The following is a 57,671-nucleotide window of genomic DNA, read 5'->3' on the forward strand; positions in this document are numbered from 1 at the left end:
ACCGTCTTTTTCTGATGTGTTGAGATAGTTGCGCGGTATGTTTCGAGTTGAGTTTCAAGCTGCTGAATGGCGGCTTCTGCTTCAGTGGTACGTCCGGTTAATTGAGCAACATCGCGCAATCGTGCTAATGCAGCATTGTATCCACTGCCGCTCATGAGATAGGTGGGTGCAATTTGCCGCAGCCACCGCTGATAAAACCGATGGGGAAATTCCCAACCTAGAATCAAATCAGGTTGAAGATTGCGGATGGCTTTCGGATTTGGCAGCATCCAGGAACCGACAGAGGTAAACTGCTGAGCGTGTTCTCCATAAAATTCGGGGCGATCGGCAATGCCTTGAGAGAGATAGCCCACAGGGTCTAAACCGAGTTCTGCAAGAACATCAATTCCGGTTGCGGTAAGACAAATAATTCGTTCTGCAGGTTGTTTCAGATGAATCTCTATGCCTGTCGCGTCTGTTGCTCGGTAAGATTCTCCCATCGTTACTGCCATAGTACTGTCATAGTATTGATGATTGTTGCCTTGATGAATCAGAAGTGACTGCCAACCTGCAATCGCACAATCCGACCAGAGTTCTTGAATAGTGCCAATGGAATGAAAGGGAATAGTTGTGACACCATGCGCCAAACGATCGGTAATCGTTGTGAATAATCGAGAAATTGAGTGAGATAAAACTCTTCCTGCTTGAGGATGATGTTCGGACTCCAGGATTCTAGCTCCCTGGAATCGTCGATTCCCCACTTAAATTCCGCGTTTGTCTTCGAGACGGTATCGTGCTGCTTTGTACTTTGAGAACGCTTGCGACTGATGACATCAAACAACACTTCTACAGGCGCAAAGCGCGTATCAATGTGTTGCAACAGAGCTTTGTTATCAGCTTCTGATAGATACATGGACACCCCTTCGTAGAGAATCATTATGGGCTGATTGGGCGATCGCTGAATGGCATCCATCCAGGTGAAATCTAGAATTGATTTGGCAATGAAATGATAGCGTTCACTTTCCTGAAAGAACTTGCGTCGCAGAGTAATCACCTCTGGAAAATCGACTTCATACCAGCGTACCTCACCGTTATCGAGGCGAGAAAATCGGGTACACAATCCTGCACCCAGGTTGACAATCACAGCGCTGGGATGGGTTTCCAGAAAGTTTTGCACGATGCGATCGATCGCTCTGACTCGAATCACGCAGCCTAACTGCGATCCCCAGCCTTTCTCGTATTTACTGAAGTCATAATCCAGGTATTCGGCAATCTCAACGGCTTGGCGATCGCGCAAAATCGGCTCTGGTCGCTGAGTTTCAATGGCACGAGCATAGAGGGTGATCATTAAGGTTTCTGCAACCCCTGTAAGCTGGTCGGTTGGTTCTCGAAGTTGCATGATGAAGAGTTTCTGTCTAATGGGCATTATGGTAAGATTATTGCAAATTTATCTCATTTAGGTCAATCTTCGGCTTAAGTCAACCCTACTATGACGCTCATTCTCAACGAATCTGATTGGGACGAACTATATGAGCAGGCTCCCATTACCTGCCCTGACAACCTGATAGTGGATGAGTTTGAGGCGCTGACGGGTGTGCCAGCACTTCTGGGACAAGGCTACAGTCGCGGCATGGAGCTATCGTCCGGAGTGTGGTTAAACTTCAACGATGTTGAGTATCACCAGGACTTTATCAGTAAAACACTTGCTCACGATCATCCAATTCAAATTGGGGTTTTCCTGTCAGGCTCGTTTTGTTGTGATATTCACACCACATTTGATGAAACCCATAGCTATTTCTCAGGCAGTGGCATTTCACCGGGCTATGCGGAAATCTATCGAGCAGGGCAGCGGTTCACCTGTATTAACGTAGAGTTTGAGCCAAGTGTAGTGGACTCGTTTTTAATGGGCGATTCCCCTTCGTGGACACTTCGTGAACGCCAGCAGCTGTCTGACTTGGTACGGCAGTTGTTTCAAGGAGAAGATTGGAAGGTTGCGTTTTACCCAACGGTGACTCCTGCGATTCGTGCGATCGCTCAGCAGATGTGGAATGCGCCCTATCGCGGTGAGTTGAAGCGGCTCTATCTCCAGGCGAAGGTGATGGAACTGTTGGTGATTTACCTGGACTTGATTTCTGATCATTCAAAACAAACTCGTGGGTCTGGACTAAGACCAGAGACGATCGCCTGTTTGCATCATGCCAAGGAGATTCTGGACACTCGATTAGAAAATCCGCCTTCTATCCTGGAATTGGCACAACTGGTAGGCTTGAGCGATCGCACTCTGCAACGCGCGTTTCGAGAGTTGTTTGGCACCACGGTCTTTGGCTACCTGCGCGATCGGCGAATGGAGCAAGCAGAACTCCTGTTACGAAATCGAACCATGTGCGTGTCGCAAGTGGCTCATGCTGTGGGCTACACACACTTGGGGCATTTTACAGCCGCGTTTAAGCGCAAGTTTGGGATGACCCCGAAGCAGTGTCAGAGGGGAGCGGTCAACGCGTGGATGTAAGGGATGTATTCATCGTGATCCCAAAGAGAGCAGAGAGTACCCGATTGAGATCGCTAGGAATGGCGTAGGTATTGATATCTTTTTGAATTCGCTTCTCCTGACGGTGTAACAGCCCAAATTTCCAGGTATCGCCCGTTGTCACGGTGCCATAGAGGACTGGCGTGGATGAATCTGTCCATTGGTCAAGGGCAATCAGTTCAACAGCAAGCTGAGTGAAACCCCTCGCCAAGTCTGCATTTTTGGCTTTGATCACGAGTAGGCTTTGGGGGGTGGGGATGAAATAGTCAAAGCTGCCCCTGAGCCAGGTATTCACTCGGACTGGATATTCAATTTTGAGCGGTGCCTGAATAAATTTACACACCGTTTTGAGAATGGGAAAGATCAACGCTTCTCGTCGGGCAATTTCTGAAGCAGGATCGACTAATGCCAGGTTTTCTTGCAGTTCAACCCTCAACGGCTCTGGGTCAATCGGTAATTGTTGGGGCAGTTGCATCGAGGTGTTGTGCAGGGTGACACCAAATTCCGCCAAAATGTCAGCCGTGTCGAACGGGAGTTCTGCGTATTTACTATAGGTGTAACTTTCAGCCGGATCAAGAATGACGGTTCTGCCCATCGGTCTCCCTCCTGAGGACTTAATGGCTTTACATTGGGTCGGGGTCAACTGACTCACAACTTTCCAACACGCCCTACTTCCTATTTTATCCCCACCTCTACGCCCCTCCCCCAGACTCAACTGGCATTTTAGGGATAAAAATTGGCGCTCTACCGTATGGCAGTCCCTCTACAAGTCCTGTAATCTGATACCTCAGACTTGTTGATAAAGATTCTCTTTTGGTGTGAGTATGGGCAGTATGCGGCAGAGTCAGGCAGGCAGAAATAGAGTAATTCTGGAAGTCATTCGGGGTATTGCGACAAGTTTGGGGGCGATCGGATTCGGACTGCTTTTTGCGGCGGCGGTTTATGCTGAGGCGGAATCAGAGGATGCAGAGCTTCAACCAATGGACACTATTCCTCAACTGCATGAATTGGAGCAGCCTGCGACCACGATCGAAGATTGGGTGGCACAAATTGAAGCGTCATTGGTGCAAATCACTGGAGTGCGAGTTGAGACGACTGAAACGGGATTGCAGGTGATTTTGGAAACGGAAAATGGTGCTTTGGAAGTGCCGGAAACGCGATCGGTCGGTAATGCTTTGATTGCAGATATTCCCAATGCCACAATCGCCGAAGAGTTTTCGCAGGCGGAGCCGATCGAAGGGATCGCGCTGGTGAGTGTGACTAGTTTACCCGGTGACAGAGTGCGGGTTGCCATTACCGGAACCGATGCAATCCCTGTGGCTGTAGTAAGTGCTGAGGCGCAAGGATTGGTGCTGGCAATCACGCGGGGGGATGCAGATGCAGTCGCAGAAGAAGACGCAATTCAGGTAGTAGTGACGGGGGAGCAGGATGAGGGATATAACCCGTCGAGTGCAAGTACAGCAACGCGAACGGATACACCACTACGCGATACTCCTGCCTCAATTACAGTGGTGCCGCGACAGGTGCTGGATGATCGTAATGTGAGAGATGTAACGGAAGCAGTGGAAACCGTCAGTGGTGTTATCGAGAATCAGGGCTTCCTGGGTATTCCTGGAGTAGGTTCTAGAATTATTAGAGGATTTGAGCAAGCGGGTCAAGATGGGGGAGGTTCTACCTTACGAAATGGTTTCCGTGACCTTGGTTCTTATGGCTTGACGGCAATAGGGACAGTCGAGCAAGTAGAGGTTCTTAGGGGGCTGCATCAGTTCTATTTGGTTATCTAGAACCGGGTGGAGTCATCAACGTTATTACTCGACAACCTTTAAGTGAACCCTATTACAATCTGTCCTTTGAGGCAGGGAATTACAATTTTTATCAGCCCACTATTGATTTTTCAGGACCGCTAACTGAAGATGATACAGTGCTGTACCGTTTCATTGCCAGCTATCGAAGCGCAGAGAGTATTCAAGATTTCGTCAGCACCGATCTGCTTTCAATCTCACCCTCAATTACGTTGAATTTGGGCGATCGCACAACCCTAAATCTGTACTATGAATATCTCAACGCTTCTGTAGACAGTAGTGAATTGCCTGGCAGACTTTCTGATGGCACGACTATTTTTCCGCGAAATTTCTATCCTGGCTATCCCCAGTTTAATTCGGTTGAGGCAACGACTCAAAGATATGGCTATGCATTGAGGCATGAATTTAGCGATGATTTGCAGCTTCGCAATGTATTTGCTGTAAATAATTCAGAATACCAAGACCAGCGCAGCATTGGATTTGAGTTAGTAGACGATCGTTTCCTAGTCATAGGAGATAGCAGTGATGCGGAGTTTAGTTGGAATAATTATTTTGCACAAATTGACCTACTTGGAGAATTTAATACAGGATCGATTGCACATCAACTCTTAGTAGGCTTTGACTACAACTATACTACAAACCCTCAAGAAGGTGCTTTCGGTGCGACAAATACTCCTAATTTAGACATCCTCAACCCAAACTACGACGATATTCCAGAGCCTATTTACGACACCTTCTTTGAGAACCAAGACACAATTGAATCTTACGGTGTTTACATTCAAGATCAGATTACACTTCTCGATAATTTAAGGTTATTAGTTGGTGGCCGCTTTGACTGGGTCTCATCAACTGGTGAAGGCGATTTCAGACCCGATCGCACAAGCAATGATAGTGCATTTAGCCCTCGAATTGGCTTGGTGTACCAGCCTAGTGACACAGTTTCTCTCTATACCAGCTATAGCCAGTCGTTTCAACCTGCTCGTACTTTCAATTTATTCAATGCTGGTGGTGAGGGTGAACCATTTGAGCCAACTAGAGGAACCCAGTATGAAGTTGGAGTAAGAACTGACTGGTTAGACGGAAGACTTTCAGCAACGTTAGCTGCTTATCAAATTACCAAAACAAACGTGATTACGCCTGATCCAGACCCTTCATTAGCTGCACGAGGTTTTTCGGTTCAGGTTGGAGAACAGCGAAGCCGAGGAATCGAGCTAGATATTGCAGGCGAAATTCTACCTGGTTGGAATGTGATAGCATCCTATGCTTACACAAATGCAGAAGTTACCGAAGATAACTCTATTTCCGTTGGCAATCGATTAAGAGGCGTACCAGAAAATCAAGCTAGCCTTTGGACAACCTACATAATCCAAGAGGGAGATTTAGAGGGGTTGGGATTCGGTCTAGGATTATTCTATATAGGCGATCGACAAGGAAATCTAAATAACACGTTCACGTTGGGAGATTACCTTCGTACTGATGCGGCACTTTATTATCGTCGAGATCGATTTAATGCAGCGATTAATATCCGCAATCTACTTGATATAAACTACTTCAACGCTAATTTGTATAGAGGTGATCCTTTTACTATTACTGGTTCTGTAAGTTGGACATTTTAACCCAAAAATAGTTAAGTTTTTCTAAGAAAAAATGATGAGAGTAGCTACTCTTAAAACCACCTTGTCTCTGCTCTTTCTGTCGGCAATTTTCACTTTAATAATTGCTGCCTGCAATAAAAATGTAGTGCAATTGGAGGGAAAACAGAGTAGTGTAACTGCTGTGCCATCGCCTATAGCAACACAAGTAGTTAAGCATGCTTTCGGTCAAATTGAAATTCCACTCCATCCCCAGCGAGTAGTTGTATTGGATGGTAGTATCTTGCTTGATCCTGTATTAGCGCTAGGCATCCGACCAGTAGGAGTCGCCCCTTGCCTTGAATGCTTTGAAGATATTCTTGGCGAATTAACTGCTGATATTTCAGTTGTAGGTAATTTAACGCAACCTTCATTGGAAAAGATTCTTAGCCTAAAACCCGACCTGATTCTGTCGCATGAGCATCAAGGACAGATCTATCCACAATTGGCTACAATTGCGCCTACCGTAGCAATGGATTCTAATAGTGGGATAGATTTTAAGAGAGAGCTACGATGGGCTGCCGAAATTTTTAATCAGAGCGATCGGGCTGAGAAAATTCTGAGTAGTTACGACAATCGAATTCAGCAGTTTCGGGAGAAATTAGGGACAAAGCTGAGAAACAAAACTGTATCGATACTGCATCTTAATGGCTCACAAATTTCAGCTTGCGGAGCAGGTATCACCACTTATGGACAAGTTATGAGTGATGCAGGTTTAGAATTTATCCAGGCTTATAAGGATCTTAAAGATGGTTGCTCAAGCATCAGCATTGAAACTTTATCTGAGTGGGATGCTGACTGTTTGTTTGTAGTCGTAGTTTACAAAAGACATGGAGATTTAATGTCACTATCGTTCTTAGATCAGCCAATTTGGTCAACCTTAAAGGCTGTTCAAAACAAGCAAGTATATTCAGTGAATTGGGCAAGTGTTGGAGGTCCAATTGGAGCAAACTGGCTGATTGATGAACTTTACAAGTATTTTTCTGATGCTCCCTAAAGCAACCTTCCAAAATGCGATCGCGTAAAGCGTTGGAGGAGGGCGATCGAATGGCTGAAAGGGTGGATGAGGCGATCGCGCCTGATGTAGTGCTTGATGATTTGTATAAGTCCCTGATTAATACGCCCTAAACCTATGTCCAAACACACCCTCTTCGTCTGCCAATCCTGCCATCGTTCCTCCGAAGAACGACCCAAAGATCAACCTGCTGATAGCACACGTCTACTCGAACAACTCAATTCATTATGTATGGAAGAGTTGCAATCTAATAATCTTGAAATTCAACCTGTCGGCTGTTTGTGGACATGCGACAAACCCTGTGCTGTTGCTTTCTCTGCTCCTTACAAACCAACCTATCTGTTCACTAATCTACCAACCGATGAAGTCGCCCCTGTGCTGCTTCAATTTGGCAAACTCTACCTCGATAGCAACACAGGCAATGTGCCCTGGAAGCAGTTTCCTGAAGCGTTGCAGTCTGTGAGTATTGCCAAGATTCCGGTGGTGGAGGAAGGAGAGTAGAGAGTAGATGGGTGGATGGGTGAAGAGCGATTGTGCCCTGCACACACTTTGTGAATACTCACTACTCTGCTTTAACCGATCGCATAATCGCTCATCTCACGCATAAAAGGAGGATAAAACCCCAAAACAATATCGTGTTTCGGCACACCCAAATCGACTAAATCAGCCGCAATATCATGTTCAGTTGAGTTGTAGAAAATCCAAATCTTCTCACTGCGAATATCCAAATGCATCACACAATGATGAACCCATCGCTTATGCTGCCAGCCCAAATGTACGATTTGATAGTGATGTCGCTCAGTATCAAAAACTGTCTGAACCTCAATTTCTCCGTAGGCAGGTTTACTTTCAGCATATTTCAGTAAAAGCTGCTGCACAATTTGCTGATATTGAGTTAATGTATCGCTCATACTTTCCATCGCACAATCTTCTCCAACTGAATGTCATAAACAATTAATTTGACCTTGTTTTCTTCCAACATTGATGCCGGAAAATCAAGCTGAAAGAAGCTGTTGTAGGTCAAATCTGGAACCGCCAAATAGAGAACTCGATCGGGTTCTTCACGACGCAATGCACCCCGGTAATTAATAAACTGTCCTAATGCCGTATGAAACTCTGAAATGGCTGAGGCGCTCGTCAAAAAGCTCTTGACTTCTACCGCAATCTTTTTACCTTCTCGCTCTGCCGCCAACAACCGCTCTGCTCCCAGATCAATTTCCATATCTACCCCACCTACCTTGATTTGTAATGGATCATGAGTCACAATCCATCCGTCCTTCATCAAAGCAGTTTTGACAACCTGATGAAATCGATCCCTAGCCACTATCACTTCTCCTTAAAGTTCCTAATCGCTCTGACCAAGAGCGATCGATCAACGGCTTTAGTCAGTTTCTCTTTTGGAGCCACCTCCATAGTGTTGACTCAGAACTCATAGGTTTGCTGTCCCCATTTTATCGAATCATGACTCAGGCTCCTCTGCTGCGACTACTCCGCTATGCCAAACCCTATCGGGCACAAGTCTGGGCGGCAGTCGTCTGCTCCATCCTTCGCACCCTGCTTGACCTCGCACCCCCCTACTTGATTGGCGTTGCCATCGATGTTGTGGTTGAGCAAGAAGCCTCATTGCTCGCTCGCTTTGGCATTCAAAATCCGCTGACTCAACTGCTGGTGCTGTCCATTTTAACCATCACCGTCTGGGGCTTAGAATCCCTCAGTCAGTATGCAGCCGACAAGCTGTGGCAAAATCTAGCCCAGACCTTGCAGCACGAACTGCGCGTCGATACCTACAATCACCTGCAAGAGCTAGACCTGGCTTACTTTGAAGACCGCAGTACAGGTACTCTGCTGTCGATTCTCAACGATGACATCAACCAGCTAGAGCGTTTCCTCAACTTTGGTGCCAAGTTTTTAATCGACTTTTTCACACGAGTATCTGCTATTGGCATCACCTTTATGCTGCTAGCTCCTGGCGTTGCCTGGTTAGCAATGGTGCCCATTCCCTTCATTTTGTGGGGTACCTTTGCCTTTCAATCCCGCTTGGCTCCTTGTTATGATGCTGTGCGCGATCAAGCTGGACTGATTAGCGATCGCCTCGCCAACAACCTCTCTGGCATTGCCACGATCAAGAGTTTTACCGCCGAAGCTTATGAGCGCGATCGCGTCTACGTCGAAAGTGAAGCCTATCGTCGCAGTAATGGACGGGCGATCGCGATCAGTGTTGCCTTTCAGCCCTTACTGCGGGTCTTTATCCTATCGGGATTTGTGATCACCCTGTATTTCGGTGGGCGAGAAGTGCTTCAGGGAAATCTCACTGTTGGAACGTATGGCTTCATGGTGTTCATTGTGCAAAATTTGCTGTGGCCCTTCACCGAGCTGAGCGAAATCATGGATGAATATCAGCGGGCGATGGCATCGGTGCGGCGGGTGATGGGTTTGCTGGATACGCCTGTTGCGATACCTCATGGCGATCGCTCACTATCGCTCAATCACGTTCAAGGAGAAGTGCAGTTTAATGACATTACCTTTGCCTACAACGGTCGCAATCCGGTTCTCAAACATCTCTCTCTGCATGTTCCCACTGGTCAAACAATCGGCATCGTGGGTGCAACGGGTTCAGGTAAAAGTACCCTCGTTAAGCTTTTACTGCGCTTCTATGAAGTGCAAAGTGGACAGATCTTAATTGATGGTATTGATATTCGTAATCTCAACTTACTGGACTTACGACAGTGTATTGGTTGGGTAAGTCAGGATATCTTTTTGTTTCACGGTACCGTTGCTGAAAACATTCGCTACGGTAGTTTCAATGCAACTCGTGAGCAAATCATGCAAGCCGCAAAATTAGCCGAGGCACATGAGTTTATTGAGCAATTACCGCAAGGGTATGACACGATCGTGGGAGAACGGGGACAGAAGCTTTCAGGCGGACAGCGACAGCGATTGGCGATCGCTCGTGCCATCCTCAAAGATCCACCCATTCTGATTCTCGATGAAGCCACGTCAGCGGTAGACAATGAAACCGAAGCCGCAATTCAGAAGTCACTCCAAGTGATTACTCAAAATAGGACGACGATTGCGATCGCCCATCGCCTCTCTACCATTCGCCATGCAGATTGTATTTACGTAATGGATCAGGGACAGATTATCGAGCAAGGAAACCATGAAGAACTGCTGTCTTTGAATGGAAGCTATAGCAACCTTTGGGCTGTACAGTCAGGACTTTCACCAACGCTGCATTAACGCTGCATTAACGCTGCATTAACTAGAGCGTGTCAGGCTGTTGAATCACCAAGGCACGACCTCGCTGTCGAGTTCCAGGATTGATGCTAAACAGACGCACATATTGATGTGGATAGCGTTGTAGGAGTTGTGCTACTGCGGCGATCGCCTCCTCTTCCTGCGTTGCTCTAATCACGCCACAATCTGACCAGGAATTTGCCCGAAACCGTCGCGTATCCGCCTGTTCCACGCCAATATAGAATTTCTGGCTCAATACCTCTCGAATCCAGGCGATCGCTTGAGCGTTTAGAGGTGAGGATGGGTGATGTCCATTGCGAGAAGCAGGCTGAACGGTTGGGTATCCGTTGGGTTCATTGCGAATGGTAGCGATGCAGACCTGATCGTCGGCGCAGAGATAGCCCTGAAGCAGTTTTTGATTGATGCTGACGACATGACGGGCAAAGGTTGAATCGGCTTCCTGGACATTGGGTAAGCGATCGGCTTGTTGCTGATGGATAATCACTGAGCCAGATGCCACATACCTGCCCGCTGGAATCTCCACATTCTCAATTAATGCATGGGACATCACAATACAGCCATCTCCGACACGGGCATTAAATACAGTGGACCGGAATCCAATAAAACACCCCTTGCCCACATAGGCAGGCCCGTGAATCAACGCCATATGAGTAATTGAGGCATTGTCACTAATCCACACCGAGTAAGGGTCGCCATCATCGCCAGTGACACGCCCCTGCTCTAACCCATGAACGACTGCCCCATCCTGAATGTTGACATTGGCTCCGATGTAAAACGGCATTCCCTCATCAGCACGAATCGAGACCCCTGGCGCAATATGCACCTGTGCGCCAATACGGACATCCCCAATCACATTGGTTAATGGATGGATGTAAACACTGGGATCGATCGTCGGTTCAACCAATTGCTGCGACCAGGGAGTTGGCGGGGCAGGGATACTGTGGATGTCCATGCTAGCATGAGAATGATTATCATTCTAAATAATACCTGGAAACAGGTCTTGTTTGTACTTTGAACCTGGCAGCAGTTTTCCATTATGAGCCTCACCCTCTACAACACCCTGACACGTCGCAAAGAGCCGTTCATCCCAATTCATCCGGATCGGGTGACGATGTATTGCTGTGGGGTGACGGTGTATGACGATTGCCACCTAGGACATGCTCGCTCCTACATGGTGTGGGATGTGGTGCGACGATATTTGCAATGGCGAGGCTACTCGGTGTGCTATGTACAGAACTTCACCGATATTGACGACAAAATTTTGAATCGCGCCCGGGCAGAAGGATCAACCATGCAGGCGGTGAGCGATCGCTACATTGCTGCCTATTTCCGAGATATTCGACGGCTCAACATTCTGGATGCCGATGAGTATCCCCGTGTGACAGAGCATATTCCTGCCATTCATCGGTTAATCCAGGCACTGGTCGAAAAAGGTTATGCTTACGCGATCGACGGTGATGTTTACTACAGCGTGCGGCAGTTTGCAGAGTACGGCAAACTTTCGGGACGACGGCTTGAGCAAATGCAGGCGGGTGCGGGGGGACGAGTTGACCCCAACGATCCAGAGTTCAAAAAACAATATCCGTTTGATTTTGCGCTATGGAAAGCAGCAAAGCCAGGTGAGCCTGCCTGGGAATCTCCCTGGGGACAAGGGCGACCCGGTTGGCATATTGAATGTTCTGCCATGATTCGAGCCAGGTTAGGAGACGCGATCGACATTCATGGCGGCGGCGGGGATCTGGTCTTTCCCCATCATGAGAATGAGATTGCTCAGTCGGAAGTACTGACCGGGCAACCCCTCGCCCGCTACTGGTTGCACAACGGTATGGTGACAGTAAATGGTGAAAAGATGTCCAAATCGTTGGGCAATTTCACCACCATTCGAGCATTGTTAGAAGGCAGTTGGTCAGACTATCCACAGCCCGTTGACCCAATGGCAATTCGGCTATTTGTGCTGCAAGCCCATTACCGTAAACCATTGGATTTTACGAAAGATGCCATTGTTGCCGCTGAGAACGGCTGGCAAACGCTGAAAGAGGGACTGACACTGGATTGGCAGCGATTGAATTTATCATCCCAGATGCCGATTCCTGGTGAACTGGACGCTGAATCGGTCAATCGTTTTCAAACAGTAATGGACGATGATTTGAATACGGCAGCAGGATTAGCGGTGCTATTTGAGTTAGCCAAGATACTGAAGCGGGAGTTCAATTTACGCTGCTATCAAGGATTGTCAGAACTAACTGATATTCAGTTACACCAGAGATCGCAAACCCTCACTCACCTGGCGCAGATTTTGGGCTTAGAGATTCAGTCAGAATCCATCCCTGAGTCAGGCGTTGATGTTGCTTGGGTTGAAGCTTTGCTGCAACAACGGCAACAGGCACGTCAGGAGAAACGCTATGCCGAGAGCGATCGCATCCGCAATGAATTGCAAGCGGTGGGCATTACCTTAATTGATCAACCCGATGGACAGAGCCGTTGGCATCGGTCTTGAAGAGGCATCATCATGACCCTAAAATCCATTCTGGAGTTAAGTGCGAAAGAAACATTGTCGGATTATGTGACGGCGATCGCCTGGTCGCCGATGGGCAATACCTTAGCGGCTGCCTCTGGGTCGGGGGAAGTGCGCTTGTTAAAGAATTTTGTGAGTCTGTCGTTATGTCAGCCCACAGGTCAATCTATCGATGCCTTAGCCTTTTCATTCGATGGCAAATGGTTAGCGGCAGGTGGGCAGGATGGCACCATGACGCTGTGGCAGACGAATGAAGATGTACCCAGAATTGCGGATACATTGGAATGTGGCTCCTGGGTTGATCGCCTGGTCTGGCATCCCACCTGTAATCACCTGGCATTTAATCAAGGAAAAACCGTACAGATTTGGGATGCGGATCAAGCGAAAGCCGTGACCCGTTTAGTCGGAATTGCCAGTCCACAAGATATTCGCTGGTCGCCGGATGGGAAACACCTGGCGATCGCCATCAAAAGCAACATCCTCATTTGGAACAGCCAGGACTGGAGCGCACCTCGCTACCAGTGGGAGTTGACTTCGCCCGCCAGTGCGATCGCCTGGTCGCCCGATGGTTCCTTGCTGGCTTGCGCGATTCATGACCACAGTATCGGAGTGCTGGACTGGTCAAAAGTACAACACCTCCAGCGTGAGCCAACCGACGACAATGACCTGCCCACTCTCATGCGTGGCTTCCCTGGAAAAATTCGCCAGTTAGCATGGGCAGATTTACCGCCATCGCCTGACCTGCCGCCGATTCTAGCTGCTGCCACTCGCGAACTGGTGACGATGTGGATGCAATCCCCCGAAGGTTGGGATAGTTGGGTGTTAGACCTGCACAGTGATACGGTCTTGGACGTGGCATTTCAACCCAAAACGGGATGGCTTGCCTCACTGTCCGAAGATGGCTGGATTATTCTGTGGCAAGCAGCCCTGGAAGCGGCTCAAGTATTGGAAGGAGCAGAGGCGGGGTTTTCCTGTCTGGCATGGCACCCAACGGGACGACACTTAGCCGCTGGCGGACAACGGGGTGAATTGTTGGTTTGGTCTATGTCTACAAATAGGTGATGAACTGTATGGAAAAGCCGGAAGCGTTTGATGTGATTGTGGTGGGCGCGGGTGCATCGGGCATCGGGGTTGGGGCAGTGCTGAAGGATTTGGGATTGGAGAATTTTGCCATCCTGGAGCGGCATCAAATTGGCGAGTCCTTTCGACGCTGGCCGCAAGAGATGAATTTCATTACCCCATCCTTCCCCAGTCATGGCTTTGGACACCTCGACTTGAACGCGATCGCCCGAAAAACCTCTCCTGCCATTAGCTTTCGGCGAGAACATCTGACGGGCAACCAATATGCTCAGTATTTAGAGAAGGTTGTAGATTACTTTCAGATTCCGGTTTATACCGACGTTGAAGTTCAAAAGATTGAAGCTTTACCACAGTGCAGAGGGTTCCTGGTTCATGTTCCTGACGGTATTCTCAAAACCCAATTCCTGATTTGGGCGGCTGGGGAATTTCAATATCCCAACTTAACTCCTTTTCCGGGTGCAGATTTATGTTTACACAATTCTCAGATTCAATCCTGGACTTATTTTAAAGGAGATGAATTTATCATCATCGGTGGCTATGAAAGTGGTATGGATGCGGCATCCAATTTAGTTGCATTAGGCAAACGGGTCAAAGTTTTAGATCGCACTGGCATTTGGGCAAATCCCGATACTGATCCCAGTATTTCCTTATCTCCCTACACCCTTCAGCGGATTGAGTTTTGCTACTCTACGGGGCGATTAGAACTGATTGGCAATGCCGCGATCGAAGAGGTGAAAACTGTTCCTGGTGGCTATGCCGTCTATAGCGAATACAACAAATGGGTGTCACCCACCCAACCGATCCTCTGCACCGGATTTGAGGGCAGTTTGAAACAAATTGCTCATTTGTTTAACTGGTCTGAAGGCTATGCCAGATTAACTGAAGAAGACGAATCAACCATCACTCCAGGATTATTTGTAGTGGGTCCTTCCGTGCGTCACGGAAACGTCATCTTCTGCTTTATCTACAAGTTTCGCCAGCGTTTTGCCGTTGTTGCCAATGCGATCGCTCAACGCCTTGGCATCGACACTACACCCCTTGAGGGTTATCGACAGGAAGGGATGTTTCTGGACGATCTCTCCTGCTGCGACAACGACTGCATCTGTTAACCCCACTCCCCACTCCCCCATGTTTCCCTCCACCGCTTCCACTCAACGCACAATCGTTTTAATTGGCAAAGAAAGCACTGGGAAGTCTCAACTGGTCGCCTCTCTGACCCATCGCACACCCTACAGCAGCAATTTTCGTGGCTCTACAGTCACCTGTGAAACCTATGCCGGAGATGGAGCTACTTTTGTCGATATTCCTGGCATTTTATATCGTTCCGACACTGCCACGACGCGAGTCGCGCTAGAACGATTGCAGATCCATGACACGGTGTTGCTGGTGGTCAAGGCGACCCATGTGGATGAGGATTTAACCGATCTATTACCTTTAGTCGCGGGTAAGCAGGGAATTGTCGTCATCACGTTTTGGGATAAGGTATTGCCGTCAACCATTACACAGCAGACGGTTCAGCGCTGGGAACAAGCTTCCAATCTGGCATTCATCCCAGTGGATGCAAGGCATCTGACTGCCACGCAACGACAGGAAATTTTAGCGGCAATGCATGAGCCGTCGGTCTTTCCCAGCCAATGGCATCTCATTCCGGCTGGATGGCACATCGAACCGCGTCCAACGTTGCTGGAGCATCCCCGTTTGGGTTGGCTGTTGGCGATCGCCCTGCTGCTCATACCCGCCGTTCTTGCGGTCTGGTTTGCCAATACCTTTGCGGCGATCGTTGATCCACTCGTACAGGGATTGGTCAACCCAACGGTAGAAGCCCTCTCTGGCTTACCGTCCCTACCCAGGGAAATTTTGATTGGGCGCTATGGCTTGGTCACAATGGGACCATTGCTGTTTGTCTGGGCAGTGCCAACGGTTATTCTTTATGCTCTATTCCTGGGTGCTTACAAAGCCAGTGGTTTAGTCGAACGAATCACCGTTGCCCTACATCCGTTGTTACGTCCCTTCGGCTTATCAGGACGAGATTTGGTGCGTGTCATTATTGGGTTTGGCTGCAATGTGCCAGCCGTGATCAGCACTCGCGCCTGTTCCAGTTGTTCTCGCAAAACTTGCATTTCAGCGATCGCCTTTGGTTCTGCTTGCTCCTATCAATTGGGTGCCACCCTGGGAGTTTTCAGTGTAGCGAACTTACCCTACCTGGTGATTCCTTACCTGCTCTACCTGGCTGTCACAACATTAATTTATACCCGCCTGATTGCGCCCAAGTCGGCTCGGTCTCCCCAAAATAGTCTCATGATTGAGCATCGCACGTTTCTGGACGTTCCCCGGTGGTCAGCCATTTGGCGTGAGACAAAGGGAACGCTGAGCCAGTTCTTTACCAACGCCATTCCCATTTTTCTGGTGATCACGTTAATTGCTTCTGTCCTGGACTGGCTGGGTGTTTTGAATCGTTTGAGTCAGTTGATTAATCCAGCAATGGGGTTGTTTCGCCTACCACCGGAAGCTGCATTGCCTGTGATTCTGGCATCGATCCGTAAAGATGGACTCCTGCTGTTTGCTGAACCTAATACGGTTAGCCTGTTGTCCCCTGTGCAAATCCTCACAGGCGTTTATCTAGCCGGGGTACTGTTCCCCTGTCTGGTGACGGCACTGACGATCGCTCGTGAACAATCACTCAAGTTTGCGCTGGGGTTGATGGTAAGGCAGGCGACTGCGGCGATCTGCTTTGCCTTAGTTCTAGCTTGGGGCGGTCGTTTACTCTGGGCAGTGTGAAGCAAAGTTTGATTTCAATGAGTCATTTTGCCTCACGCGATGCCTTGCTAGAGCGATTTTCAGAGATTTAGCTCTGCCGTAAAGCGGCATCCCATAGAATGAGAACTATTATCAGTTTTAGGTGATAGTTTCTTGTCCAGAATCCAGAGGAGAAGTTGTGATGACTGCATCAATTTACAATCCTGCCACTCAAATTGGTGGAGAGACTCAATTCTTTGAATGGGTCTGGCAAAATCAAACCTATTCACTTGCCTATGAAACACGCGGCAGCGGCACTCCAGTTCTGCTCCTGCCTGCCTTTAGCACCGTTTCCACTCGTGGCGAAATGCAGGGGATTGCCGAAAAGTTAGCCCCACACTTTCAAGTGGTTGCAATGGACTGGTTAGGATTTGGGCAATCCGATCGCCCCCCATTAAACTATTGCCCAGCCCTCTACCACCAACTCCTCCAGGATTTTGTTCGCTCCCACTTCCAGCAACCGATCGCCGTTGTCGCTGCCGGACATGCCGCTGGATACGCGATGCAAGCTGCTCAACAGCCAAACCTTTTCTCAAAACTGGCGTTGGTGGCTCCTACCTGGAAGGGACCATTATGCGCGATGGGTGCGCCAACACCTGTGCGGGATGGGGTGCGGGAACTGGTGCGGTCCCCGGTCTGGGGCAATTCCTCTACGGGCTGAATACAACTCCCGGTTTTCTCAAATTCATGTATCGTCGTCATGTGTTTGTGAATGAAGCACGGCTTACCCCAGACTTTATAGCAGCCAAGCACCAGATTACCCAGCAACCGGGGGCACGGTTCGCCCCAGCCGCCTTTGTGACGGGAACCCTAGACCCGATGGCTAATCGAGACGAGTTTTTGACGGTGGGGCAATCCCTCACCATCCCTACCCTGGTTGTCATAGGCGAACAATCACCACCTCAATCAAAGGCTGAAATGGAAGCCTTAGCAACATTGACTAACATCCAATCTGCTCGGCTGTCGGGAACATTGGGTATGCATGAGGAAGATGCGAGTGAAGTAGCAGCGATCGTATTACCGTTCCTACGAGCTTAATTTGTACCCATCATCAAACTTAAAACCAGGGAATGGAGTCGAAGAAACGACCCATTTGCTGGAGATTGCTAAATACGCCTACGATCCCTCCTGCTACTCCCAAGGCAACAAGGGTATAGATCTGGGATGCCGTAATATCCGAAAGAAAATACCACCCATAGGAGAGTGGGATTAGAGCCAGGAAGCAGCCAATAAAAGCACCCCAGAAAAATCGGATCGCTGCATCGGTTAGCTTGTTGGTTGGCGGGTCGGATGGTGTCGGTGGCATTGGAAATTACCGCATTAATGAGTTGTGGGTATTCTGGCACACTTCCTCACCTGCTAACGTTCGGTTTCCTCAACCCAAAACTGCCAGAATTCCGCCTCAACCCAAAACACTTGTTGAATCTTAGCTTTTATCTATAATTTGAGAATGATTATCGTTCTTTAGCAAAGAGGCGTAACCGATGGTAGCTGCCGATATTCCAAGTTCTGTCCCTGTAACCGTCCTCACAGGCTATTTAGGCGCAGGAAAGACGACGCTCCTCAACCGCATCCTGACTCATGAACATGGCAAGAAGGTCGCGGTCATTATCAATGAGTTTGGCGAGGTCGGCATCGACAATCAGTTGGTGATTGATGCCGATGAAGAAATCTTTGAGATGAATAACGGCTGCATCTGCTGTACAGTTCGCGGCGACTTAATTCGCATCATTGGCAACCTGATGAAGCGGCGCAATAAGTTTGACCATCTCGTGATTGAAACGACTGGGTTGGCAGATCCCGCTCCTGTGATCCAGACCTTCTTTATGGACGAAGACGTGCGATCGCAAGCCAGCCTGGATGCCGTTGTCACCGTTGTGGATGCCAAGCACATTCACCAGCACTGGGATGCCGATGAAGCGATCGAACAGCTTGCGTTTGCTGACGTGATTTTGCTCAATAAAACCGATTTGGTTACACCCACTGAACTGGATGAATTGGAGCAGCGCATCCGTTCGATGAATGCAATGGCAAAAATCTACCGCACCAGAGATGCTCAAGTGGCAATGGACAGCATCCTGGGAGTCGGTGCTTTTGACCTGAGTCGTGCCCTGGAAATTGACCCCAATTTCTTAGGTGAGGATGCTCACGAACATGATGAGACGGTCGGTTCTGTGGCGATCGCAGAATCGGGTGTGTTGAACTTTGAGCGGCTGAATACCTGGATGGGGGAACTGTTACGCAATCAAGGACCGGATATTTTCCGAATGAAAGGCATTCTCAACATTGAGGGTGAAGACAATCGGTTTGTGTTTCAGGGGGTTCATATGCTGTTTGACGGCAGAGCCGATCGCCCCTGGAAGCCCAACGAAACCCGCAAGAATGAACTGGTCTTTATCGGTCGCAATTTGGATGAAACACAGCTAAAAGAAGGCTTCCGGGCGTGTCTGGCATGAAAACAAAAGCACAACTGGAATTTCAACAAACCTGGCGAGGCAGTTTGTCAGATTATGTCACCGCGATCGCCTGGTCGCCGGATGGGCATTCTCTAGCGGCTTGTTCGGCGGCTGGGGAGGTGATGTTAATCAGCTTGCCAGGTTTCCAATCTACTCTTCTCCAGAGTGAAACGGGGTACTCTGTCGATTGTCTTACGTTTTCCCATGACGGGCAATTTTTGGCGATCGGGGGGCAAGATGGGCAGGTCAAGATCTGGTCGCTTCAATCGGGTGCGCCAAAACTCATCACCGCTTTAGAAAACAAGTCTGTTTGGGTCGATCGTCTCTGTTGGAGTCCGACAACGCATGAGCTTGCCTTCAGCCTGGGCAAATACGTTCAGATTTGGGATGCCGATATTCAGAACGTTGTGACGACGCTTAACTTCGAGGCTTCGACCGTCCTGGATTTAGATTGGCGCAGAGATGGGAAGTATCTGGCGCTGGCGGGCTATCAAGGGGCAAGGGTCTGGAACACGAACGACTGGGATACAGAGGAGAAGGTATTAGATGTCCCCTCGGCAACGGTGGCGATCGCCTGGTCGCCTAATAACCAATTCATTGCTAAAGGAAATCTTGACAGCACTCTAAGCGTGATGGAGTGGGGCAATCCGGCTCCGTGGCTGATGCAGGGCTTTCCCAGTAAAGTGCGACAACTGGCGTGGTCAGATGTTCCCACCAGTATTGGGGTGCCACTGCTGGCATCTTGTAGAGGAGCTGCTGTTGTCGTTTGGGAACGCGATAGGGATGAGCGTTTGGGCTGGGCAAACCGAATTCTGGGTAATCATCAAGGGGTGGTGCAGGCGATCGCCTTTCAACCCGGTTCACTCCTATTGGCATCAGCAGCAAAGGACGGTTGGGTTGCCCTTTGGCACCGGGGTACCCGACTGATTCAATCGCTCACAGGAGTGTCCCACGGCTTCTCCTGTCTCACCTGGCATCCGCAGGGACATCAATTAGCGGCAGGTGGGTTGGGTGGTGAACTGTTGGTCTGGTCACAGACTTCGCGTGGTCGTGGGTTTGGTGGACGATAAGTTCTTCTTTTACCCGTCAGGTTCATCTAAAGGCACAACTTGCTTTCAATACCCCTTCGAGAAGTTTGATACCCATTCCATCACCTTGGCAGTTCTGTACAAATCTGACACGAATAGCCTTCATCCGATCGCCCCCAAACTCGGTACAGCACTCTCTGTTGACCATCTCCCAGTTCAACTGTCAACTGCTCCCAAGTCAGCAGGCGCTCAGTTCCTTGACCAGATCCCAACACTAACTCAATGCTAAGGATGTGTTGTACCTGTGCTAGCAGCGACCAGCCACATTGAGGAAATAAAGAATTACTTTCCCAAACATCGGTGATCAAGTCTACTGCATCTGGAGACAATCCCTGAGGCTGGAGCGATTCCGGTAAACCGATCGCAGTGGTCAACAACTCATCCGACCACCAAGCCCACCATTCGGTGCGATGAATCAGTTCTGCCTCAGCAGCGTAGCGAATCTCCGCGATCGGCGTTTGGTCAAGTCCCGCTAATCTGACTGCCTCATCCCAGTCAATTGCAACGTAGCGCCTAGTCAGATATCGACCCATCGTTGTATGAGATCCAAGCGGTCAAATACAAGCAAAATCGAACGTTGAACAAATGGCATGAACAGCAAAGTCCTCAAGCAGTACGCTGCATCACTGACTCAACCCAGCAGTACGCTACAACCAGTCCTGTCGCAACAGCGAACATCAGGAAACACACTCCACAACGGTACAGAATTGCCTCAGCTAGCCATGCATGAGGTATAGAACTCCGAGTATCGTTTTTTCTCATCCATCTATTGCTACATTAGAATTCTTAACTATCCGGAACACTTCTTAAAGAGATGCGGCAATTGCCTATCCCTTGGGCGATTCATGGTTGCCCTCAATGTCTGCCTCCATCCGAGCCAGTGCTCGTTCATACACCCGTAATCCTAGCAAGATGAGGCGAACCAGCATCTGATCTGGATGTCTCTGACTAGCAGCCGCTAACTCCACAATCCGATCGGTAGGAACATGCTCATTGAACAACACCAGATTGCTCTCTAGTTCATGCACCAGGCTGCGGCGGTGCTTCTGGGCATTCTCTCGCAATTGTTCCCCTGTGGGAGAAGCCAGCAGGAACTCCAATACCTCAGCCACAAAGGGCGATCGCTTTTTATCCTCGGCGGTTGATTGGGACTCGATCGCTGCCAACAACTCTGCATTCATATAGAAAGTAGGACGACAGGCCCCTTCTGGGTGTTCGTCCTGCCGTGTCTGAGGATTGGCAGGGGTTCCTCCATTGTTACGCTTGGGACTTGACATCTAGCCGAGTGTCCATCAAATTCAACTGATGCCATCGTAAATCCCGTTGCCAGGGAAGTAAACAACCCGAGAGCGATTTTATAGAAACCCTACAGTGGATGGATCAGAAGTTAAAGGCACTTCACATTGCCTTTAATCTAATAAAAGTCCTACTTAGTAGGACTTTTAAGCATCTCCGTTTAGCTAAAGGCTTCCAGGCTGAATCAAGTAAAGTGATGGAGCAGCTTGATATTGGGCTGGAAAATAGCTATTGTTCCTTGAACGGATGGCTCTAAGTAAAAGGGGTATAACCCAGCGGTTCAAGAAACTACACAAGATCCTTAAGTAAAGATAAAATCACTTGCAAGCTAGAGTAAGTTGTTAGACTATTACCTTAAGTAGGATATAAATTGAGTTTTGTAGGACATTAATCCTCTGCTCTTACAGCTTGGTGGATTCAGGATGACATTCCCGTTCTGTGGTCTTTCCTGGGCATCCACCGTTTAACCCATTTCCTTGAGGGGCAATCTACCGCCCTTTGTTGAAGATTTTGAAGGCAGGATCAGCGATAGCCGCTAGCTTGTGTGCCCTGTTATAACTTTCTACGCTGTTGACTGCTCGAAAAAGGTGAACTTGTTTGTTTCTATCAGTTCATGAACTCACTCGAGTCAGGTCGTGAGGAGAATTGTCTAGCCAGATCCTAATGCAAGGCTAGATGTCACTTTTGATCATTCATGTTAGTTTGCAACATTTCGTTTCAGGACTTTTGCAACATGACGAATACTCGTTTTGTCTTCAATCCTTCAGTTGAAGCAGGATATTCGCTTCGCTCATTATCTCTTCTAGGATTCGTATGCCTGGCAATCATTACATTGCTTATGGTGATTCAACTTCCGGTCATGTTCTATTCTGTCATCAGTATCAGTTATTTATGTCTGCGCTGCTCGTTCGCGTTCAATCTATTGATGCCGATCGCCACTTCTCATCCTTGGTTGCGATATCTAGGAGGATACAGAACCCTAGGTCTTTTGCTAGGGACGTTCCTATTTCTCGCTATCACAACCAATGCAAACCCAGCTTTAGCTCAAATCTTTGATACGGCTGAAGAACAGGTCGGCAGCATTTTTGGAGAGTATTTGGACAGTGAGATTATCACGTTTTTGTTCGGGTTAATCCGCGTTGTGATTTGGGTCGCTGCCGTTGGGTTTGTCTTCTTTGCGATCTATCAAGCTCAACGTGGAGAACAATGGCAACCCTTAGCGCAAAACGCCTTCATCATTGTGGCAGCAGTGGTACTGGTTGAAGGGTTGAGTGCCTTGTTCTTTGGTGAAGGTGGCGCATAAGGTGAGTGCATCTCGCTCAGGAGTTGGCGATTATGGCTGAACGCAATGAGCATTCTTTTCGGATGGTGAATCAAAGTCTGGGACAACAACCGACCCTGGGCCCCATTCCCGCCAACCTGCTTGCCCCCTCTGGGATCATCCTGGTTTTTACCTATTGCTTAACTCAGATCATTCTTCAGTTGAGCTTTGCGGTGTTCATGGTCATCAGTGCCTGGGGCATCAGCAGTTGGTGGATCGTGGTCGGGGAAAAGACGTGGAAGTTCACGAACAAGTTTGTGACTGTTCCAGATTGGAAACGAGGACACATTCGCTACAAACGTTGTTTGAACCACTATGACGACTAAACCAAGGACTGGACAACAATGCTATCACTTCAAGCCGTTTGAAGATGAAACGCATTTGGAATGTATTTGCAAACTCAATATCCGAGGGCGGAATATCGGTGCTTACCTGCTAAAACGGGGGCAACAGTTTAGCTTTGTTTTTGGCTTCAAAGCCCCAGGGATTCACACACTGTTCTCTAGAGAACAAGCTGAAGCAACTCTGAATCAAATCGAAGCTGGACTGAAAGGATTTCGCCCTGGCGATCGGCTTCGCATTCATTTCCGTTCCTTTGCCGATGATGGAGAACGTCAGCAGGAGTTGGAACAGTTAGTCAATGCAACGGATTGTTTGGAGACACAATTTCTACTGCTGGCTCAACAACGATCGACGCGATCGCTAACCGAAAGCAGCGAACGCCAAATGAAGCAACTCTATCTCTTTGCAACTTACACTATAGAACCTGGGAAAGAAATGAGTTCAGATCACCTGGAAAGGGTTCTTGCCTGGATGATTGCCCAATATGAGGCACTCAAAGGGATGAAGGAGCGCAAGGAGCATGAACAGTATCAACAAATGCTGAAACATGCGTTCAGCTATGGCTATTTCCATTGGGAACAGTTGATTAACTCGCGGATGGGGCTTCAGGCATCTGCCATGACGGCTGAGGAGCTATGGGGCTACTTGTGGCAGCAGTTTAACACACACTCCCCTCCTCCCCTCCCTCAATGCCTGGTTTTGCAAGAGAACCAGGGCAAGCTCTGTTTGGAAGAAGAAATTCGAGACGATGGCCATGCGGTTTCAGTGCTACTTCGAGGGGAGCAGGGTCGCCCGGCTCATCCGAAAGCCGATCGTCAATGGGTGCGAGTGCGGAGTCAATTTGTGGGAGCTTTAGCCCTGGAGTCTAAACCCACTGGCTTTGCCTCACCTGAGCATCAGCTTTACTACCTCTGGCAAGCCTTAGCGAATGTTCCGGACTGCGAGGTGGTCTGTGAGTTAGCGGCGGCTGACCGGATGATGACTCGGATTACGCTGCAACGATTGACCCGGCAGAATATTACCGCCACCTATCGGGCCACTGAGTTTAAGAATGTGGATGTCGCGTCGCAAGTGCGGGCTAAACGCGGTATCGAGGCTCAAGAGAAAATTTTTGAGGGAGCGATGCCGATTTGGGTGAGTGTCCTGGCACTGGTCCATCGCACCGATCCAGAGAGCCTGAATGAATCCTGTCAGAAAATCTCTCATGCCTTTCCCCAAGGGGAGTTTATCCGAGAAACAGAAGTGGCGTGGTTACTATGGCTCAAATCCCTTCCCATTGTAGAGGGCTGGTTGCTAGGAGACAATCGCAAACAACTGTATTTAACCAATGAGGCTCCAGCCCTGATGCCATTGGCTTGTAGCAGAGCAGTCGATACACAAGGGTTAGAACTGATCACCCGACAGGGCAACATGCCATTACTGATCGATTTTGTTCACAAACACCGGGGCATCCTGATTTTTGGTGAAACCCGCAGCGGTAAATCTGTTCTGGCATCCGATATTTTTGTCTGGGCGATCGCACATGGGATGAATGTCATTTCCCTGGATTATCCCAAACCCGATGGTACGACGACTTACACGGATTTGGTAAAGTTCTTTGGAGAGCAAGGGGCTTACTTCGACATTGGCTCTGAACGGAATAATCTCTTTCAAATTCCAGATTTACGACATTTGCCGCTCCAACAGCAAGAAGAACGATTGGAAGATTATAAAGAGTTCCTGGTCAAGGCACTCAACACGATGGTAATGGGGACTCAAACTGAAGGACAACTCGGTAAGCGAGTCCACACGATGCTCTGGCAAGCACTGGCGGTTTTCTTTGCAGACTCACAAATCCAGAAGCGGTATCAGGTAGCGTTTGAACACGGGTTGGGGAGTAAAGCCTGGAGGAAGATGCCTACGTTGATGGATTTTGTGGAAACAGTTAGAGGTCTAGATTTGGGTGTGGATTCGGAACTCGCTCGTGAGGCAACCGCTACAATTCTGCTGGAGTTACAGGGATGGCTGACCAGCCGCGTTGGGAAAGCGATTTCTCAACCGTCTACCATTCGTGCTGATGCTCGCTTCACTGTGTTTGCGCTCCGCAATGTGGGAGACAACATTGAAGCTGCTGTTTTGGCACTTTCCGCTCAGTCAATGGCGTTTCGTAAAGCATTGGAAGTGACGGATTCCCTGTTGGCGATTGATGAAAGTCCGATTCTATTCAAGTACAACGGCATTGCTCAAATCATTGGGCAGGTCTGTGCCAATGGGGCAAAGGCTGGGATTCGTCCGCTGATTATTGGTCAAGATCCTGATACGATCGCAAATTCGATCGCAGGGTCGCAGATTCTGCAAAACCTCAATACTCGTTTAATTGGCGCGATTCAACCGAACGCTTTGGCATCCTACGAACGCTTCTTTGGCTACAATCCCGCCGTGCTGCTGCCCAATACCAATGAATCCTTCCGTACGAATCCCTCTCAGTTGTGTTCGCACTGGCTCGTCGATGCCGATGCCCGATTAGTCCAGTGTCGCCACCATCCTGCCCCAGAGTTATTGGCAGCCGTTGCCAACAACCAGAAAGAACAGCGTGCCAGGCATCGCGTGCTGGCGCAACACCCTAACAAGTTTGCCGGATACAAAGCCTTTGCAGATGAGTATGTGAACGCAATGCAATCTGGGAGATCAATGGACATGATCGTTCCTGAAGGACATCCATCCACGGTCGAAGTCATTCATTCTCCATCAGCACTCCATACAAACAATGAACATTTTTCCAGAACCCCAATGAGGTAGACAATGAAAAAACGAACTGCATTCACGATTGTGGTGGGAACAGGTTTGCTATTTCCAGTGCTAGGTGCAAGCATTGCCACGGCTGCATTTATGCCGGGAGGAGTTGGTGAGTCCTGGTACGATCTTGTCCTCAATCCTCGAGGCGGCAATCCTCTAGAGCGGATCTTGGGACGCATTGGCAGAACAGATGAAATCATGGATATTATCATGGAGGTTGCGCTGGGAGGAGAATGGGGCGATCTCATCTCGATGACGGGTTCATCTCCACCCAATCCTTATGAAGTCAGAACGACGGATGGGGTTCCTGGCTCAGGTGTGTTGACCATTAATCCAGTAGTGCGTCAGCGCGATGTTGCCAATCTCTACGATCAGGAACTGGGACGATCGCTTGCGGCACCTATGTTGGGCGAAGAAGGTAAAATGCAAGTTCAAGAAGAAGGAGAACGAGTTGCTGCAATTTTGGCAACTAATCAGCAAGGGTTGGCAACCACACAACGACTGGCTGAGGAAGCGCGATCGCTCACTGTGACACAGGATGTGATGAAAAATCAAACACAGATGAATTCTGTATTAGCAGGCATTGTTACAAACACGGCTGCATTAACGGCAGATAACCGTCTGGCACTTCTAGAATTGCAACGCCTGGACAGCATTATTGCACAGCTTACAGCGAACACTAGCGAAGGGATCGACGAATCAAATCGTCGCGAACGGGTGGAGCGCAGAGCACTCACAACTAGGGCAGCTCGCGCTCCTGTTTATATTCCTGGACTGTTGGATACGGGAGACCGTTATTCTGATGAAGGTAGAGGATAGCCATGTACATGAATTACGGTTCTCTTCTCCTTGCCCAAGTTGGAGGTGGAATCGGAATTATTGAAGACAGTGTTAACCAACTAGAAGCAGTCCAAGCTGCCTGGAATGAGCGATGGTCAGATATTTTTGCCGGTAACAATGGATTGTACCTGGGTATCACTGAATTTGCTGCGGTTATTGTGGCAGGGGCATTTATCTTTTTTGCTGTAATTTGGGTCAAAACCGCGATCGATCGGGGAATTTTACCTGCTCTACCAGAAGTCCTCTGGGTGTTTGTCGTCATGGCACTGTTGTTTAATAATGGTGCTCTATTAGGGGCTACTACATTGGGGATTCGTAATTTGATCAATGCTCAAACTCAGATTGTTTTGGACGTGCAAATCGGCGAAATTTCAATGCTAGAAGCCCTCAACGATGTCATCCTCTCTCAGCAAGCCAAAAGCGAGATTCAACAGGAATATGCCGAATGTGAGGCAAAAGAAGGACAGGCTCAAATTGACTGTTTTATCGATGCTGGAGAGCGAGCTAGAAATCGGTTAGATGCAGAGTTTAGAGCAAGGGGTTGGTGGACAGCAGGTGTGGAACGACAGTGGGCAAGAATTACGCAGATCACCGAACAAATTCAACAAGAATACGAAAATAATCCGTCTCGCAGTTTTATTTCCAATCCTGGCACCGATATTTTGGTTGCCTACTTCTTGCAAACAGGCAGTCAAGCATTGGCAGAACAGTTACTGAAAGGTTGGCAGTGGGCCTTTGCAAATCTTTTGGAACTATCGATGCTGCTGACAGGATTGTTGGGTCCGATCGCCGTTGCAGGGTCAGTAATTCCGTTGCAGGGTCGTCCCCTCTGGGCATGGCTGATCGGTTTCTTCAGCCTAGTGCAACTTCAGGAGACCTTTTTTGCAAGGGGTTCTAGCAAGGGACATTCAAACCAGTCACACACTCTGGTCTTTAATTCCTGTACACTCAATTTCTGTTGCGGTTCTACAATTGCTCGTTTTGCATGTATCCACTTCGGTTCAATCGCATTCAACCAGGGACTCTTTACTGGTAACTGACACACGATCAATCGCACTCCCTTTCCAGTTTGTTTGACTTGTGCATTATGTTGTTTAATCCATTGCTGGACTTGTTTAGAGACATGCCAGCTCGCATTGTCCCAGACCAACGGCATGACTCGTTTTCCCATCTCGCTCACTTGAGCCGTGACCCACTCTAAAAATTGACAGGTGATCTCACTGACCGGGCGCTGCTCGACAAAACGCAATAACATTTGTGCCTCTGCTCTCAAGTAAATGCCATAACAAGCAATTGCCTTCGGCTCAGTTTCAGCTTTGTCAGCTGTCTTCTCCACCAACTGCAATGGCTGACCCTCCTCACTCCAACTGTGCATCATTGGATCACGCAGCCGACTCCACCACACCTCGTCGAGAAATCCTACCACCCAATCTGGGTTTTGCTCACTCATCTGGATCAAGCGGTCGCGTTGCCGCTTTTTTAGCTCATACTGCTCATCGGGAGAAACAATCCAGGCTTTAGCTCGACGCCAGCTAATCCCCATTGCTTTGAGTGCTTCCTCAATCGTGGTACGGCTCACCTGATGCTCGGTGAGACCTTGCTCATGAGCCACCTCTGCTAGCAAGTCCAACGTCCAGGTGGAACGAGATTTGCCATAGTGCCGAGGATTGGCATGCAGCAACTGATGTAACTGAGCACGCTTGTCCTGATCAAAGATGGGTTTGACCGTTTTAGGGCGACTCGATTGGGCTTGCAAACAAGCTAATCCCTGCTGATGGAAGGCACGTATGGTATTGCGAACAGTCTGAACACTGCAACCGACCGCAGCAGCAATTTCTCTGGCTTGAGTTCCTCGGGCACTGGCAAGCAGAATTTGGCAACGGCGTAGGGTAAAGGCATTTTTAGATCGCAATCCCTGTTCGAGGGCTGTTTGCTCAGTCTCACTCAAGGGACGCACGTATAGGGGGGGAAGCATCAGGACAATCAGCAAATTAAAAGTTGTTAATCCTAGCGTAACTTCTGCTCTCACCAATTGCACAATAGCTTCGGTGAAGTCACACTAGGTATGGCAAAGTTCTCCTACAACGTCATCGTGGGGTTAGCCGCGACTGTTGTCGTTGCAGCAAATGCCCAAGATCAAAGTGATTTCAGCTTTTTGTTGTTAGTTAGTGTTCTGGCTCCGATTCTGGCCCTGGCATTAGCTGGAGGTGCGGGTATGGCCGTTTTTCGAGGAGTTAGTGGGGGCATCACTCGCATTATTGCAGTTGGTACGTCATTCATTCCAATTCCTAAATAGACTATGCAAAGAATTTCTGATCTAAAGCGCACGTCTCAACGATTCAAGCTCGATTCCAGCGATATCCTGCCCTTGGCATTTCTGGGATTATCAATGGGTGTTGTCTGCCTTACCATTGCCTTCATCTGGCTTGCTCTTGCAGTCTCTAGACTCGCCAATCAACCACCGCCCACATTAGTGCAGCAAGTGGATGGACGAGCGTATATGGTGCGAACAGAAGACTATTTTCACCGAGAACCAGAAGTCATTCGTAAAACGGTTTCAGATTGGGCAATCATGACCTTCTCGGGGGGAAGGCTTCCTGGAAACCAAGATACTGCGATCGACTCAGGTGTAGCAGTAAAAGGACGCAGGCGTGTTACTACTGGTGCTTGGGAGGCTTCGTTTCTCTTGGCTCCGGACTTCCGCGACACTTTTCTAAATGAACTTGCGGCAGCGGTAATTCCTCCGGGAATATTTGAGGGACGAGTTGCCAGCGTGCTGGTACCCCAGACCATCTCCCCTCCCCAGTTGGCTGGCGATAACCGTTGGAAAGTGGATATGGTAGCGACCCGTATCATCTTTGATAGCACGAATCCATCCGGTTACTCAATCCCGTTTAACCGCACCTTTTATGTTAAGGCAATTGACCCCCCTCAAAATCCTCTAACCCAAAACGCCACTGAGTATCAGCGCATCGTTTACCAAATGCTAGAAAGCGGTTTGCAAATTGAGGAGATTCGACCATTTGAGGCAGTAAAGAGGAACTGACTGATGCAAGAAAAGAAATCCTCCACAGCAAATAACAATCAAACTCAGGACACTGACATCACAACTGAAGATCTCCGCAGGTTGACTCAAGCTCCCTCAGTTCAACCCCTAATTACAGAAAACGAATTTTCGATTGAAGAAGTGCGTTCACCTCGTCCTCGATGGACACAACCATTGCCTAAGTTTGCGCTGGTTGGAACGATTCTGTTTCCTGTGTTTGGAATTGTCTGTTGGTTTGTCCTAGGTGGTGGCAATCGCTCCCCGCAAGTAGAGGCTCCTGTTCTGAATACAGCGATCGCCCCATCCCAAACAACTGAAAGCGAGGAAGTGGCACGTCTGCAAGAAGAAAATGCCAAACTTAAAGCCCGGATGGCACTCGATGATCAGGTTGAGATCGAGCAGCAATTGCGCCAAAGCAACACTCAAATGCAACCGCCGGAGGTAGAGACGCAGGAGAAGTCACCTGTTGAGCCTGAGGTCACTCCGATGCCTGCTCGCACTGAATCTCCCCCTCGGCAAGTTGTTTACAATTCCCCCTCACCTCAAATTCAAACGACACCTGCTCCGGTCACAAGACCTACCTCGGTCGCAAGATCTGCTGCACCAACACAATTGGTTGATCCAATGCAACAGTGGCAACGGTTGGCTCAGTTAGGCAGCTATGGCTCGATTCGACCAGAAGGGATAACCACTGTGGAGTTCTCTTCAGCACAGCAAGGAGCAAGTCAATCTGTGCCGGGCTTATCAACTCTGGTGAGTGCTACTTCATCAGTGCCGATCGCTCGAATTGCTCCAACCTCTGCCGTGCAACTGCCTTCGTCCGGTCGTGTTCCACAAACAAGAGAGCGGGAAAATCCGCCAGACAACACCCTGAATGTTGAGCAACGCTTTCCCGATGAAGTTTCCCAGGATGCTTCAGCAATGCAGGCGAGGAATTTGCTTTCCCAAACTTCTCTATCCGTCTTGGAAGATGCAGAAGCGATCATCCTTGAGGGTAGTTCCATACCACAATCACTCATTGCGGGAACTCGTAGCCCCGGCGTTCTGCTAACTCCGATTGTGGTAGATGAATCAGAGGGGCAAACTCAATTTGCAGTGATTCTATCCGAATCTTTAATAGATAGCCGTGGAGCCACTGCGTTTCCGGGTGGAACCCAGTTTTTGGTTCAGGTCGACCATATATCCGAGACTGGGCAGGTGCATCTCTCCGCGACCACCGCCACTTGGGATGTAAATGGACATCAACAAGAACTGATTCTGCCAACGGGTGTAATTCAAGTTCGGGGTGAAGCGGGTGAACCTTTGATGGCAAAGCATTACGAGGATCGAGGAGATGAGATTGCGGCGATGGATGCGGGGCAGTTTCTCCTGGGCGCGATCGGTCGAGCCGCAGAACTGTACACACGATCGGAAACTCGCATACAAACTAGAGGCTCCAGCACGGTGGTTACTGAAAACAATCCAGAACCAAACATTTTAGCAGGGTTAATCGAAGGTGGAACAAACGCAATTCTTGGCACAATTCAGGAACGTAATCGACGGGCAGTGGAACGCTTGGAAGAATTACCGAATGGCCGATTCGTAGAAGCTGGTACCCCTGTAGAAATCTTTGTAAACCAATCCCTGTTTATGCCGATGTAACACTTTTCTTTTACTACTCTAATTACCCTTCGAGGATAAAACGATGAAACGACTTTTGACCGTCGTAGGGAGTTCCTTATGCTTTTTTTCACTTACATTTTCTGCTGTTGCTCAAGTAGTTCGTACAGTTCCAGTGAGCCAAGCACGCGGCGATCGCCAAATTGTCACAGTTGAAATTTACCCAGGACACGGGACAACACTCAACTTCCGCTCCACAGGCGAAACGATTCGACGAGTCTGGTTGGATGATCTCTCCAAAGTCACCTTGAGTTTTGATGATGCTGGTTGCAGCGTATCTGAAACGGGAAATGAATGCGCTGCCCGGGTGATTCATCTGCGCCGAATCAATCCCCTGGAGTTTCCCAATCTACCTACGACTGGAACCACATTACTCACGGTGTTAACCGATGGAGGATTGTATCTGTTTCGTCTTGCGTTTCCAGAGTCTGGCAACCCCAATTACTACTCCCTAGAGATTCAACCCGATTCTATAAGTTCTGGCATTCAACCTCAACCCGTAGCTGTCTCAATTGAGGGCAGCAGTGGGGCACAACTGATTGAGCAGGGGTTGAGAGTGGCACAGTCCCGTAACCTGATTGCTGAAGGCAACCCGCTGTGGGAACGATTGCAGAACCTGATTGTAGCAGTGCGTCAGGGAGTGTATGTGGAAGTAGCTGCCGCACAAGCTGGAGTCTCTCAAGCACTCATTGTGCGATTAGTTGAACTGGGGCAATCCGTATCTCCAAGCGTGACACTGTGAGGAGGACAAGGCAATGGGAGGCAGAACCGATCGAGCCATAGCCTTGCTAATCTTCTTCCTGGTGGGGCTGATGGTGTCCTGCCTGGTGATGTTTGTATCGTGGGAAGGTGCGATCGCCCGTGACATTGCTTCAGAACCTGACCTTCCGATCACGACTGTGGAATCTGAAGGACAGTACGCCCGTGTTCCCGATTGGTCACAGATTACATTCAGTTCTTTACCACCCATTCTCACCGCAGGTTCCTTTGTCGCTCCGCCAGAAGTCAATCAAGTATTGGGCTATGACCTCTCTCGCACTTGGCAAGCAGGCGATACGGCAGACACGTACTTGAAGCTGGGGGACTTTCAAACCAGCCTCTACCTACAACTGTTCAATCTATCTACCCTGGCTCAAATGACGAATCTTGACCTCTCTCAGATTGCATTGGGTGCATTGGAGATGGCCGCATGGCAAACGATCGATGATTTAGTGACAGCGATTCCAGGGTTGGGAAATTACAGAGTGATGGATGTGGCTCCGATTGCCGCGCTCCTGCGTGACCAATTTCCTGGCACGCCCAGTTGGAATCCTGATGCGATTGGTACAAACTCCACGATTGCCGAAGTCTTGAGTGCCAATCCTGATCTGGGACAATTAAGCCTGGGTGAGTTAGAGAATTTGAATGAATTTGCCCTCACCGATATTCCTGACTTCACCAATGTCCCACTCCAAAATCTCGATGCTTGGGGCAATAGCACGATCGCTGGTGTACCTGGGCTAGCCAATATTCCCTTTGACCAGATGCCGAATCCCGTGGAAGTGTTCGGGCTGATTGGTATTGTCGATGTCGTTTATGGCTCCGCAGAAACCGATCGCCACAACACGATCTCTGGCAGTCAACAAGTCGGCTTCAGTGCAGCGTGTCAAACCAATTGTGGCTACGCTGAGCTGGCAGGCCCGCTCTACGGCAAGCAGTGGATTTCGGGTAAGTATCAGGAAGTGGAAGGAGGCTTTGGTGCGTTGAAAGCGGTGAATGGAGGCAGAGAACCGACTGGGCGACATCCGTTTGGCAATGCCTTTAAAGTCGTGGTCTGGGATACGGACGAGTCTACAGGGACAATTACCACTGCCTTATTCTTTCGCGTTTGTTACCGAGGTGTTCCAGATCTCGGATGCACTCCCTATTTTCTTGGCCCTGTACCGTTCCTCAGCCACCGCGAAAAGGAACCGATTTTTGTGGGACTATTAGACGCGCTGGGAGGAGCATCGAATCCGGCTCCTATCCCAGCCGGAGTGCTGGAGAAAGCCAGGGAGTGGGGGATTCCAGAATCGGCGCTAACAGGAGGAGATGGTAGATTCCTCGGCAATGGGTCGCTCTGCGGCGAAGGTTCAGGTGGAGTAGATTTTGAGTCTTTAGCAGCCGCCTTCTCCAGCATTGAGGGCAACTACAGCTCGGTGGGCAGCTTTGTCTGTGATGGTGACGGTCACTGTGGTCGAGGCTTAGGACGCTACCAATACATGAGCTATCGATCGGATGTGCGGCAGATGATTAGCCAGAGGGACGGAGGCGCAGCGTTTCTAGCAAGAGTGGATTCTGGAGCGACTGTCAGTGAAGCGGAAGTGGAACGGTTTTTCTCCCAATCCGATCAGGACAATTTATTCAAAGGAGATCAAACCCGCAACATCAATCAGGCAATCGGAGAAGGGTTTTCAGGCGGACGATTGATTGAACGAGTGGGACAAATTCACTTTGGCGGGGCGGGTGCGCCGATTGATGGGAGTACGTCTGACATTCATGGGCGGTTGACGCTCAAAACCTATGGGGAAGAGCTGAGATCCCAGTATGAAGGAGCAGTACAAACGAAAGGGAATTCCTCCTGTGGTAGAGCAACGGGGGAACTCACTACCCCAGTTGCTGGTGCTCCTGTCACCAGTGAATATGGCTGGCGGATTCACCCAATTTACGGTGATGAACGATTCCACACAGGAATTGACCTCGGTGCCGCGAGTGGAACTCCCGTGCAAGCTGCTGATGGCGGAACGGTCGTGTTTGCCAATATCAGTGGCTCGATGACCTCTGGCTATGGTCAACTGGTCATCATCGACCACGGCAATGGGCGTGAAACGTGGTATGCCCACCTAAACAATATGAATGTTCAAGAAGGACAACAGGTTGCACCAGGGGATGTTCTGGGAAGCGTGGGGAGTAGCGGGGGCAGCACCGGACCGCATTTGCACTTTGAGGTACGAGAAAACGGTGAACCTGTTGATCCGCGTCAATATATCAACTTTTGAGGAGAAGCGATCGCCATGAACCTGAACACCATTCAACACCTTATCCTAAGCACAATATTGGGCATTGTCTTGCTATCGAATCCAAAAACCCAGGGTACCTTAGCTCAGAATTCAAACATTACCTCAAACTCTAAGGTTCCAATCCAGCAACTGAGCGCAGACGCAACTCTTGCTCAGGCTCAGGCTGAAGTGGAGTCAACGATTCCGGAAACGCTCTACCCTTGCCTACCCCGTTCCGTCGATCGAGCAGAACAGCTAGGTCAAGTGCAACAGGAACAAGAAACCTTCTATTTACTCGGTGTCTTTGAGAACGATCGCTACTGGGAGTTGCTAGCCCAAACGGATGAAGCAGGTTGCTTGCTGATCAAGGGACAGCAAGACACGGAATCATTGAGTGCTTACATTCCCCTGGAACTTGCCCAACAACTTGCCCTCCAGCGCTATCAGCGACGCATTGAAGAAGCAGGTGGACTACAAGCTTTTCAGCAAGGGTTTACCGAGTACATGATGCAACAACCGGGAGGAGAACTTATTTATCTGGCTCCTGAGAACGTGTGGGCGTTACAACAACTTGGAGTCGAAATTCCAGAAGGGTCTTACGAAATCCGGAGACCCAATACCGCTCCCAATTTTGAACGCCTTCCTGAACCTCGTTCTCGTCATTCTCAATGAACTAGGGCTATGAACTTCTCTATCTCCAGACAAAAGCTAAAACTATTGGCGATCGCTGCGATCGGACTCGTCCCCCTCTTATTTACCTTGTCATTCATTGGGGTAGTGGGAGATCGGGCTTCAGCCGATGCTGAGCACTGGCATAAAGTTGCCCAAAATGCCCCGGACGGGCTCATGGCACAGGTGGTAACAGATCACCTCAATCCAGAGTTGCCCGTCGATACAGGACGGATGAAGATTCTGACCCTTCAACTACCTGGGCAGAGCCAACCGCTTTATCTGATTGATTCTCGGATTACTAATCTAGCTGAATATCCTCACGCGAATCCGCTTTGTGGTGCATTTGGATGTGCTTTCTTTGGCTACATCCCAGCGAGTGGAGAAGGATTTCGAGAAGTTTGGACTACATACCTGAACGTCAATTTACCACCAGAGGTGACATTATTTGAATCATCCGTTGAACTGCGAAATAAACTTCCAGTGCTGAAAACCAATCAGATGCAGGGCGATCGCATTGAACAGTTGCACTGGTCGTTTAACGGTCAAGAGTACGAAATCACAAAGACGTTGTTAACTCCTCAAACCTATGAGTAGTAATAGTCAAGTATCTGAAACTAGAATGGTTCAGAACGTGACTGAGCCAATTCAAACGATAGTCCGATCCATGATGGATTCGGGCATGGGAGTCGTATTGCTGGGGATGCTTCTGCTCATGGTCGGTGCAACGCTATTTAGTCCCAAGAAAGGCAAGATGACGACTGGACGATTTGGAGGACGCGCAGAGCAGTGGAAAGCCGCTGCAATTGCTCGTCAGCAACGCAAACAACGTCAGCCGCATAAAGTCGCACTCAAAGCTGGCAATGTGCATATTCCTCACGCTCAGCAGAGTGTGACCGTGACGGGAGCACCCGATTCTGGCAAAACCTTCAGCATCATTGACCCCGCCATTCGCTCAGCGATCGTCCAAGGTTTCCCCATCCTCGTCTACGACTTCAAAGGCAGCCAGCTTGAAGCTCATGCGGCTTGGGCAGCTGCTCAGGGTTACGAAGTGGCGGTTTTTGCACCCGGACAGCCCTATACCGGAGTCTGCAATCCGCTTGATTTTCTCGCTGATGAGACAGACTCGCTGATGGCAGCTCAACTGGCTCAAGTGCTGCAAAAAAACACACAGCGTGAGGGAGCGTACCGGGATAACGATTTCTTCACCAGTGCAGGCACCAACCTAGTCGAGGCCGTGATGTTACTGGCAAAGCTAACGCCCTATCCAGATTTATTGATGGCAAGCAAGATTCTGAACCTGACTGACCTTCCATCTCGCATTCGTGCTACTGGAGCGCAGGGAAGAATTCCATCTTGGACAATGGAGAGCTTCAGCCAATTATTAGCTTCCGAAGGCGCAGAAAAGCAAATTGCAGGAATTATTGCGACGGCTCAACGCACCTTCAAAACCTTTATTGGCAAACAACTCGTTTCTAGCTTCTGCGGCACAACCACGATTCCCCTGGATCTCATCGGTAAGCAACTCTTGTTTTTGCAGGTGGACATTCAGAAGCGGGATACCGTTAGTCCGCTCCTGGCAGCTGTGCTGCACCTCATTGTGACCCGCAACTTTGTTCGACCTCGCAAAATCCCATTGATTGTTGCTCTCGATGAGTTACCAACTCTCTATCTGCCAGAATTGCCAAAGTGGATTAATGAGTTTCGGTCTTACGGATTTGTCGCATTGTTGGGTTATCAAAACTTTGCTCAGTTGCAACATATGTATGGGCGAGAGTTATCGAGAGTCTTATTTGCCGCCTGTGGTACGAAGGTCTTCTTCAATCCCAAAGACCGAGAAACTGCCAATGAGTTTTCTGGCTACCTCGGTGAAAAGGATGTCAAGCTATACACTCGTTCCCGCAGTCATGGCAGGTATGGCGGCAGCAGTTACTCGGAACAATACCAAAAGATGCCGCTGCTTACACCAGACCAGATTCTGAAGCTAGACCAAGGCGAGTGCGTGTTCATCAATCCAGCTTACAAAGGCGGACATGAATCCTCCATTCCCTTGCGGCTCAGAGTCAAGATTGTTCAAAAAGACGTACAGATTCAAAACCGCAGTGCTGAACTATGGCAAAGCAAAGTACGCGATCGCCTTATACAAAGAATGGCAGAACGACACACCATCATTGATTTAGATCAAGAAAACGAAATCCGTCGAGAAATGGCAGAACGGCTATTTCCACTACCTGTTGATGAGTCTAACTCTAGTTCTGGACAAGTTCAGGATATTAATGCTGACATCACTGAGGATGAGTACGATGAAATGTTTCGACTTCAGGAGGACTATCTATGAACACCATGTCAATCCAAGAGCCAACACTTCCAAACCCATTCGAGTGGGGACTGTCCCTTCATGCAGCCGTAATTCTTTCCAGGGAGCCAGAGATATTGGCAGATCTGGAACGAGCCCGGCTTTTACCTCCTTTACCTCCGGGTTACATTCCTACCATTGTAGAAGTGCTATTCGATGATGTGCCTTATATCCGCGCGGAGAACGGAGTGATCTCGTATATACGAGATTGTCATCCAGAATATCAACCGTTATTTATTGAATATCGCTTTGATGATGAAATTGCTGTATTCCAAGTGGGTGGAGAGTATGTGATCAACCGCATAGCAGGAATGGCGATCGCCCTGGCTGCTCAAGGATTCTTGCACTAGGAGGAAGTAAAAATGTCGTTAACAATCAACCCCGCAGATGCCCAAGCGATTCAAGAAGACGAAGCTCAATTACTGTCTGCCATTATCCAAGCGACACGAGGCGCAGTCGCCTTTCTCAATCAACCGCAGACTTCGACTCCTGAACCCGCAGAAACCATCCGCATCCAAATGGGACGACGGTTGGTGTATGGACAGATGGCTAATGGTCAATTTCGCAACGAACTCGATGCCAACACAATGCGAACGATTTTCGACGCAATTCAACGTCCGGTTAGCGAAGGAGTGGATCTAGCCAAGTACCGAGGCAAGATTCCCGCGATCGAGGTTCGAGATGGCGGCACCATTTTGTTTCGGGAAGAGCGAGATGGAGCGGTTTCTGTCAACGCGATTCAGTTCCAGCTTGAGCAACAGGCAACACCAACGAAAACGGAGGAGCAATCTCAAGCACCACTAAAATCATCTCTAGAACTATCTCCAAAACCATCTCCAGAACCTACACAAGCAACAACTCAAGTCGAAGCTCCGCAAGAATCACCCAAAGTTGATCCGCCCATTGTTCCTGTAGAGCAGGCAACTACTGTGGCACAAACGGCTGATTACTTGCTCAATCCCCTAAGAGAGGAACAACCTATCTATGATGCAGTGTCCGTCAGAGGATATCAAATCAAGCGAGAGGGGAACGACATCACGATTAAGCGGGACGATGAACCGATCTTAGTGACAAGTAATGGCAAGGTCACTGTCAACACCGTGACTCAACAGGACTGGGAAACTTTTCGGGATTTGCAACCCCGATCGACTGTCGCTCCAACCAATCAACAGAATGGAAAACGTCCTCTAGTAGAAGCAGGCGTGCTGAATGGGGACATGATTCAGCATGACATTTTAGATGCTCAACAAAACAAACGCAACGGAATCTGGACAAACACCGTTCCCCTGAACCAGGATAGCCTCACCTATACGGCGGATGTGGTTGATGCGGTCGAAGCCAGGAAAACTCAAATTCAGAGTACATCACCCGGTCAGGACACTGGCTCACTGACGGTGGATGTGGCAGAGGCAACCCAGAATGGTCATACGCTACCTGCGATCGCCATCCTGGAGCGAGAAACCGCCAAGTTGCCCGATGGAGCCACTCGTCAACTGCTGCAAACGACTGCTAAAGACTGGAAACAACAGGTTCAGGGAACACAGCAGGGAGTACGCCAGGGTTTGGGGTGGTTAGCCTCTCGCCTGGAAAACTGGCGACATCAACAAGTGGCCCGTGCCGCACTTGACTTATTCAATCGAGGATATGAACGCACAGGCGAGCGGTCTTACCAAGTTGGAGAGTTCACCGTCAATTTTAGAGGGCAGAATCTTTACACCCTCAAAGACGACAAAGGCGAGCTAATGCGGTTTCAAGCTTTCAAGTCTCCCATTCCTGGAGTCTCTCGTCACACCATTCGGGTGCTATCGGTGAGCGAGCGCTTAGGCAGCTTCCAGAGCAAACAATTGCAAGGGATGCAGCAAAACCGAGCCCTTACACCCCAAGGTGATCTGGATGTGGAAGCGACTTACAATGCCAAGACAAATCGAGTAGAACAAATCGTCACTCATTTCCTCCAGTCGAAAGTTCAAGCGAATGTTTGGGATAAAGAAGGAGGGAAATTCAAACTAGAGATTGGTGAAGCCGGATTCCTTCGGATCACGGACAAGCAAGAAGGACGCGGTGTTGTGTTTCAGCGCAAGGAGGGTAAAGTTTTGTCTAAATTAGGCGCAAGAGATTTTGCTCACTTTGACCGATTGGCGGCAAAAATGCAACCATTGGAACAACAAGCTTCACCGCGACCCCAAGCAGAAACAAAAGGTCGTTCTCGCCAGAAAGCGTCTGGATTGGAATTGGAGTGAGGAGGCGATCATGCGTTTTTTTCTTATCCTGCGGAGTTACGGGTTACTCCTAGTCATTATTTTCTTCATCGGACTCACCCAACCCGAACTCAAGCCCGAAGATCTCGACTCACCTGCAACTGCAAAAGACTTTGTATATCGTGGTGAATTATATGCTGAACAGGGTGAGTATGAAAAGGCGTTAGCTGACTTCAACCAGGCAGAACAACTGCGTCCTCGCGATCGCTTGGGCATCTACCACAGCATCTACCTGAATCAAGCCAAAGCTCTAACTGCGCTTAATCGTCCCGCAGAAGCCATTGAGAAGTATCAGAAAATTAAACAGAGACAACAAGAAGACGAATTAAGCACGACCTATGTTGATCGCAAGATTGCTGAATTGCAAACGAAACTGAAATAGATCTATGAGCTTCAGTATGTAAACACCTTAAATCATCGATTTGAGGTTCATTGTGAATACAAACCACGACCGAGAACGACTCAAGCAGTTGTTTCTCGAACAACTCATTGCAGGAAAAAGTTATGCCCGAATTACAGATGCTCGTGCTGAAGCCGAAAAGGTATTGAACCAAGCAGTTCCTTCTGGCAGTCCGCTGACCAAGTTGGTGGATGAAGCAATGGAAGCAGCCATTGTGCGAGCGGCACACCGACTGGTTGAGCAGTCTGCAACGACTCACCAAGCCTATGACCAATTAGTTCATTTGCTGGAGCAGCAACCCAATCTAGGTGTCCGATCGTCTACCTCTGTGCTTCAGCAGGCATACAGCACGCCGATTCCAATTGCCTATCTTGCCACAATGCTGGCATGCATCCATTCAGAAACAACAGTCTATGAACCGACCGCAGGAAATGGTGCATTGTTGATTGCAGCTAATCCCGCCAAAGTGGTTGCCAATGAAATTAATGGCGATCGCGTTGCAGAACTTACAACACGAGGGTATTACCAACTGACTCAACATGATGCCACGACGTATCGTCCTCAAGAACCGGTTGACTGCGTTATCTGTAATCCACCCTTCAGTTCAGTTCTGGATGATCATCAACGCACCCAACGGTTTCCACTCTATGACACCTGGACAACTCAAATCGATCACGTGATTGCCCTCAATGCGTTGGAGGTTATGAAAGATGATGGTCAAGCCGTATTGATTCTGGGGGGCAAGTTAGGCAGCGACGAAGAACGACGCTCCGATCGCTACAACACCAGGGAGAGCAGAGCTTTCTATTACCTCCTCTACAACCACTACAACGTGACACAGCATTTCTCCATCTGGGGCGATCTCTATCGGAAGCAAGGGGCAGGTTTTCCGATCGATGTCATTGTTATCGCCGGTCGGGGTCAGTCTCAACGAATGCTTCCGGCAGTTGAGGTTCCCAAAATTTATCGTTCATTTGTAGAACTAAAGGAGCAACTTCCCAATGAACCCATTCATAACTCCTTTCTATCAAACTCAAGACACGATTTCAGTCATGACTCGGTACGAGGACTACCCCAGGATTTGGACACCTCCGGTGATGCCCTCCCTATTCGTGGTCAAAGTGCCACTCCCGATCGAAAGCTTGGACGAAACAACCTACAAAACGCTGATGCAGCAACGAGTGAGATGGATGATTCAGCGTTGGATAGTGGAGATTCCCAGCAGCCAGTTGGACACCCAGAGACTGCTGACCTCCAAGCTGGAAGCACTGCATTCTTATCAGGAACATCCAGTTATCGATCAGGACGAGAGCGAAACCGAGCAAGACGCTCTGGGGCGATGGCGGCAGGACTGGGCAATAACATTCATCCTCGACAACGAGATTTTCACTCAGACCATTGGACGACTGGGCGTGAGCTTTCTAGCCACAGTCATGACCGAGAACCATCCAGAGTTTCAGGACTTTCTGGAGTTGCATCAGGCGGTTCACCTGGAGGAGTGGCTCAACGACCTGATCGCTTACGCATAAGGGAGTTCAGTGGAATGGCAACAACTGAAACAACCTTCAATGAGCCATCGGAGATTGAGGTTCAACCCAAGCAAGTGACCTATCAACCGAAAAGTAAGGGAACCTCAACGGGCACCCTTATTCCTTACAACATGGCAAGCGCGGCTCAGTCTGCCTTGGATCGGCTCGAGCAGGAACACGGTGATATTGATACCTATCTCACCTCACGTTTAGGTTATGCCTCTGTGGAGGAATTGCATCGTCACTTCAGTGCAGAACAGGTCGATGCTGCTGCCTTAGCCATCAGCAACATTGAGCGTGGCAAAGGGTTCATTGTTGGCGATCAGACGGGTGTAGGCAAAGGAAGAATTTGTGCCAGCATTTTGCGCTATGCCCAGCAGCAGGGTAAAGCTGCTGTGTTTGTGACTCAGAACAAGACTCTATATGCCGATATGATGCGTGATGTCGTCGATATTGGCATGTACACCTTTCAGCCCTTCATTACCGATACCAAAGCGATCATTCCACTGTCGAATGGGCAGGAATTGAGGACAGGCAATGCGACTCAGCAAGAGCAACTGATGCGAGAGATGATGGTTTCCCAAAACTTAGGCATCTTCTACAATGCTGTGTTTACCACCTACAGCCAACTTCAAACGGTTGGACAAAAAGAACCGCTCCGACGCAACTTCTTGAGGGCGATCGCCCCCAACGCCATCTTGATTCTCGATGAAGCCCATGAAGCAGGAGGGAGTCAAAGTGGGTGGCGCATGGGTGGCGCACCGGATCGCGCTGAATTTGTACGAGAACTGGTAGACCTATCAGCCGGAGTGTTCTACAGTTCTGCCACCTATGCCAAGCGTCCAGACGTGATGGACTTATACGCCCGGCGCACGGATTTACAGTTTGCTGTCAGCAGTATGGCGGCGTTAGAGAACATCCTGGATAAAGGGGGAGTGCCACTTCAGCAAATTGTTGCCAGTAAGTTTGTTGCCTCTGGGCAGATGCTGAGGCGGGAACGATCGTATGAAGGCATCCGCTTTGAAGCGAAAGTTGTACCAGTCGATCGCGAAGTCGCGGATCAATTCTCAGCCGCACTACGAGCCATCAAGGATTTTGACCGGGCAAAGCAACAGGCAATCAAGGAACTGAGTAAACAACTCAAAGCCGAGGCAAAGGCATTTGGGATGGATGGGGCGATCGGAGAGGTGGGCGCAAAGAGTACGTTATTCACCTCGTTGATGCACAACTGCATTGAGCAAGGACTGCTGGCTCAGAAAGCAGAAGCAACGGCACAGGAAGCAATTCAATCTTTGCAACGGGGACAAAAACCTGTGATTGCAGTGGCGAATACAATGGGTAGTTTTATCCAGGCGTATGCAGAAGCCAATGAGATTCAAAACGGAAGTTTAATCGACATCTCGTTTTCTAATCTATTGGAACGGTATTTAGAACGTTCGCGTGATGTTTTGATTAAAAACTATCGAGGGCAAGTGACCCGTCACCGATTAACGGATGCAGAACTGGGCGAGAATGGTATTGTTGCTTATGAAGAAGCGTTGGAATGCATTCAAGCAGCAGATTTTAGTGCAATTCCCATTAGCCCCATTGATTACATCACCCAACAGTTAGAGCAGCAAGGGTACAAGGTTTGTGAGGTAACTGGACGGAGTGCGGCACTTGATTATGCATCAGATGGTTCCACGACCTACCGAATTCGCCCAGAGTCCGATCGCACCTCACGCGCCAGAATTAATGCCGTTGCTGAGTTTAACAGCGGTGATGCGGATGTGATCATCCTTAACTGCTCTGGTTCAACAGGAATTTCGCTTCACGCTTCTGAACGCTTTGCTGACCAGCGTCCTCGACATATGATTGTGGCTCAGGCAGAACGGGACATCAATGTGTTCATGCAGATGCTGGGACGGGTTCACCGCACTGGACAAGTCGCATTACCCAGCTACACCTTGCTGATGAGCGATCTGCCTGCGGAGAAGCGACCTGGTGCGATTCTCTGTCAGAAGATGGCAGGGCTGAACGCCAATACAACAGCAGCCAGGGAAAGCGGAATTTCCATCCAAAATGTGGTGGATTTCATGAATCCCTATGGCGAGCAAGTGGTGACTGAGTTGCTCAACGATGACTTAGAACTGGACGCAAAACTCGATTTTCCATTGGCAAAAGCAGAGAACGATGCCTCAGAGATTGCCCTGATCAAAAAGGTGACTGGACGGATTCCGTTATTGCCGATCGCCGAGCAGGAAGCCGTTTACAGCTTGATTGAGTCCGAGTATCGGGATTTGGTGGAACAACAACGGGCAATGGGCGAGAGCATCTTGGAAGCCGATCAGCTTGACCTGGATGCCCGAACCATAGCACGTATGGAAGTGATTCCAGATAGCAGCAACATCCAAAGCGAGTTTTCTGGAGCAGTTCATCTAGAAATTGTTGATGTCAAAAATGCTGCCAAGCCGCTGACTCAACTTCAGGTTGTTAATGCTGTGCGAGAGCAACTGGAATTGGCAGCCGTTAGAAGCTTGGATGACCATGACCGAGAGAGTGTTGCAACGATCGCGCAACAGAAAACCACTGAGACGATCGCAACCCTGGAAACAGCCACCAGCCAATATCGAGCAGAAATCACTGCTCGTAAGCAGGATGAAGGATTGTCTGCCAAATTCAATGAGAAACTAGACAAGCAAGTCGCTCAAGTCAGGAGAGCGATACAGGAGTTTTCTGCTGGAACCCCAGTGCGAGTTGTTACGCCTACGAGTGCCAATATTTTTTATGGCGTTGTCATTGGCATTGACCAGAAGGCGCGTTCAGGCAATCCTGCGGCACCGAATGGGTGGAAGGTGCGAATTCTGGTGGCTGACTCAGCCAAGCAACTCATCCTGCCGCTGTCGAAGGTCAATACCGGGCGAGAGGGTTCAGCCGTTGTGGAAGCTCAAGAGCGGGATTGGTTTGGCAACGATGTTTACTCGCTGTTTGACCAACGGCAGGATGCCGGACGAATGACTCGGCAAATCTTCACGGGCAACCTGATTAAGGCATTTGAGAAGTATCCCAAAGGTAAGTTAATCAACTACACCGACCATCAAGGGCAGGTGCGGCAGGGGTTGATGATGCCGAAGGGGTTTGACATTCAGGAAAGTTTAGAACAAGAACCCGTTGCATTTGCTGAACCCCAACAGGTTAAAGCATTTCTCACCGAGTTAACCGATCGCCGGGGAGCCGTGAAAACCCTGGATGAATTGCTGCTGCTCAAAGCTCAACTGAACGGCGATGGCTTTGTGCTACAAACACCCAAAGCAAAAGAATCAGGCGGGCAGTATTATCTCGATGAGCAACTGATCGCGGCAGTGGGTTCCGATTTTCATTCGGTGAGCGATCGCATGGAAGTGATCGTCCCTGCCGATCGGTTAGAGCAGACCCTCAGTGTCATCATGAAACAGCGAGGGTACACGTTAGCTGCTTTTGACCACAAAGACATTGCTCGTGATTATCTAGGCATAAAGTTACCGGAACTGGAAACGGTTAAATCTGCCACGTTAGGACAGCAGAGTCATACTATTCCCAATGCCCGTAAACCCATAGTAGATGAGAGTACGCCTATCCGTTTGCGTCAGGATACCAGCAGTGTTGAAGCAACACCACGATCATTGAATGGCAGACTTAGAATTGCTTCCGCCAAAGAGCAGAAGAGAAACTTAGAAAGACGCATTACTCAATTTTTAGAGGAAGCTGGATTACGAGAGCTGATCACGGCAGAAGAAGATTTTTACTTACGGATCGAGAATGAACCATACATTCCTCTCGTGGTAGAGCGACATCATCACGAACTGTATTTAACCCATTATCTGGAACAAAATGGAGATGTCTTTATTGACTCCGAAATGATTTTCAAGATTCAATCGGATGGTCAACTTCAGTTTAAGGAGACAGCCGTTCAAGATCCATTGCGTGGTGGGGAACACCGAGCAGCCGATCGTCCCTTTGCTCAGATGTTTGCTCGCAATATTCTTGAGCAGGGATTTGCAGAAGCAGCAAGAAAAGCGCAGCACGAGACTCAGGCATCCACTCAATCTCCCAATGAACAACATGCCGCTCCAGATGAATTGCAACATGACTATGCTCTGAAACCCCTACACCCCAAACTTCAGAACTACTTGGAAATAAAAGATAATTATCCAGACGCTCTGGTGTTGATCAAAGCAGGTGAATTCTATGAAACTTACTCAGAAGATGCTCTGGTGATTGCTGATCAGTTAGAACTGGTACGAACAAGCATAGATTCTGGTGATCCGGATGTTGGACGGGTGCCATTAGCCGGGTTTCCGGTTCATGCCCTCGATCGCTACCTCCAGCAGTTAACCGAAGAATTTACGGTTGTCACTGTAGAAAAACAAAACTTGATCACTGTTCATTCGCAACAACAGCTTCAACTGCAACAAAGCGGGCAGCAGGAACCCAATATACCCATCGCATCTACCGCAACTCAAGAGGTTTTAGCAACACAGTCTGAAACTACACCTACCGAAGTTGAAGAATTGAGCTTGTTTGATCTTAATCCGTTTACTGCTGCATCAGATGATGAGGTGGATACAAGAGGACATGATCTCTCTTGGGATACGTTAGAGAAGGCATTAGAGGCAACTCCGCCGATCGCATCTCTTCCACCTTCAGAAGCAACTAATTTCGCCACTGTCAGTGCTTTTCAATCTTCTCAACCCGTTCAACAACCGGATCTCAAAGAGCTGGCAGATCAAGTTCGAGCGTTTGATTTGGAAGCAGTTGCGGCTCGCTTGGGTCTGGAGCAAGATCAGCATGACCATCACAAGTGGAGAGATGCGGAGCATATTATTAGCATCAGTGGTGGCAAGTTCATGGACTGGTTGGCGGAACGGGGTGGTGGTGGCGCGATCGACCTGGTCATGCATATTCAGGGGATGGAGTTCAAAGAAGCAGTGCAATGGTTATCAGGACAATCACTTACAATTCGTTCAGTTAACCCTAGACAACAAACTCAGAACCAAGATCATGAACCTCGTTTACTGGAAATGCCACCTCCCAATGAACGCCGTTGGATAGCGGTACGTGAATACTTAATTGAAACTAGAAAGTTGCCTGCTGCAATGATCGATCGCCTCCATGAGAGAGGTTTGATTTACGCTGATGATATGCAAAATGCTGTTTTTGTCCGCTATGCCACTCATCATACAGGCACTCAATGGTATCGCGGAGAACCAACCGGAGCCAGTTTACGGGGAACATGGGGAGAGAATAACTCGTTTCATGGTCTTGCTTCGGGATCATCGCGTGAACAGGGCTGGTTCTGGATTGGAACTGGAAAAGGAGCAGTCAAACGAGTGCTGCTGACCGAATCTCCGATCGATACTCTCTCTTTAGCAGTTCTGGATCGGACGCATCGACAAGCAATGGAGGGCGTGGCGATCTATTTGTCTACGGATGGGGCAGGAAGCATTCCGATGGAAGCGTTACGGCAAATTTCGGAACAAGATGGGCAAGTTATTGTTGCGTTTGATGCGGATCAAGCTGGTGAGCTGATGGCATGGCGTGTTGCTCAGGAGTTACCAGGAGTCAGGCGGCTTACCCCCGCCTATGGCAGGGATTGGAATGATCGGCTCGTTCATAATGGACAGCCAGAGCAGGCACCTCAATTAGAAAGAGATAAACAATCCCTTCACAATCTCTGGAAGTGGCATCGAGTCGTGCAAGAACTTGGTAAATCGCAGAACTATGTGCAGCGGATAACTGAAGTTGCTAGAGAGGTTGTTAAAGGCGAGTTCTTGTCCGAGAAGGCTAAGGTTTCAATGCATCAAGATCTGGAAGCGTTTGCTGATCAACAAAGACAAGCCAAACCGGCATTAAAATCCTTGGGAACTGTACAGGAAACATCTCATGGTGCAGAAATTGAAAGGTAAGGGGTATGCGGAAAAATAACGTACCCGTTATGGGACGCACTGCTGTGCGCCCTTACAGCAGATTTCTTCCAGGATTAGGATGCCATTTTATTGCAGATTCCTAACCCTTCAGTCCTCAAACGGTTTCACGTGCCGCGAGGTGAGCCTCGATTTCTGAGCGCGATCGCCATACAGGTCGTAGTTCTTGGCGCGCAAACAGTTCTAGCTGATCGCCACGATGGGGGGAATGGGGTTGGGTCGCATTGCCGTAGCTAGTTAAAACCATTGCGCGCACCGGATCAGCGAATTCGATCGCCGCAATGTAGCTGTCTCCATGAACGGCTCGAAAACGAGCGTTTGTGTCGGGAGCAAAATTCAGCACCTGAAAAATTCCCAGATAACCAGGGCCACCATTCGCAGGAAAATCAAACTCACCCATCCGCAGCCGAAAAACGTCGCCCCAGGAAACATTGAGTGAGCCATACTGAGCTTCAACCTCGGCTGCCACTGTTTCTAGTGCCGCGATCGCCTGAGCGGGATTAGCTAAACCATCGGGGGTGGTGAAGGGTGCCGTTTCATCCCAGGGAATGGCAAATAGGTTGGAGAAGTCCATTGCTTCAGCCCAGGCAGCAAACAGGATGGCTCCCTGACTATCAGCATTGGTTTGACGATCCCATGTTGCTAAAACCTCAGCAGCACGCTGGGCTAATTCTCCGCCTTGCTGCTGTGCGATGGGAATCAGGTCATCGAGCAGGCGATCGGCTAGTTCCATGACGGTTGAGTGTTTGTAGGTGACGAATTCTTCAAAGGAAATAGCCTCGTCTTCTGCTAACATGCGTGCCGATCGCTGTGCCCGGAATCCTATCGGTTCATGGGGTGCCATGTAGGACGGATAATCTGCGGGATTCAGTGCGCTCGGAATTGTCGTCGTCCAGGGTGGATCGTTGGCATTCTGCAACCAGCCGCTGTCTGGATCAAGCACACGCGGCAAATCCGAGTAGGGGTGCGTTTCAGTCCATAGGGTCGTTGAAGTATCACCTGGCACGACTCCAACCCAATCGTCAAAATTCCCCTGCGAGCGCACGGGCACCTGACCGTTAAATAGGTGCAAGATATGGCCTTGGCGATCGGCATACAGAATCGTGAACATGGGAATTTGTAACTCCTGGAGCGCCGATTCAAACTCAGTCAGGTTCGTCGCCTGGGCCATATTCCACCATTGTTCTAACGCCCTCGGCTGATCCAACCCCACTACCCGTAATGCCAGAGCTTTGCCATCCTGCTCTGCTACGACTGGCCCGTGAACCGATCGTCTTACTGGTAAAGTCTCTGAGCGCAGAGTGCCATCTGCCTGCCGCACTTTGAGGATTTGTTCATTCTGCTCAAAGGCTTGCACCGAATCATCAAACTGATAGCCGCCTGCCGTCAGGGTGAGTTCATAAGCATCCCAGCCGTCGTGGGTATTGATGGTGTGTGTCCATCCGAGGGAGTCATTAAAAGCAATGGCCAGCACCGGAATGCCCACTAGGGCTGCACCATAGGCATTGATACCCGGTGCCGTTAGTTGGGCTTCGTACCACAGAAATTCCCCAGACCAGGGGAGATGGGGGTTGGCTAGCAGCATGGCATGACCGTTGGTGGTGTGGGAAGGGGCGATCGCCCAGCCATTTGAACCAAAATTTGATCGTGCATGACTCTCTTGAGCGAACTGGTGAGTAGACTTGGTTTGGGCAGACTCCAGCAGATCTGAAACCTGCTCTGAATCAACAATGAAGGTGAAGTGCAACCCCCGCTGCATATGTGCGAGCAAATCTACACCCGTGACGGGCAGAACGACTTCCATTGCATCGTCAATCTGCTCTGGGTGAGTCATGGCATACGCATTCATTCCCGCAGCAAAGGCATCGAGATAGGTGCGGAAGGTGGGGTTTTGTGCCTCATACCAGTCTTGGGCACGTTCGGGAATTTCGGTTGTGTGAACCCAGCGATCGGATTCCACATAATCTTCACCCCAATATTCAGCTGCACGTCCTCGTGACTGTCCGTATAACTTCAGGATAAGGTTTCCGTGGCTTTGCGCTTGTGCCCATCCAAAGGCATGGAAAAGTTGTTCATTATTGTCGGCAAAAATATGAGGGACTCCATAGGTATCCCAGAGAATTTCAGTCGTCGTTGTGCTGACGCTGGGTTTGAAGATTCCACTCATCAGCACGATGAGCAAGCTCAGGAAAACCGAAACCAGGCGCAAGCGAACCTTCTTTGACCGATCGAGCGATCGTTCTATGAATGTTGGGTGTTGCATATTTTGAGGCAAGCGGCATGTTTTTTGAAGCTTTACGTTTGAAGCATCACCTGATGCGCCACTTTCTACTGCAATGAACTAGCAATAAAAGTTTAACAATGGATGAAATGCTGTCGCGTTGATTTGCCCATAACGGTAGGAAACCTCTACAGAAAAACGAGAATGCTATTAGCTACAACTTTACGATTAAGACTCAGTTACAACTGCAAGCTCACGCTCAGTGTTATTTGTTCACGTTATTCTCAGTCTGCCAATCGTCAATATTGCACCAGTATGGGAAGGTCAACATCGAGAAATTAGACTCCAATTTTTTGGTAGGCTTATTGAGAACAGTGTTATTTGACCTAACCGTTAGTTATTAACCAACATCATGAGACAGTTTGTCAACCTGGTGATGCTGCCAGCATTAACTACTGCTCCATTCGCCCATTAGTCATGCAAAATTATGCAAATCCGTTGGCATCAATATCAGACTGTTCTGATGCAGTACTTGAAACCTCAGTGGTTACGAGTTCTTGTGCTGCTAGTGATCTTGCTAGGAGGGACAGGGCTACAGTTGCTCAATCCTCAGCTATTGGCAAGGTTCATTGATACGGCGATCGCAGGTGGATCAACCACAACCTTACTTCAATTCGGGGTACTTTTCCTGGGAATTGCCGTTGCGATTCAACTCCTCTCCATTGCGGAAAGCTATCTGGCTGCGGATATCGGGCTACGAGCGACCAATCAGTTGCGATCGCACCTTGCCTTTCACTGCCTGCGGCTGGATCTGTCATTTCATTATCAGCAGCCACCAGGCGTGTTGATCGAACGCATTGATGGTGATGCCGATCGGCTCAATGATTTTTTTGCCCGCTTTGCCACTGGCTTAGTCGGCAATAGTCTTGTGCTGCTGGGAGTGCTTGTCATCTTGTTTAGAATTGACTGGCGGGTTGGATTTGTGCTAACCAGCTTTACCCTGGTTGCCTTCGTAGTGGTCAATGCGGTTCGCGATGTGGCAGTGCCCTACTTACACGCCGAGCGTCAAGCCAGTGCGGAATTATTTGGCTTGATTGAAGAACGGCTATCGGGCATGGAAGATGTGCGTTCCTGCGGCGCAACGGACTACGTGATGCATCGGTTTTACGAACGATCGCGCCATTTGTTTCCCCGCTTTGTTAGAGCCCAAACGATGGGAGCAACTTTTGGCGTAGTGTCGAGTGTGGTGGTAGTGTGTGGTAAGGCGATCGCCCTGGGGACAGGAATTGTTTTGTTTCAAGGGGGTGCTTTGACCATTGGTACGGTTTACTTGCTCTATCGCTATGTGGAACTGCTGGAACGCCCCATTCAACAGTTAGGACGACGAGTACAAGAGCTACAGCGAGCCGGAACCTCGATCTTGCGGATTCAAGAACTGTTGAATGTGCGATCGGACATTCCCGATAGGGGGCAAATTTATTTACCTGCGGGTGCTCTGGCTGTTTGTGTTGAACAGGTTTCGTTTCAATATCTCCTAACTGCTCACAGCGCAGATGACACTCCTCACTTTGCTCTGCAAGATCTTTCATTCACCCTAGCCCCCGGTGAAGTGCTGGGCTTACTGGGGCGAACGGGCAGCGGTAAAACCACCCTCACCCGATTACTCTTTCGCCTCTACGATTCCACTCACGGCACAATTTACATTGGCGATATTCCTCTTCCTGAGATTCCACTATCAAATCTGCGTCAGCGCGTCGGGCTGGTGACTCAGGAGGTGCAACTGTTTCACGCCAGCGTTCGAGATAATTTAACACTCTTTTCATCTGCGATCGCAGATGAAGTGATTTTGCAGGCATTAGAGGAGGTCGGGTTGGGGTCATGGTATCAATCCTTGCCCGATGGTTTAGACACGCGATTAGCCCCTGAAGGCAGTGGTTTATCCGCTGGACAGGCTCAACTTTTGGCATTTGTGCGGGTCTTCCTCAAAAATCCGGGGTTAGTCATCCTGGATGAAGCGTCTTCCCGCTTAGACCCGGCCACTGAACAACTATTAGAACAGGCAATGGATCGCTTACTCATCGGGAGAACTGCTATCATCATTGCCCATCGCCTTAGGACAGTCCAACGAGCCGACCAAATTTTGATCTTAGAGCAGGGAAAGCCGGTGGAATACGGAACGCGCGATCGCCTGCTGCAAGACCCTGGCTCCCGTTTTTCCCAACTTTTGCAAATGGGTTTGGAGACCGTTTCAGCATGACGACTTCACCGACTGTTCGCCCCATTCCCGCCTGGCGGTATCTGGTACAGCTTGCTGGCTACAAACCCTTGTTTTACCTGGCAAACGGACTGCTCGCCAGTGTCGCCTTCTATTTCTTTTTGCTGATTCCCGGACTGGTGATCCGCCAGATTTTCAATCTCCTCACGGGGGATGCTCCGGCACAGTTCAATGCCTGGACGCTTCTGGCATTGCTCGTCGGCAGCGTGGTCATGCAGCAAGGCTTGCTGTTAATCGGCATCACAGCAGACGGCTTTTTTCGCATGTTTGTTGCTACTTTAATTCGTAAACAACTCCTCAAACGGATTTTGCATCATCCGGGTGCCCAACCCTTACCCGCATCTCCCGGTGAAGCGATCAGCCGCTTTCGAGATGATATTGATGCAATTTTAGATTTTCTCACTTATTCCCTTGATCCGATCGCCCATTTGCTCGTTGGCGTGATTGGGTTAACGATTTTAGCGCGAATCAATTTACTCTTCACCTTCGCCATCTTTATTCCTGTTGTTGTGAATATTGCAGTGGTTAATCTGGCCAGCCAAAACATTCAACGGTACCGCCAAGCCAGCCAAGCTGCAATAGGAGCCGTCACAGGATTACTGGGAGAAATTTTTGGGGCAGCACAAGCGGTGAAGTTAGCAGGTACAGAAGCTCAGGTTGTGCATTACTTTGAGTCAATCAATGAGACGCGACGACGAGCTGCACTGAAGGATCTGTTCCTGTCTGAACTGCTCTACTCTTTTTCCCAAAACACCGCTAACCTAGGCACTGGCATCCTGCTTCTCGTCGCGGCGCAGGCGATGCAAGCTACGACCGGAACCTCCCTCACCGTTGGGGACTTTGCCCTATTTGTGTCTTATCTGGCTGAATTTGCGGTCATCATCGGTTTTCTGGGAGATGTGCTGACCCGTTACCGCCAAACTGAAGTCTCACTCCAGCGGCTCATTGAACTGATTCCCGGTGTTCCCCCCGCACTCTGGTGCAACACGAACCTGTTTATTTACGAGGTCGCCTGCCCGAACTACCCGTTCCCTTCAAGACCGCAGCCCATGCCTTAGAAACGCTCACCGTTAAGGGGCTAACCTATCGCTACCCCAACAGCCACCACGGGATTGCAGCGATCGACCTCACCCTGCAACGGGGCACTCTTACCGTCATCACCGGACGAGTTGGTTCCGGCAAAACCACCCTATTACGAGTGCTACTGGGGCTATTGCCCAAAGCGGCTGGAGACATTTACTGGAATGATCACCTCGTCACCGATCCAGCGACTTTTTTCATCCCACCGCGCACCGCTTACACGGCTCAAATTCCGCGACTGTTTAGCGAATCCCTTCGTCACAATATTCTGATGGGTCTTCCGGAACAGCAGGTTGATCTGCCGACTGCGCTACACTTAAGCGTTCTAGAATCGGATATGACCAACCTAGAGCAAGGATTAGATACGCTTGTTGGGCCCAGAGGCACGAAACTGTCCGGTGGGCAAATTCAGCGATCGGCGGCGGCACGGATGTTCGTCCGTCAACCCGAATTATTGGTCATGGATGACCTTTCCAGTGCCCTGGATGTGGAGACTGAGAGAAAACTCTTGCAACGCCTGTTGAGGAGTGGGAGAGTGGGAGAGTGGGAGAGTGGGAGAGTGGATATATCCGATCAACTCACCGACCCATCCACCCATCCACCCACCTACCTCATTGCCTCTCATCGCCGTCCTGTGCTTCGCCGAGCAAATCATATTATTGTCCTAAAAGATGGCCAGGTGGAGGCAGCAGGCAAGTTGGAAGCGTTGCTGGAAACCTGTGAAGAAATGCAGTATCTTTGGGCAGGTGAAATCAATCGATCTTGATTCAGAATCACTTGATTCAATCGTGGTCTGGCAAGATATGTTCCACATCCCGCAGAGTTTGAAACGCATATCCACTCACCCCAATGAACACAATGCAGAGTGAGGTGAGGACATATAAAAGTGCGATACCTGAGCCAGAACCAGTTCCTAAAAAAGAGCCAAAGATAGGGGATAAAAAACCATCCGGTTGCATAGCGGGTTCAAAGACCTGATCTGCCAATGGCCCTACAACAAGGGCTGTCGTGGACGCAATGATTAACCCAATCATTTCATCGGCAGCAAAGACTCGCCCTTGTACAACCGGCGGAACCTTCGCATACCAAATGGCGTTACTAGAACAGAACAAAAGCGGAACACATAAACTCGCCCAAATTTGAGTGGGAATCCAAACCACAGGAGATTGTCCAAAACCCAGCACTGTTTTTCCCAACCCAACCCCAATGAAGCCGATCAACATCCCGCCAACTCGCCGCTTAAACCCTCCCCAGATGCTGAGTGAAACCGCTCCAATCAATCCACCAACTCCTGCTGCGGTTGCCACGGTTCCCAAAATCTGAACATCGCCACTCGTACGAGCTAATATCATGGGTTTTAGCAAATACTCTCCCAGTTGATGGACAAACCAAAAGCTAGAAAAGGCAAGAGACATTGCTACTAAACCCGGACGTTGCAGAATATATCGAAAGCCAAACGTGACTTTTTTTACCACGCCCTCTGGTTTAGCATCAAACTCAATCATTTGCGACGGTTGCGGAATTTGAACCAACAGTAAGGTGCTAAATGCAGCGGCAAAGGTGGTGACATCAACCCAAATAATGCCACTTAGTCCAATCAACGGGTAAAGGCTGCCAGCCAGAGCGGGAGACAAAATCGCGGCACTGTTCGTCACCAAACTGCCCATGCTGCTGGCGCGGGTATAGTGTTGTTTGGGCACCATGAGGGCAACGGAACTGGAGTAAGCGAGGTTTTGAACCTGACCAAAACCACCGTGAAGCGCAACAACGGCATAAAGGTGCCAGACTTCAAGCCTTTCGGTGGCATACAACAGCCCCACGACGATCGTGCAAATCACCGCACTGGTATCACCCAAAATCATCAACCGTTTGCGGTTGAAGCGATCGACCATCATCCCTGCAAACAAGGCAATGAAAATGCGTGGTAGTTGGGAAAAAAATCCGACTAAAGCGAGTGCAGTAGCGGAACCTGTAATTTGCCAGATCCACAGGGAAAAAGCAAAGGCAGTCATGGCACTACCAATGGTAGAAACCAGTTGACCAAACCAGATAATGGTGAAGGTACGCATAGGAGCAGTTTTAAGCAACCTGGGTTAACTGGCTGACGCGATACTGTTTGGCTTGTGCCAGTTCCTTATCCTTAGAACTCCACTGGGTGGTGACATAGCTACTCACCTCGATGCGAGCCGTATACCCTCCCTGTACAGAGCCATCAGGACTGGCATACTCTAGCCGCACCTCTGCCCAATTCGCATTCCACTCCTCATTCTCAGGGTCGATCGCCAGGGTTTGTCCGGCTTTCAGGAAATGTATCCACTCCCAGCCAAATTGCATCCACAGTTCCCGCTCCAGCATTTGTTCATATTGCCCTAAGCCGGCCCAACCCCGGTAGAAGGGACGCAGTTGAGCCACAGGGACATTGCGATGAATCAATGCCTCCAGAATTTCGGGTTCCAGATGTCCCCAGTAGCGACCTTCGGGTAAATCAATCAGGGTAGGGGCAAAGTTGTGTCCGCCAAAGTGGCTACAGCGCCAGACTCGTAAGTTTCCGTTGGATTGAGGTACGTAGGTTTTGCGAATTTGCTCGTAAATAGGATAGCCAAATCGGGAACAGGCAACATCGACATTCCCGTGGACGCAAACGAACAGTTCCCGGATGTGTTCGGTGGGTTGTCGGTAAGCGTCAAACCGGAGCAGGTAGTCTGGTTGTTGCAGGAGAGCAGTGATCAGAGGCAATACCTCTGAAGTAGGCAAGAGAAATTCTTGTTTGTCAAATTCAGCAAAGAGGGTAGCAGGACGACGATAGTAAAGTAGTCGTGTTTTTCCAGGTTGGGAGTATTCGCGATTCGCGAAGCGATCCGTACCGGAATCGGGGGCGATCATCAACGGTCTGATTTGCATCCCCTGATCCTCAGTCAGGGTTTCTATCAATTGACTGGCTGGCGCGACGATCGGATGGTCTGTCCAGATGGTATCGTCCCAAGGTTGAGGAATTTCAGCGATAATCCAATGCTCATAAGTTCCAGCAGAACCGATCGGGTCTTGGCCGTTGGCTTTGGAAATGACTGAGCAAAAACGACAATCGAGTTCTAGGGTATTAGCGGTCATAAATACCTCTTATTTTGGATAGTCAGACCAGTGAAAGCGGTTTGCACCATATTTCTCATTCTCATAGCGGTTTTTGAAAAAGCAGTGCGTATGATTCATTGCTTTCAGCCATCAGGATTGGTAACCAAATATTGAAATAAGTCACCAAGGATTCGGTTGGCAACAATTGGCCCTCCAGCACCTCCCCATCTTTCGGGTGACACTTCATAAACCTGACCAGTCTGCACCGCATTGAGTTGTTGCCAAATGGGATTGCGAAGAATCGTTTCAACCTCAGAACTGGGATATTTAACAATAAACAGAACATCCGCATCGTGTTCTGGTAATACCTCTAAACTAAAGTTCTTCTCTTGAAGCAACCCTTCTTGACTCGGTGGTCGCTGCAAACCAATATCGGAAAAAATTTGACTAATGTGATGCGTTGCATCCGGCGTTGAGAGAGGTTCGCCATAGACGTGAATTACAGACACTTGAACTTCATTGAGTTGATCTGCCATTGCTTGCCTGAGTTGTTCCACTCTGGTTTGATACTGAGTTAAAACTTGATTGGCTTGATCGCCTTTTCCAAGGACTTCTGCAATGTAGCGAAACCTATCTTTGAAGGAATCGAACTGGTTATGATCAACCACTACAGTCGGCGCAATAGACGAGAGCTGGCTGTAAATTTGATGATGCAAATGATGGGTAGCAAAAATTAAATCGGGCTTCAGTGCTGCTATTTTCTCCAGGTTTGGCTGCTCCATACTTCCAAGAACTTCAATACCCTCTGATTGTTCAGCCGTTAAGCCTCTAAACTTAATTCCAGCCTCAAAAGCATAGGTTGTCGCAGCGATCGGTTTAATACCCAGCGCAATGACAGGATCAAGAATGATAGTGTCATGGAGCACAACAACTCGCTGCGGATCAGTAGGAACATGGGTTTCGCCGAGGGCGTGATTTACTAATTGAGTTGAACTGGATGCAGGTATCTCTCTGGTGGATGAATTTGAAGAGAGACTTTCACCACAGGCGATCGTCAGCAGACTGATGAGTCCTGTAATCAACAACCATTGTCCCAACCGATATTTTTTAACCGTCATACTCCCTAACTCAGAAATTGATGGATAAGGTTCCAATCACGGTCAATGGCAAACCCGGATCGATCGCAACACGGGAATTACTTGCCTCAAAATATCGCACATCAAACAAGTTTTTGATATTGAGAGCCACCTGAAAACTGGGTCTGCGGTAATACAATGCAGCATCGGTTCTGACAAAGCTAGGCAATCGAAAAGTATTACTAAAATCGCCTTGACGACTATCGGAAAAGAAGGCTCCAATTCCAAATCCCAGTCCTTGTAAATCCCCCTCTTGAATTTCGTAGGTTGTCCACAGGCTCGCACTATGTTCAGGA

At 49.2% G+C, this 57,671-nt stretch carries 47 protein-coding genes and 3 pseudogenes (2 of these 50 cut by a window edge); 35 read left to right on the forward strand and 15 right to left on the reverse strand.

Annotated features, from left to right (window positions below):
• Together ACM1PF_RS00340 and ACM1PF_RS00345 are read right to left on the reverse strand one after the other, a co-directional pair.
• Positions 1–479, reverse strand: the 5' portion of a protein-coding gene (locus ACM1PF_RS00340) for an ABC transporter substrate-binding protein (protein ID WP_416671384.1). 409 nt of this gene lie to the left of the window's left edge; only the first 479 of its 888 coding nucleotides appear in the window; the start codon lies at positions 477–479; its stop codon lies off the left edge, out of view.
• Positions 480–529: 50 nt separating this feature from the next.
• The gene (locus ACM1PF_RS00345; protein WP_416671386.1) at positions 530–1,405 is read right to left on the reverse strand and encodes a class I SAM-dependent methyltransferase; all 876 of its coding nucleotides are present in this window, start codon (positions 1,403–1,405) and stop codon (positions 530–532) included.
• A gap of 63 nt (positions 1,406–1,468) precedes the next feature.
• Here ACM1PF_RS00345 and ACM1PF_RS00350 point away from each other — a divergent pair, with 63 nt between their 5' ends.
• Entirely contained in the window at positions 1,469–2,488 is a 1,020-nt protein-coding gene (locus tag ACM1PF_RS00350; protein ID WP_416671387.1) for an AraC family transcriptional regulator, read from the forward strand.
• Here the strand turns inward: ACM1PF_RS00350 and ACM1PF_RS00355 are convergent.
• Positions 2,472–3,101 (reverse strand): hypothetical protein, encoded by a 630-nt coding sequence (locus ACM1PF_RS00355; protein WP_416671389.1) that lies wholly within the window; start codon positions 3,099–3,101, stop codon positions 2,472–2,474. The two genes, ACM1PF_RS00350 and ACM1PF_RS00355, sit on opposite strands and share 17 nt — an antisense overlap.
• A 229-nt stretch (positions 3,102–3,330) precedes the next feature.
• Between ACM1PF_RS00355 and ACM1PF_RS00360 the strand changes: the two genes are divergently transcribed.
• From ACM1PF_RS00360 to ACM1PF_RS00375, 4 genes are all read left to right on the forward strand, one after another.
• Positions 3,331–4,290, forward strand: coding sequence for an AMIN domain-containing protein (locus ACM1PF_RS00360; protein WP_416671391.1), 960 nt, complete (start codon positions 3,331–3,333; stop codon positions 4,288–4,290).
• 23 nt (positions 4,291–4,313) lie between these two features.
• A complete protein-coding gene (locus ACM1PF_RS00365) occupies positions 4,314–5,924 on the forward strand; it encodes a TonB-dependent siderophore receptor (RefSeq protein WP_416676526.1) in 1,611 nt (536 codons plus the stop codon).
• A gap of 31 nt (positions 5,925–5,955) precedes the next feature.
• On the forward strand, positions 5,956–6,936 hold the full coding sequence (locus ACM1PF_RS00370) for an ABC transporter substrate-binding protein (RefSeq protein ID WP_416671393.1): 981 nt from the start codon (positions 5,956–5,958) through the stop codon (positions 6,934–6,936).
• A gap of 135 nt (positions 6,937–7,071) precedes the next feature.
• Positions 7,072–7,455, forward strand: coding sequence for a DUF1636 family protein (locus ACM1PF_RS00375; protein WP_416671395.1), 384 nt, complete (start codon positions 7,072–7,074; stop codon positions 7,453–7,455).
• A gap of 71 nt (positions 7,456–7,526) precedes the next feature.
• Here ACM1PF_RS00375 and ACM1PF_RS00380 read toward each other — a convergent pair whose 3' ends face one another.
• Together ACM1PF_RS00380 and ACM1PF_RS00385 are read right to left on the reverse strand one after the other, a co-directional pair.
• Positions 7,527–7,874 carry a XisI protein gene (locus ACM1PF_RS00380; RefSeq protein WP_416671397.1) on the reverse strand — a complete coding sequence of 116 codons (348 nt, stop codon included), beginning with the start codon at positions 7,872–7,874 and terminating at the stop codon, positions 7,527–7,529.
• Positions 7,862–8,278: an element excision factor XisH family protein gene (locus ACM1PF_RS00385; protein ID WP_416671399.1), complete on the reverse strand. Its 417-nt coding sequence runs from the start codon at positions 8,276–8,278 to the stop codon at positions 7,862–7,864. The genes ACM1PF_RS00380 and ACM1PF_RS00385 overlap by 13 nt, the downstream gene beginning before the upstream one ends.
• Before the next feature lie 137 nt (positions 8,279–8,415).
• On the opposite strand from ACM1PF_RS00385, the gene ACM1PF_RS00390 reads away from it, so the two are divergent.
• A complete protein-coding gene (locus ACM1PF_RS00390) occupies positions 8,416–10,191 on the forward strand; it encodes an ABC transporter ATP-binding protein (protein ID WP_416671403.1) in 1,776 nt (591 codons plus the stop codon).
• A 22-nt stretch (positions 10,192–10,213) separates the two neighbouring features.
• Here ACM1PF_RS00390 and ACM1PF_RS00395 read toward each other — a convergent pair whose 3' ends face one another.
• Positions 10,214–11,161 (reverse strand): ribulose bisphosphate carboxylase small subunit, encoded by a 948-nt coding sequence (locus ACM1PF_RS00395; RefSeq protein ID WP_416671404.1) that lies wholly within the window; start codon positions 11,159–11,161, stop codon positions 10,214–10,216.
• 84 nt (positions 11,162–11,245) lie between these two features.
• Here ACM1PF_RS00395 and cysS point away from each other — a divergent pair, with 84 nt between their 5' ends.
• From cysS to ACM1PF_RS00420, 5 genes and pseudogenes are all read left to right on the forward strand, one after another.
• Complete coding sequence (cysS, locus tag ACM1PF_RS00400; RefSeq protein WP_416671406.1) at positions 11,246–12,706, forward strand: cysteine--tRNA ligase; 1,461 nt, start codon at positions 11,246–11,248, stop codon at positions 12,704–12,706.
• Between the two features lie 12 nt (positions 12,707–12,718).
• Positions 12,719–13,786 (forward strand): WD40 repeat domain-containing protein, encoded by a 1,068-nt coding sequence (locus ACM1PF_RS00405; RefSeq protein WP_416671409.1) that lies wholly within the window; start codon positions 12,719–12,721, stop codon positions 13,784–13,786.
• A gap of 8 nt (positions 13,787–13,794) precedes the next feature.
• Positions 13,795–14,913, forward strand: a complete 1,119-nt coding sequence (locus tag ACM1PF_RS00410; RefSeq protein ID WP_416671412.1) for an NAD(P)/FAD-dependent oxidoreductase — start codon at positions 13,795–13,797, stop codon at positions 14,911–14,913.
• Between the two features lie 19 nt (positions 14,914–14,932).
• On the forward strand, positions 14,933–16,582 hold the full coding sequence (locus ACM1PF_RS00415; RefSeq protein WP_416671415.1) for a nucleoside recognition domain-containing protein: 1,650 nt from the start codon (positions 14,933–14,935) through the stop codon (positions 16,580–16,582).
• A 160-nt stretch (positions 16,583–16,742) separates the two neighbouring features.
• Positions 16,743–17,638 (forward strand): annotated as a pseudogene (locus ACM1PF_RS00420) (alpha/beta fold hydrolase).
• 19 nt (positions 17,639–17,657) lie between these two features.
• Here the strand turns inward: ACM1PF_RS00420 and ACM1PF_RS00425 are convergent.
• Positions 17,658–17,906, reverse strand: a complete 249-nt coding sequence (locus ACM1PF_RS00425) for a hypothetical protein (protein WP_416671418.1) — start codon at positions 17,904–17,906, stop codon at positions 17,658–17,660.
• A gap of 178 nt (positions 17,907–18,084) precedes the next feature.
• On the opposite strand from ACM1PF_RS00425, the gene ACM1PF_RS00430 reads away from it, so the two are divergent.
• The gene (locus tag ACM1PF_RS00430; RefSeq protein WP_416671421.1) at positions 18,085–19,056 is read left to right on the forward strand and encodes a CobW family GTP-binding protein; all 972 of its coding nucleotides are present in this window, start codon (positions 18,085–18,087) and stop codon (positions 19,054–19,056) included.
• Complete coding sequence (locus ACM1PF_RS00435; protein WP_416671422.1) at positions 19,053–20,126, forward strand: WD40 repeat domain-containing protein; 1,074 nt, start codon at positions 19,053–19,055, stop codon at positions 20,124–20,126. The genes ACM1PF_RS00430 and ACM1PF_RS00435 overlap by 4 nt, the downstream gene beginning before the upstream one ends.
• 80 nt (positions 20,127–20,206) lie before the next feature.
• Here the strand turns inward: ACM1PF_RS00435 and ACM1PF_RS00440 are convergent, their stop codons facing one another.
• Positions 20,207–20,677: a hypothetical protein gene (locus tag ACM1PF_RS00440; protein WP_416671425.1), complete on the reverse strand. Its 471-nt coding sequence runs from the start codon at positions 20,675–20,677 to the stop codon at positions 20,207–20,209.
• 57 nt (positions 20,678–20,734) lie between these two features.
• Here ACM1PF_RS00440 and ACM1PF_RS00445 point away from each other — a divergent pair, with 57 nt between their 5' ends.
• Positions 20,735–20,881, forward strand: a complete 147-nt coding sequence (locus ACM1PF_RS00445) for a hypothetical protein (protein ID WP_416671427.1) — start codon at positions 20,735–20,737, stop codon at positions 20,879–20,881.
• Between the two features lie 90 nt (positions 20,882–20,971).
• Here ACM1PF_RS00445 and ACM1PF_RS00450 read toward each other — a convergent pair whose 3' ends face one another.
• Positions 20,972–21,421, reverse strand: a complete 450-nt coding sequence (locus tag ACM1PF_RS00450; RefSeq protein ID WP_416671429.1) for a hypothetical protein — start codon at positions 21,419–21,421, stop codon at positions 20,972–20,974.
• Positions 21,422–22,428: 1,007 nt separating this feature from the next.
• On the opposite strand from ACM1PF_RS00450, the gene ACM1PF_RS00455 reads away from it, so the two are divergent.
• The 4 genes from ACM1PF_RS00455 to ACM1PF_RS00470 are packed head-to-tail and all read left to right on the forward strand — an operon-like array spanning position 22,429 to position 26,697.
• The gene (locus tag ACM1PF_RS00455; RefSeq protein ID WP_416671431.1) at positions 22,429–22,743 is read left to right on the forward strand and encodes a hypothetical protein; all 315 of its coding nucleotides are present in this window, start codon (positions 22,429–22,431) and stop codon (positions 22,741–22,743) included.
• 32 nt (positions 22,744–22,775) lie between these two features.
• Positions 22,776–23,087 (forward strand): hypothetical protein, encoded by a 312-nt coding sequence (locus ACM1PF_RS00460; protein WP_416671433.1) that lies wholly within the window; start codon positions 22,776–22,778, stop codon positions 23,085–23,087.
• Complete coding sequence (locus ACM1PF_RS00465) at positions 23,077–25,881, forward strand: hypothetical protein (protein WP_416671437.1); 2,805 nt, start codon at positions 23,077–23,079, stop codon at positions 25,879–25,881. The genes ACM1PF_RS00460 and ACM1PF_RS00465 overlap by 11 nt, the downstream gene beginning before the upstream one ends.
• Positions 25,882–25,884: 3 nt before the next feature.
• Positions 25,885–26,697: a hypothetical protein gene (locus ACM1PF_RS00470; protein WP_416671440.1), complete on the forward strand. Its 813-nt coding sequence runs from the start codon at positions 25,885–25,887 to the stop codon at positions 26,695–26,697.
• Between the two features lie 889 nt (positions 26,698–27,586).
• On the opposite strand, the gene ACM1PF_RS00475 is transcribed toward ACM1PF_RS00470, so the two are convergent.
• Complete coding sequence (locus ACM1PF_RS00475; RefSeq protein WP_416669750.1) at positions 27,587–28,756, reverse strand: IS630 family transposase; 1,170 nt, start codon at positions 28,754–28,756, stop codon at positions 27,587–27,589.
• A 27-nt stretch (positions 28,757–28,783) separates the two neighbouring features.
• Here ACM1PF_RS00475 and ACM1PF_RS00480 point away from each other — a divergent pair, with 27 nt between their 5' ends.
• From ACM1PF_RS00480 to ACM1PF_RS00545, 14 genes and pseudogenes are all read left to right on the forward strand, one after another.
• Positions 28,784–29,014, forward strand: coding sequence for a hypothetical protein (locus ACM1PF_RS00480; RefSeq protein ID WP_416671443.1), 231 nt, complete (start codon positions 28,784–28,786; stop codon positions 29,012–29,014).
• 3 nt (positions 29,015–29,017) lie between these two features.
• On the forward strand, positions 29,018–29,764 hold the full coding sequence (locus ACM1PF_RS00485) for a hypothetical protein (protein WP_416671445.1): 747 nt from the start codon (positions 29,018–29,020) through the stop codon (positions 29,762–29,764).
• Positions 29,765–29,767: 3 nt separating this feature from the next.
• On the forward strand, positions 29,768–31,405 hold the full coding sequence (locus ACM1PF_RS00490; RefSeq protein ID WP_416671446.1) for a hypothetical protein: 1,638 nt from the start codon (positions 29,768–29,770) through the stop codon (positions 31,403–31,405).
• A 133-nt stretch (positions 31,406–31,538) separates the two neighbouring features.
• Positions 31,539–32,165 carry a hypothetical protein gene (locus ACM1PF_RS00495; RefSeq protein ID WP_416671448.1) on the forward strand — a complete coding sequence of 209 codons (627 nt, stop codon included), beginning with the start codon at positions 31,539–31,541 and terminating at the stop codon, positions 32,163–32,165.
• 13 nt (positions 32,166–32,178) lie between these two features.
• Positions 32,179–34,440 carry a M23 family metallopeptidase gene (locus tag ACM1PF_RS00500; RefSeq protein ID WP_416671450.1) on the forward strand — a complete coding sequence of 754 codons (2,262 nt, stop codon included), beginning with the start codon at positions 32,179–32,181 and terminating at the stop codon, positions 34,438–34,440.
• Between the two features lie 15 nt (positions 34,441–34,455).
• Positions 34,456–35,112, forward strand: a complete 657-nt coding sequence (locus ACM1PF_RS00505) for a hypothetical protein (RefSeq protein ID WP_416671453.1) — start codon at positions 34,456–34,458, stop codon at positions 35,110–35,112.
• A gap of 9 nt (positions 35,113–35,121) precedes the next feature.
• Positions 35,122–35,706: a hypothetical protein gene (locus ACM1PF_RS00510; protein WP_416671456.1), complete on the forward strand. Its 585-nt coding sequence runs from the start codon at positions 35,122–35,124 to the stop codon at positions 35,704–35,706.
• A 25-nt stretch (positions 35,707–35,731) separates the two neighbouring features.
• On the forward strand, positions 35,732–37,447 hold the full coding sequence (locus tag ACM1PF_RS00515) for a type IV secretory system conjugative DNA transfer family protein (RefSeq protein WP_416671459.1): 1,716 nt from the start codon (positions 35,732–35,734) through the stop codon (positions 37,445–37,447).
• On the forward strand, positions 37,444–37,815 hold the full coding sequence (locus ACM1PF_RS00520; RefSeq protein WP_416671461.1) for a hypothetical protein: 372 nt from the start codon (positions 37,444–37,446) through the stop codon (positions 37,813–37,815). The genes ACM1PF_RS00515 and ACM1PF_RS00520 overlap by 4 nt, the downstream gene beginning before the upstream one ends.
• Positions 37,816–37,827: 12 nt before the next feature.
• Positions 37,828–39,705, forward strand: a complete 1,878-nt coding sequence (locus ACM1PF_RS00525) for a hypothetical protein (RefSeq protein WP_416671463.1) — start codon at positions 37,828–37,830, stop codon at positions 39,703–39,705.
• Positions 39,706–39,715: 10 nt separating this feature from the next.
• Positions 39,716–40,105 carry a tetratricopeptide repeat protein gene (locus tag ACM1PF_RS00530; RefSeq protein WP_416671465.1) on the forward strand — a complete coding sequence of 130 codons (390 nt, stop codon included), beginning with the start codon at positions 39,716–39,718 and terminating at the stop codon, positions 40,103–40,105.
• 1,678 nt (positions 40,106–41,783) lie between these two features.
• Positions 41,784–42,656 (forward strand): annotated as a pseudogene (locus tag ACM1PF_RS00535) (strawberry notch-like NTP hydrolase domain-containing protein); the annotation flags it as partial.
• A gap of 642 nt (positions 42,657–43,298) precedes the next feature.
• Positions 43,299–45,659, forward strand: a pseudogene (locus tag ACM1PF_RS00540) (strawberry notch C-terminal domain-containing protein); the annotation flags it as partial.
• Positions 45,636–47,576: a DUF3991 domain-containing protein gene (locus ACM1PF_RS00545; protein ID WP_416676527.1), complete on the forward strand. Its 1,941-nt coding sequence runs from the start codon at positions 45,636–45,638 to the stop codon at positions 47,574–47,576. The pseudogene ACM1PF_RS00540 and the gene ACM1PF_RS00545, both read left to right, overlap by 24 nt.
• 115 nt (positions 47,577–47,691) lie before the next feature.
• Here the strand turns inward: ACM1PF_RS00545 and ACM1PF_RS00550 are convergent, their stop codons facing one another.
• Complete coding sequence (locus ACM1PF_RS00550; RefSeq protein ID WP_416671467.1) at positions 47,692–49,857, reverse strand: acylase; 2,166 nt, start codon at positions 49,855–49,857, stop codon at positions 47,692–47,694.
• A gap of 445 nt (positions 49,858–50,302) precedes the next feature.
• On the opposite strand from ACM1PF_RS00550, the gene ACM1PF_RS00555 reads away from it, so the two are divergent.
• From ACM1PF_RS00555 to ACM1PF_RS00565, 3 genes are read left to right on the forward strand one after another with little or no spacing between them, the layout of a single operon-like run.
• On the forward strand, positions 50,303–52,072 hold the full coding sequence (locus tag ACM1PF_RS00555) for an ABC transporter ATP-binding protein (RefSeq protein ID WP_416671470.1): 1,770 nt from the start codon (positions 50,303–50,305) through the stop codon (positions 52,070–52,072).
• Positions 52,069–53,148: an ABC transporter transmembrane domain-containing protein gene (locus ACM1PF_RS00560; protein WP_416671471.1), complete on the forward strand. Its 1,080-nt coding sequence runs from the start codon at positions 52,069–52,071 to the stop codon at positions 53,146–53,148. The genes ACM1PF_RS00555 and ACM1PF_RS00560 overlap by 4 nt, the downstream gene beginning before the upstream one ends.
• Positions 53,070–53,936 carry an ATP-binding cassette domain-containing protein gene (locus ACM1PF_RS00565; RefSeq protein WP_416671474.1) on the forward strand — a complete coding sequence of 289 codons (867 nt, stop codon included), beginning with the start codon at positions 53,070–53,072 and terminating at the stop codon, positions 53,934–53,936. Before ACM1PF_RS00560 ends, ACM1PF_RS00565 begins: the two co-directional genes overlap by 79 nt.
• Positions 53,937–53,952: 16 nt before the next feature.
• Here ACM1PF_RS00565 and ACM1PF_RS00570 read toward each other — a convergent pair whose 3' ends face one another.
• From ACM1PF_RS00570 to ACM1PF_RS00585, 4 genes are all read right to left on the reverse strand, one after another.
• A complete protein-coding gene (locus ACM1PF_RS00570) occupies positions 53,953–55,239 on the reverse strand; it encodes an MFS transporter (protein ID WP_416671476.1) in 1,287 nt (428 codons plus the stop codon).
• 10 nt (positions 55,240–55,249) lie between these two features.
• Positions 55,250–56,278, reverse strand: coding sequence for a sucrase ferredoxin (locus ACM1PF_RS00575; RefSeq protein ID WP_416671477.1), 1,029 nt, complete (start codon positions 56,276–56,278; stop codon positions 55,250–55,252).
• Positions 56,279–56,382: 104 nt separating this feature from the next.
• Entirely contained in the window at positions 56,383–57,357 is a 975-nt protein-coding gene (locus ACM1PF_RS00580) for an ABC transporter substrate-binding protein (RefSeq protein ID WP_416671479.1), read from the reverse strand.
• 10 nt (positions 57,358–57,367) lie between these two features.
• On the reverse strand, positions 57,368–57,671 hold the 3' end of the coding sequence (locus tag ACM1PF_RS00585; protein WP_416671482.1) for a TonB-dependent siderophore receptor. The gene runs 2,264 nt beyond the window's last position; 304 of the gene's 2,568 nt are visible here — the last part of the coding sequence; its start codon lies beyond the right edge, outside the window; it ends in the stop codon at positions 57,368–57,370.

The organism is Egbenema bharatensis FJBBOT/2019, from assembly GCF_048077055.1.
Taxonomy (GTDB): domain Bacteria; phylum Cyanobacteriota; class Cyanobacteriia; order Elainellales; family Elainellaceae; genus Egbenema; species Egbenema bharatensis.

What these genes read in the sequence shown, in the direction of transcription:
- ACM1PF_RS00390 (WP_416671403.1), top strand. Translation starts at nt 8,416, where the DNA reads ATGACTCAGGCTCCTCTGCTGCGACTACTCCGCTATGCCAAACCCTAT.
- ACM1PF_RS00405 (WP_416671409.1), top strand. Translation starts at nt 12,719, where the DNA reads ATGACCCTAAAATCCATTCTGGAGTTAAGTGCGAAAGAAACATTGTCG.
- ACM1PF_RS00425 (WP_416671418.1), bottom strand. Translation starts at nt 17,906, where the DNA reads ATGCCACCGACACCATCCGACCCGCCAACCAACAAGCTAACCGATGCA.
- ACM1PF_RS00570 (WP_416671476.1), bottom strand. Translation starts at nt 55,239, where the DNA reads ATGCGTACCTTCACCATTATCTGGTTTGGTCAACTGGTTTCTACCATT.
- ACM1PF_RS00470 (WP_416671440.1), top strand. Translation starts at nt 25,885, where the DNA reads ATGAAAAAACGAACTGCATTCACGATTGTGGTGGGAACAGGTTTGCTA.
- ACM1PF_RS00360 (WP_416671391.1), top strand. Translation starts at nt 3,331, where the DNA reads ATGGGCAGTATGCGGCAGAGTCAGGCAGGCAGAAATAGAGTAATTCTG.
- ACM1PF_RS00560 (WP_416671471.1), top strand. Translation starts at nt 52,069, where the DNA reads ATGACGACTTCACCGACTGTTCGCCCCATTCCCGCCTGGCGGTATCTG.
- ACM1PF_RS00460 (WP_416671433.1), top strand. Translation starts at nt 22,776, where the DNA reads ATGGCTGAACGCAATGAGCATTCTTTTCGGATGGTGAATCAAAGTCTG.
- ACM1PF_RS00550 (WP_416671467.1), bottom strand. Translation starts at nt 49,857, where the DNA reads ATGCAACACCCAACATTCATAGAACGATCGCTCGATCGGTCAAAGAAG.
- cysS (WP_416671406.1), top strand. Translation starts at nt 11,246, where the DNA reads ATGAGCCTCACCCTCTACAACACCCTGACACGTCGCAAAGAGCCGTTC.
- ACM1PF_RS00430 (WP_416671421.1), top strand. Translation starts at nt 18,085, where the DNA reads ATGGTAGCTGCCGATATTCCAAGTTCTGTCCCTGTAACCGTCCTCACA.
- ACM1PF_RS00435 (WP_416671422.1), top strand. Translation starts at nt 19,053, where the DNA reads ATGAAAACAAAAGCACAACTGGAATTTCAACAAACCTGGCGAGGCAGT.
- ACM1PF_RS00480 (WP_416671443.1), top strand. Translation starts at nt 28,784, where the DNA reads ATGGCAAAGTTCTCCTACAACGTCATCGTGGGGTTAGCCGCGACTGTT.
- ACM1PF_RS00555 (WP_416671470.1), top strand. Translation starts at nt 50,303, where the DNA reads ATGCAAATCCGTTGGCATCAATATCAGACTGTTCTGATGCAGTACTTG.
- ACM1PF_RS00465 (WP_416671437.1), top strand. Translation starts at nt 23,077, where the DNA reads ATGACGACTAAACCAAGGACTGGACAACAATGCTATCACTTCAAGCCG.
- ACM1PF_RS00525 (WP_416671463.1), top strand. Translation starts at nt 37,828, where the DNA reads ATGTCGTTAACAATCAACCCCGCAGATGCCCAAGCGATTCAAGAAGAC.
- ACM1PF_RS00375 (WP_416671395.1), top strand. Translation starts at nt 7,072, where the DNA reads ATGTCCAAACACACCCTCTTCGTCTGCCAATCCTGCCATCGTTCCTCC.
- ACM1PF_RS00515 (WP_416671459.1), top strand. Translation starts at nt 35,732, where the DNA reads ATGGTTCAGAACGTGACTGAGCCAATTCAAACGATAGTCCGATCCATG.
- ACM1PF_RS00450 (WP_416671429.1), bottom strand. Translation starts at nt 21,421, where the DNA reads ATGTCAAGTCCCAAGCGTAACAATGGAGGAACCCCTGCCAATCCTCAG.
- ACM1PF_RS00500 (WP_416671450.1), top strand. Translation starts at nt 32,179, where the DNA reads ATGGGAGGCAGAACCGATCGAGCCATAGCCTTGCTAATCTTCTTCCTG.
- ACM1PF_RS00345 (WP_416671386.1), bottom strand. Translation starts at nt 1,405, where the DNA reads ATGCCCATTAGACAGAAACTCTTCATCATGCAACTTCGAGAACCAACC.
- ACM1PF_RS00410 (WP_416671412.1), top strand. Translation starts at nt 13,795, where the DNA reads ATGGAAAAGCCGGAAGCGTTTGATGTGATTGTGGTGGGCGCGGGTGCA.
- ACM1PF_RS00445 (WP_416671427.1), top strand. Translation starts at nt 20,735, where the DNA reads ATGAACAGCAAAGTCCTCAAGCAGTACGCTGCATCACTGACTCAACCC.
- ACM1PF_RS00485 (WP_416671445.1), top strand. Translation starts at nt 29,018, where the DNA reads ATGCAAAGAATTTCTGATCTAAAGCGCACGTCTCAACGATTCAAGCTC.
- ACM1PF_RS00415 (WP_416671415.1), top strand. Translation starts at nt 14,933, where the DNA reads ATGTTTCCCTCCACCGCTTCCACTCAACGCACAATCGTTTTAATTGGC.
- ACM1PF_RS00355 (WP_416671389.1), bottom strand. Translation starts at nt 3,101, where the DNA reads ATGGGCAGAACCGTCATTCTTGATCCGGCTGAAAGTTACACCTATAGT.
- ACM1PF_RS00530 (WP_416671465.1), top strand. Translation starts at nt 39,716, where the DNA reads ATGCGTTTTTTTCTTATCCTGCGGAGTTACGGGTTACTCCTAGTCATT.
- ACM1PF_RS00350 (WP_416671387.1), top strand. Translation starts at nt 1,469, where the DNA reads ATGACGCTCATTCTCAACGAATCTGATTGGGACGAACTATATGAGCAG.
- ACM1PF_RS00505 (WP_416671453.1), top strand. Translation starts at nt 34,456, where the DNA reads ATGAACCTGAACACCATTCAACACCTTATCCTAAGCACAATATTGGGC.
- ACM1PF_RS00440 (WP_416671425.1), bottom strand. Translation starts at nt 20,677, where the DNA reads ATGGGTCGATATCTGACTAGGCGCTACGTTGCAATTGACTGGGATGAG.
- ACM1PF_RS00490 (WP_416671446.1), top strand. Translation starts at nt 29,768, where the DNA reads ATGCAAGAAAAGAAATCCTCCACAGCAAATAACAATCAAACTCAGGAC.
- ACM1PF_RS00395 (WP_416671404.1), bottom strand. Translation starts at nt 11,161, where the DNA reads ATGGACATCCACAGTATCCCTGCCCCGCCAACTCCCTGGTCGCAGCAA.
- ACM1PF_RS00575 (WP_416671477.1), bottom strand. Translation starts at nt 56,278, where the DNA reads ATGACCGCTAATACCCTAGAACTCGATTGTCGTTTTTGCTCAGTCATT.
- ACM1PF_RS00510 (WP_416671456.1), top strand. Translation starts at nt 35,122, where the DNA reads ATGAACTTCTCTATCTCCAGACAAAAGCTAAAACTATTGGCGATCGCT.
- ACM1PF_RS00545 (WP_416676527.1), top strand. Translation starts at nt 45,636, where the DNA reads ATGTTTGCTCGCAATATTCTTGAGCAGGGATTTGCAGAAGCAGCAAGA.
- ACM1PF_RS00580 (WP_416671479.1), bottom strand. Translation starts at nt 57,357, where the DNA reads ATGACGGTTAAAAAATATCGGTTGGGACAATGGTTGTTGATTACAGGA.
- ACM1PF_RS00520 (WP_416671461.1), top strand. Translation starts at nt 37,444, where the DNA reads ATGAACACCATGTCAATCCAAGAGCCAACACTTCCAAACCCATTCGAG.
- ACM1PF_RS00380 (WP_416671397.1), bottom strand. Translation starts at nt 7,874, where the DNA reads ATGGAAAGTATGAGCGATACATTAACTCAATATCAGCAAATTGTGCAG.
- ACM1PF_RS00370 (WP_416671393.1), top strand. Translation starts at nt 5,956, where the DNA reads ATGATGAGAGTAGCTACTCTTAAAACCACCTTGTCTCTGCTCTTTCTG.